Origin of the sequence: Afipia birgiae 34632 (genome assembly GCF_000308295.2) — a bacterium.
Taxonomy (GTDB): Bacteria; Pseudomonadota; Alphaproteobacteria; order Rhizobiales; family Xanthobacteraceae; genus Afipia; species Afipia birgiae.
Window position 1 is genome coordinate 66,782 of the sequence record NZ_HG326654.1, and the last position, 49,817, is coordinate 116,598.

At 61.9% G+C, this 49,817-nt stretch carries 56 protein-coding genes, 2 tRNA genes and 1 riboswitch; of the genes, 28 read left to right on the forward strand and 30 right to left on the reverse strand.

The annotated features are described in order from the left end of the window. Positions 1-87: 87 nt before the first annotated feature. Complete coding sequence (locus BN32_RS27130) at positions 88-735, reverse strand: hypothetical protein (protein ID WP_019196458.1); 648 nt, start codon at positions 733-735, stop codon at positions 88-90. Between the two features lie 57 nt (positions 736-792). Between BN32_RS27130 and BN32_RS18860 the strand changes: the two genes are divergently transcribed. Then, positions 793-1,230: a hypothetical protein gene (locus BN32_RS18860; RefSeq protein ID WP_162161324.1), complete on the forward strand. Its 438-nt coding sequence runs from the start codon at positions 793-795 to the stop codon at positions 1,228-1,230. A 216-nt stretch (positions 1,231-1,446) separates the two neighbouring features. Here BN32_RS18860 and BN32_RS18865 read toward each other — a convergent pair. Next, positions 1,447-1,521 (reverse strand) — tRNA-Thr (locus BN32_RS18865). Between the two features lie 129 nt (positions 1,522-1,650). Beyond that, on the reverse strand, positions 1,651-1,935 hold the full coding sequence (locus BN32_RS18870) for a hypothetical protein (protein WP_019196456.1): 285 nt from the start codon (positions 1,933-1,935) through the stop codon (positions 1,651-1,653). Here BN32_RS18870 and BN32_RS18875 point away from each other — a divergent pair. The 4 genes from BN32_RS18875 (at position 1,934) to BN32_RS18890 (ending at position 4,904) form a co-directional block, all read left to right on the forward strand. Beyond that, positions 1,934-2,224: a hypothetical protein gene (locus BN32_RS18875; RefSeq protein ID WP_019196455.1), complete on the forward strand. Its 291-nt coding sequence runs from the start codon at positions 1,934-1,936 to the stop codon at positions 2,222-2,224. The two genes, BN32_RS18870 and BN32_RS18875, sit on opposite strands and share 2 nt — an antisense overlap. 161 nt (positions 2,225-2,385) lie before the next feature. Next, positions 2,386-2,595, forward strand: coding sequence for a hypothetical protein (locus tag BN32_RS18880; RefSeq protein ID WP_019196454.1), 210 nt, complete (start codon positions 2,386-2,388; stop codon positions 2,593-2,595). An 85-nt stretch (positions 2,596-2,680) separates the two neighbouring features. After that, on the forward strand, positions 2,681-3,229 hold the full coding sequence (locus tag BN32_RS18885; RefSeq protein ID WP_019196453.1) for a PRC-barrel domain-containing protein: 549 nt from the start codon (positions 2,681-2,683) through the stop codon (positions 3,227-3,229). Between the two features lie 454 nt (positions 3,230-3,683). Then, positions 3,684-4,904 (forward strand): serine hydrolase domain-containing protein, encoded by a 1,221-nt coding sequence (locus BN32_RS18890; protein WP_019196452.1) that lies wholly within the window; start codon positions 3,684-3,686, stop codon positions 4,902-4,904. Between the two features lie 140 nt (positions 4,905-5,044). On the opposite strand, the gene BN32_RS18895 is transcribed toward BN32_RS18890, so the two are convergent. Further along, positions 5,045-5,479, reverse strand: a complete 435-nt coding sequence (locus BN32_RS18895; RefSeq protein WP_152343768.1) for a hypothetical protein — start codon at positions 5,477-5,479, stop codon at positions 5,045-5,047. An 80-nt stretch (positions 5,480-5,559) separates the two neighbouring features. Further along, positions 5,560-5,790: riboswitch (cobalamin riboswitch) on the forward strand. Between the two features lie 171 nt (positions 5,791-5,961). Between BN32_RS18895 and BN32_RS18900 the strand changes: the two genes are divergently transcribed. After that, on the forward strand, positions 5,962-8,067 hold the full coding sequence (locus BN32_RS18900) for a TonB-dependent receptor (protein WP_019196450.1): 2,106 nt from the start codon (positions 5,962-5,964) through the stop codon (positions 8,065-8,067). Between the two features lie 137 nt (positions 8,068-8,204). Here the strand turns inward: BN32_RS18900 and BN32_RS18905 are convergent, their stop codons facing one another. Then, positions 8,205-8,468, reverse strand: a complete 264-nt coding sequence (locus tag BN32_RS18905) for a His-rich protein BRANT (RefSeq protein ID WP_019196449.1) — start codon at positions 8,466-8,468, stop codon at positions 8,205-8,207. 278 nt (positions 8,469-8,746) lie between these two features. Here BN32_RS18905 and BN32_RS18910 point away from each other — a divergent pair, with 278 nt between their 5' ends. From BN32_RS18910 to BN32_RS18925, 4 genes are all read left to right on the forward strand, one after another. Continuing rightward, on the forward strand, positions 8,747-9,295 hold the full coding sequence (locus BN32_RS18910) for a tetratricopeptide repeat protein (RefSeq protein ID WP_019196448.1): 549 nt from the start codon (positions 8,747-8,749) through the stop codon (positions 9,293-9,295). A 333-nt stretch (positions 9,296-9,628) separates the two neighbouring features. Then, positions 9,629-10,408, forward strand: a complete 780-nt coding sequence (locus BN32_RS18915; RefSeq protein ID WP_019196447.1) for an NAD kinase — start codon at positions 9,629-9,631, stop codon at positions 10,406-10,408. 125 nt (positions 10,409-10,533) lie between these two features. Next, positions 10,534-11,079, forward strand: coding sequence for a response regulator (locus BN32_RS18920; protein ID WP_019196446.1), 546 nt, complete (start codon positions 10,534-10,536; stop codon positions 11,077-11,079). 8 nt (positions 11,080-11,087) lie between these two features. Beyond that, complete coding sequence (locus BN32_RS18925; protein WP_019196445.1) at positions 11,088-11,666, forward strand: Hpt domain-containing protein; 579 nt, start codon at positions 11,088-11,090, stop codon at positions 11,664-11,666. A gap of 182 nt (positions 11,667-11,848) precedes the next feature. Here the strand turns inward: BN32_RS18925 and BN32_RS18930 are convergent, their stop codons facing one another. Then, positions 11,849-13,321 carry a DUF2336 domain-containing protein gene (locus tag BN32_RS18930; protein WP_019196444.1) on the reverse strand — a complete coding sequence of 491 codons (1,473 nt, stop codon included), beginning with the start codon at positions 13,319-13,321 and terminating at the stop codon, positions 11,849-11,851. Between the two features lie 119 nt (positions 13,322-13,440). Next, positions 13,441-14,058: a TetR/AcrR family transcriptional regulator gene (locus BN32_RS18935; RefSeq protein ID WP_019196443.1), complete on the reverse strand. Its 618-nt coding sequence runs from the start codon at positions 14,056-14,058 to the stop codon at positions 13,441-13,443. Positions 14,059-14,127: 69 nt separating this feature from the next. Between BN32_RS18935 and BN32_RS18940 the strand changes: the two genes are divergently transcribed. Further along, a complete protein-coding gene (locus BN32_RS18940) occupies positions 14,128-14,553 on the forward strand; it encodes a VOC family protein (protein ID WP_040427292.1) in 426 nt (141 codons plus the stop codon). 204 nt (positions 14,554-14,757) lie between these two features. Here the strand turns inward: BN32_RS18940 and BN32_RS18945 are convergent, their stop codons facing one another. The 4 genes from BN32_RS18945 to folE all read right to left on the reverse strand — a co-directional run bounded on the left by BN32_RS18945 (position 14,758) and on the right by folE (position 18,035). Continuing rightward, positions 14,758-15,483 (reverse strand): sulfite exporter TauE/SafE family protein, encoded by a 726-nt coding sequence (locus BN32_RS18945; RefSeq protein ID WP_019196441.1) that lies wholly within the window; start codon positions 15,481-15,483, stop codon positions 14,758-14,760. Positions 15,484-15,590: 107 nt separating this feature from the next. Next, on the reverse strand, positions 15,591-16,574 hold the full coding sequence (locus BN32_RS18950) for a lysozyme family protein (protein ID WP_019196440.1): 984 nt from the start codon (positions 16,572-16,574) through the stop codon (positions 15,591-15,593). Positions 16,575-16,892: 318 nt separating this feature from the next. Further along, positions 16,893-17,321 carry a phosphoribosyl-AMP cyclohydrolase gene (gene hisI, locus BN32_RS18955; protein WP_019196438.1) on the reverse strand — a complete coding sequence of 143 codons (429 nt, stop codon included), beginning with the start codon at positions 17,319-17,321 and terminating at the stop codon, positions 16,893-16,895. Positions 17,322-17,366: 45 nt separating this feature from the next. Beyond that, complete coding sequence (gene folE, locus BN32_RS18960; RefSeq protein WP_040427294.1) at positions 17,367-18,035, reverse strand: GTP cyclohydrolase I FolE; 669 nt, start codon at positions 18,033-18,035, stop codon at positions 17,367-17,369. 273 nt (positions 18,036-18,308) lie between these two features. Here folE and BN32_RS18965 point away from each other — a divergent pair, with 273 nt between their 5' ends. Beyond that, the gene (locus BN32_RS18965) at positions 18,309-18,767 is read left to right on the forward strand and encodes an iron-sulfur cluster assembly scaffold protein (protein WP_019196436.1); all 459 of its coding nucleotides are present in this window, start codon (positions 18,309-18,311) and stop codon (positions 18,765-18,767) included. Positions 18,768-18,771: 4 nt separating this feature from the next. Here BN32_RS18965 and BN32_RS18970 read toward each other — a convergent pair whose 3' ends face one another. Continuing rightward, the gene (locus tag BN32_RS18970) at positions 18,772-19,719 is read right to left on the reverse strand and encodes a COG3904 family protein (RefSeq protein ID WP_040427030.1); all 948 of its coding nucleotides are present in this window, start codon (positions 19,717-19,719) and stop codon (positions 18,772-18,774) included. 271 nt (positions 19,720-19,990) lie between these two features. Here BN32_RS18970 and yidD point away from each other — a divergent pair, with 271 nt between their 5' ends. Next, the gene (gene yidD / locus BN32_RS18975; protein WP_019196434.1) at positions 19,991-20,326 is read left to right on the forward strand and encodes a membrane protein insertion efficiency factor YidD; all 336 of its coding nucleotides are present in this window, start codon (positions 19,991-19,993) and stop codon (positions 20,324-20,326) included. 28 nt (positions 20,327-20,354) lie between these two features. On the opposite strand, the gene BN32_RS18980 is transcribed toward yidD, so the two are convergent. Continuing rightward, the gene (locus tag BN32_RS18980) at positions 20,355-21,458 is read right to left on the reverse strand and encodes an MFS transporter (protein ID WP_173405801.1); all 1,104 of its coding nucleotides are present in this window, start codon (positions 21,456-21,458) and stop codon (positions 20,355-20,357) included. Between the two features lie 87 nt (positions 21,459-21,545). Then, positions 21,546-22,130, reverse strand: coding sequence for a CGNR zinc finger domain-containing protein (locus BN32_RS18985; RefSeq protein WP_040427296.1), 585 nt, complete (start codon positions 22,128-22,130; stop codon positions 21,546-21,548). 119 nt (positions 22,131-22,249) lie between these two features. On the opposite strand from BN32_RS18985, the gene BN32_RS18990 reads away from it, so the two are divergent. From BN32_RS18990 to BN32_RS19000, 3 genes are all read left to right on the forward strand, one after another. Continuing rightward, entirely contained in the window at positions 22,250-23,485 is a 1,236-nt protein-coding gene (locus tag BN32_RS18990; RefSeq protein WP_019196431.1) for an MFS transporter, read from the forward strand. 125 nt (positions 23,486-23,610) lie between these two features. Beyond that, positions 23,611-25,647 (forward strand): threonine--tRNA ligase, encoded by a 2,037-nt coding sequence (thrS, locus tag BN32_RS18995; RefSeq protein WP_019196430.1) that lies wholly within the window; start codon positions 23,611-23,613, stop codon positions 25,645-25,647. Positions 25,648-25,822: 175 nt separating this feature from the next. Then, positions 25,823-26,386, forward strand: coding sequence for a nitroreductase family protein (locus BN32_RS19000; protein WP_040427298.1), 564 nt, complete (start codon positions 25,823-25,825; stop codon positions 26,384-26,386). Between the two features lie 101 nt (positions 26,387-26,487). On the opposite strand, the gene BN32_RS19005 is transcribed toward BN32_RS19000, so the two are convergent. Next, positions 26,488-27,516 (reverse strand): hypothetical protein, encoded by a 1,029-nt coding sequence (locus BN32_RS19005; RefSeq protein WP_019196428.1) that lies wholly within the window; start codon positions 27,514-27,516, stop codon positions 26,488-26,490. A gap of 296 nt (positions 27,517-27,812) precedes the next feature. Between BN32_RS19005 and BN32_RS19010 the strand changes: the two genes are divergently transcribed. Next, positions 27,813-28,853 carry a patatin-like phospholipase family protein gene (locus BN32_RS19010; RefSeq protein WP_019196427.1) on the forward strand — a complete coding sequence of 347 codons (1,041 nt, stop codon included), beginning with the start codon at positions 27,813-27,815 and terminating at the stop codon, positions 28,851-28,853. A gap of 24 nt (positions 28,854-28,877) precedes the next feature. Here BN32_RS19010 and BN32_RS19015 read toward each other — a convergent pair whose 3' ends face one another. Both BN32_RS19015 and BN32_RS19020 read right to left on the reverse strand, forming a co-directional pair. Beyond that, a complete protein-coding gene (locus tag BN32_RS19015) occupies positions 28,878-29,306 on the reverse strand; it encodes a CBS domain-containing protein (protein ID WP_040427300.1) in 429 nt (142 codons plus the stop codon). Positions 29,307-29,506: 200 nt separating this feature from the next. Then, positions 29,507-30,277 carry a rhomboid family intramembrane serine protease gene (locus BN32_RS19020; protein ID WP_430641949.1) on the reverse strand — a complete coding sequence of 257 codons (771 nt, stop codon included), beginning with the start codon at positions 30,275-30,277 and terminating at the stop codon, positions 29,507-29,509. A gap of 591 nt (positions 30,278-30,868) precedes the next feature. On the opposite strand from BN32_RS19020, the gene BN32_RS19025 reads away from it, so the two are divergent. The 4 genes from BN32_RS19025 (at position 30,869) to BN32_RS19040 (ending at position 33,623) form a co-directional block, all read left to right on the forward strand. Beyond that, positions 30,869-31,435: a PAS domain-containing protein gene (locus BN32_RS19025; RefSeq protein WP_019196424.1), complete on the forward strand. Its 567-nt coding sequence runs from the start codon at positions 30,869-30,871 to the stop codon at positions 31,433-31,435. 168 nt (positions 31,436-31,603) lie between these two features. Next, complete coding sequence (locus BN32_RS19030; RefSeq protein WP_040427302.1) at positions 31,604-32,218, forward strand: PilZ domain-containing protein; 615 nt, start codon at positions 31,604-31,606, stop codon at positions 32,216-32,218. Between the two features lie 329 nt (positions 32,219-32,547). Next, entirely contained in the window at positions 32,548-33,168 is a 621-nt protein-coding gene (locus BN32_RS19035) for a transglutaminase-like cysteine peptidase (RefSeq protein WP_019196422.1), read from the forward strand. A gap of 230 nt (positions 33,169-33,398) precedes the next feature. After that, the gene (locus tag BN32_RS19040) at positions 33,399-33,623 is read left to right on the forward strand and encodes a hypothetical protein (protein WP_019196421.1); all 225 of its coding nucleotides are present in this window, start codon (positions 33,399-33,401) and stop codon (positions 33,621-33,623) included. A 23-nt stretch (positions 33,624-33,646) separates the two neighbouring features. On the opposite strand, the gene BN32_RS19045 is transcribed toward BN32_RS19040, so the two are convergent. Then, a complete protein-coding gene (locus BN32_RS19045; RefSeq protein ID WP_019196420.1) occupies positions 33,647-34,177 on the reverse strand; it encodes a gamma carbonic anhydrase family protein in 531 nt (176 codons plus the stop codon). An 81-nt stretch (positions 34,178-34,258) separates the two neighbouring features. Then, a complete protein-coding gene (locus BN32_RS19050) occupies positions 34,259-34,579 on the reverse strand; it encodes a DUF6949 family protein (protein ID WP_040427033.1) in 321 nt (106 codons plus the stop codon). A 283-nt stretch (positions 34,580-34,862) separates the two neighbouring features. Here BN32_RS19050 and BN32_RS19055 point away from each other — a divergent pair, with 283 nt between their 5' ends. After that, on the forward strand, positions 34,863-35,570 hold the full coding sequence (locus BN32_RS19055; RefSeq protein ID WP_019196418.1) for a hypothetical protein: 708 nt from the start codon (positions 34,863-34,865) through the stop codon (positions 35,568-35,570). A 93-nt stretch (positions 35,571-35,663) separates the two neighbouring features. Here BN32_RS19055 and BN32_RS19060 read toward each other — a convergent pair whose 3' ends face one another. From BN32_RS19060 to BN32_RS19075, 4 genes are all read right to left on the reverse strand, one after another. After that, the gene (locus BN32_RS19060) at positions 35,664-35,882 is read right to left on the reverse strand and encodes a DUF3126 family protein (protein ID WP_002712383.1); all 219 of its coding nucleotides are present in this window, start codon (positions 35,880-35,882) and stop codon (positions 35,664-35,666) included. A gap of 99 nt (positions 35,883-35,981) precedes the next feature. Further along, complete coding sequence (gene cysE, locus BN32_RS19065; protein WP_019196417.1) at positions 35,982-36,806, reverse strand: serine O-acetyltransferase; 825 nt, start codon at positions 36,804-36,806, stop codon at positions 35,982-35,984. Between the two features lie 136 nt (positions 36,807-36,942). Then, positions 36,943-37,695 carry an alpha/beta fold hydrolase gene (locus BN32_RS19070; RefSeq protein ID WP_019196416.1) on the reverse strand — a complete coding sequence of 251 codons (753 nt, stop codon included), beginning with the start codon at positions 37,693-37,695 and terminating at the stop codon, positions 36,943-36,945. A 95-nt stretch (positions 37,696-37,790) separates the two neighbouring features. Then, a complete protein-coding gene (locus BN32_RS19075; RefSeq protein WP_019196415.1) occupies positions 37,791-38,921 on the reverse strand; it encodes a hypothetical protein in 1,131 nt (376 codons plus the stop codon). A gap of 309 nt (positions 38,922-39,230) precedes the next feature. Between BN32_RS19075 and BN32_RS19080 the strand changes: the two genes are divergently transcribed. Continuing rightward, positions 39,231-39,476 (forward strand): zinc-finger domain-containing protein, encoded by a 246-nt coding sequence (locus BN32_RS19080; protein WP_019196414.1) that lies wholly within the window; start codon positions 39,231-39,233, stop codon positions 39,474-39,476. Positions 39,477-39,482: 6 nt separating this feature from the next. Then, positions 39,483-40,676, forward strand: coding sequence for an FAD-dependent monooxygenase (locus tag BN32_RS19085; protein ID WP_019196413.1), 1,194 nt, complete (start codon positions 39,483-39,485; stop codon positions 40,674-40,676). A gap of 22 nt (positions 40,677-40,698) precedes the next feature. On the opposite strand, the gene BN32_RS19090 is transcribed toward BN32_RS19085, so the two are convergent. Both BN32_RS19090 and BN32_RS19095 read right to left on the reverse strand, forming a co-directional pair. Continuing rightward, positions 40,699-41,196 (reverse strand): hypothetical protein, encoded by a 498-nt coding sequence (locus BN32_RS19090; protein ID WP_019196412.1) that lies wholly within the window; start codon positions 41,194-41,196, stop codon positions 40,699-40,701. Next, positions 41,193-41,399: a hypothetical protein gene (locus BN32_RS19095; RefSeq protein ID WP_040427306.1), complete on the reverse strand. Its 207-nt coding sequence runs from the start codon at positions 41,397-41,399 to the stop codon at positions 41,193-41,195. Before BN32_RS19095 ends, BN32_RS19090 begins: the two co-directional genes overlap by 4 nt. Positions 41,400-41,788: 389 nt before the next feature. Between BN32_RS19095 and BN32_RS19100 the strand changes: the two genes are divergently transcribed. Next, complete coding sequence (locus BN32_RS19100) at positions 41,789-43,222, forward strand: metal-dependent hydrolase family protein (protein WP_019196410.1); 1,434 nt, start codon at positions 41,789-41,791, stop codon at positions 43,220-43,222. A 7-nt stretch (positions 43,223-43,229) separates the two neighbouring features. Beyond that, positions 43,230-44,246 carry an Lnb N-terminal periplasmic domain-containing protein gene (locus tag BN32_RS19105; protein ID WP_019196409.1) on the forward strand — a complete coding sequence of 339 codons (1,017 nt, stop codon included), beginning with the start codon at positions 43,230-43,232 and terminating at the stop codon, positions 44,244-44,246. Between the two features lie 69 nt (positions 44,247-44,315). Here BN32_RS19105 and BN32_RS19110 read toward each other — a convergent pair whose 3' ends face one another. Together BN32_RS19110 and BN32_RS19115 are read right to left on the reverse strand one after the other, a co-directional pair. Beyond that, positions 44,316-45,014, reverse strand: a complete 699-nt coding sequence (locus BN32_RS19110; protein ID WP_082773561.1) for a nitroreductase family protein — start codon at positions 45,012-45,014, stop codon at positions 44,316-44,318. 98 nt (positions 45,015-45,112) lie between these two features. Continuing rightward, positions 45,113-45,199: transfer RNA gene (locus tag BN32_RS19115), tRNA-Leu, on the reverse strand. A 324-nt stretch (positions 45,200-45,523) separates the two neighbouring features. Here BN32_RS19115 and BN32_RS19120 point away from each other — a divergent pair. Then, the gene (locus tag BN32_RS19120) at positions 45,524-46,351 is read left to right on the forward strand and encodes a metallophosphoesterase family protein (protein WP_019196407.1); all 828 of its coding nucleotides are present in this window, start codon (positions 45,524-45,526) and stop codon (positions 46,349-46,351) included. On the opposite strand, the gene BN32_RS19125 is transcribed toward BN32_RS19120, so the two are convergent. Then, positions 46,290-46,775 carry a cyclic nucleotide-binding domain-containing protein gene (locus BN32_RS19125; protein WP_019196406.1) on the reverse strand — a complete coding sequence of 162 codons (486 nt, stop codon included), beginning with the start codon at positions 46,773-46,775 and terminating at the stop codon, positions 46,290-46,292. The two genes, BN32_RS19120 and BN32_RS19125, sit on opposite strands and share 62 nt — an antisense overlap. Before the next feature lie 173 nt (positions 46,776-46,948). Between BN32_RS19125 and BN32_RS19130 the strand changes: the two genes are divergently transcribed. Next, positions 46,949-47,845: a crotonase/enoyl-CoA hydratase family protein gene (locus BN32_RS19130; RefSeq protein WP_019196405.1), complete on the forward strand. Its 897-nt coding sequence runs from the start codon at positions 46,949-46,951 to the stop codon at positions 47,843-47,845. A 170-nt stretch (positions 47,846-48,015) separates the two neighbouring features. Here the strand turns inward: BN32_RS19130 and BN32_RS19135 are convergent, their stop codons facing one another. Continuing rightward, on the reverse strand, positions 48,016-48,990 hold the full coding sequence (locus BN32_RS19135; protein WP_019196404.1) for an NADPH:quinone oxidoreductase family protein: 975 nt from the start codon (positions 48,988-48,990) through the stop codon (positions 48,016-48,018). Positions 48,991-49,099: 109 nt separating this feature from the next. Beyond that, positions 49,100-49,711, reverse strand: a complete 612-nt coding sequence (locus tag BN32_RS19140) for a 2-hydroxychromene-2-carboxylate isomerase (protein WP_019196403.1) — start codon at positions 49,709-49,711, stop codon at positions 49,100-49,102. Positions 49,712-49,817 lie beyond the last annotated feature (106 nt).

Genomic DNA, 49,817 nt, shown 5'->3' on the forward strand with positions numbered 1-49,817 from the left:
GCCGTGCCGCCGACCTTGATCCGGATGGCGCTCCAATCTGGACGGCGATGCCAGCGTCCGGAGGCCGCGCGCCGATTGCGGGCCGGGCTATTCGTTCTTGCGAAAGATGCGAACGAGCGGGGAGAGAATGCGCTTCAAACCGCCGAACGCGAGCCGGCCCAATTTTTTGAGCGCAGCGAGTGTGGTGGAGACGACTCCGCGTCCCGTTGTAGCCGTTGGCACCGCGGTCCGCTGCGGCGTGATCGGGGGCGCCGTCGGGGTCGCCTGAGTTGTGGCCATATCCGTAGAAGGGTAGGTAGGGGCGGCAGGGCCTCCCGCTTCCGGGTGCTCCGAATGCATGGTGGCCGGCCGCTGCGGGGAACAAGCCGGCGCCCGCCGGTAGAGAGTGCCGCTGATCTCCTGATCGCCGAAACGCCAAGTCCGTCGAACAAGCCTTCGGTCCTGAAACTCCCAATCCGGATGTCGCGTCTCTGCCCGGTTGCTGCGCTTCTCTTGGATGGTCTTCTGCTGGTGAGGATCGACCGGCCGCCGGTTGTCCCGTCGATACGCGGCGAAACGTCCCGCCGTTCGGCAGTAATGAAAGCGATTTCCGCCAAGGTTCCACGCAGCGAGCATCGCCTTCTTCGGCCACTTAACGACCTCCTCCAGCTTGAAGGTTTTGCTGATGTAGCGAGCGACACCTTGCGGGGACCGGATCGCGTTGTCCGGAAGATGGCAGCGCGAAAACGCGGTCATGAGCCGGCGGCGGGCTTCCTCTCGCCGATCGATGGGAATCCGACAGACGAAGTGGGCATGTATATCGAACAGACCAACGTTTCGATCGAAGCGGATGTGAATGCCGATCAGCAAGAGTTCGAATTCGCAGCGCTTCCGAAGCTCCGTCAACACACGGTTGATGTCGTCATTGAACTGTCGATAGTCTTCCTCAAGCTCGTTGATCTGCGTCTTGCGCGACGGGCGGCAGACGGTCCAGAGACACCAAGCCGACCTGTCCTCGACGGCAGCGAAAGCGGCGAACTGCTCAGCAAGCCGGTTATTCTTCGATCGGGACTTTACGGGAAACATCCTGTGGTCGCGCAGCGGTCGTCCGAATTCGATGACCTCTCCTCCGCGCTCACCTTCCAAAACTACGTATTGTTCACAGTCGTCCGCATAGGGCTGCGCTCCGGCGCGCGCCAGCCGCTGCGCGATTTGCCGCGCGAGGATGTATTGATTTTTTCGTGGCGATGACTTGGCCATGACGGTAGAGTCGTGGCCACATCAGCAAGTGTCGAATCCGGCCGTGAAGCTGCGCGATACATGCCGGGGCTACATTCGAGTTCGCTAGAACTCGATCGCTTGGCGTGATGATTGAGAGGTTGTAGCCCCCTGTAGCCCCAGAGGCTCTTTTTACCTGAATACGCTCAAAAGCCGGGCTACAAAAATGCGAGAAGTGCCTGATTTTGCTGGTGCCGGTTGAGAGGATTGAACTCCCGACCTTCGGTTTACAAAACCGCTGCTCTACCGCTGAGCTAAACCGGCAACGGGGGAACAGTTATCAGCGCCGCCTCCCAAGGACAAGACCGCCAAGAGGGCTGCCGGGTCATCAGGCCAACGAAAAGCCGCCACCCGATGTGACGGCCCCTCCGAGCTCGGACGATCGGTCCGCAGCTACTTTCCGCTGCCGCCTTCGCCGCCGCCCTGACCACCACTCGAGGTGCCCATGCCGGTGCCCTTCTTCATGGCACTTCCGCCCATGCCCGTGGTGGTGCCGCTTTTCTTCTTCGCGCTCTTTTTCACACTCTTCGGATCGGACGGGTTGGTCCCACTGCTCCCGGCTTGGGGCGAGTTGGTCATTCCGGGATCCGACGGTTTCTGCTGCGCGGTCTGAGCCGACGCAAAGCTCGTGGCCATGACCAGAGCCGCCGCAGCCAGACTTGCCGTAAGTTTTTGCATGTTAATTTCTCCACTTGTTTCAGACGACTTCTTCAACGAAGCGCCCTGCAGGATGTTCCGGGAACTCTCCGCACCTCGCCTAACGGGCGGCGCCGATCCCGCCGGTTTGCGCTGCCTTGCGGTTTGCGTCACCAATAGTGAAACCGGGAGACGTTTTATGGCCGGCACTGGCGGGTTTCGCGCACACCACAAATACTTGCTTGCGGCTATCGGCGTGATCGCCGTCCTCGCCTTCCTCTACAACCTAGGGGTTTTAGATATCTGGGCCGTGTACCAGACCGCGAAATAGCACCCCACACCTCCCCGAATACTCCCGCTTGGTGCTCTGAAAGGCACGAAAGTACCTGTGAATGCTGCCAATCCCCTGTGTGCCTTGGAACGGTCACCATCCGGTCACCGTTAACCACACAGGTAGACGGCGAGTCAGGCAAACACGGAACGAGGACGATCATGCCTTTTGCGAAACCGCAGGACGACCGTTATGAAAATGCCCTTGATGATGTCATCGCACAGTGCGGCGGTGACACGCGCGGCGCCTTGATGGCGCTCTTGGCCGCGAACGAATATCTCGAGGCACAACTGAACACGCTTCACGCCGCGATCGAAAACGGCGAAGTTCCTTTGCGCTCCGAAAAAGTGCCGCGCAACCTGCTAAATTGACGCGGACGAACGGCGACAGTTCCCGGAACATTGGCTAGCGATTTGGGTTCTCCCGGTTCAATCGATTTATTGAAAGGAGAATCCGATGATTAAGAAATATGTGGCGGCAGCTCTGCTTGGAACCGCGTTGGCTGGCGGAGCAGCGTTCGCGCAGACCACAACTCCGGCATCACCTTCTTCGACTGCGCCGGCCGTGTCGGCATCAAGCGAGCAGATGAACCTGAAGGGCAACTGGCGGGCTTCCAAACTTGTCGGCCTCGCGGTCTATAACGACGCCAACGAGAAGCTCGGCGACATCAGCGAGATTCTGCTCGACAACACCGGCAAGATCAACGCCGTGATTATCGGCGTCGGCGGCTTCCTCGGCGTCGGTCAGCATGACATCGCGGTGACGTTCGACAAGCTGAAATGGGTCGATGAGCCGATCCGCTCGGCATCAGCCGACAAGATGCCGGGCTCGCCAGGGACTTCGACAACAACGACAAGGCCGTCAACAACGACCGGCGCTGCGGGCGGCGGCATGGCTGCGACAACAACCAAAAATGAATGGTACCCGGATCATGCGGTCATGAACGGGACCAAGGACCAGCTGAAGGCCATGCCTGCCTTCAAGTATTCGGAAAGCGCCAAGTAATCCGGCTTGAATAGTCTCTAACTCAATATTGGCCGAATCGGTTTTCCGATTCGGCCGCTTTTGCATCGGCCTGTGCAGCTCAGAGATAGGCGCTGAGGCACCATGCGTTGAGCGAAGCAGCAACGGCCAGCGTGAGGACCAATATCGTATTCACGGCTAAGGGCTCCTCAAAAGGCTATCTGAGAATCATCCGCATCATGTCCGGATTTGAACGCGGGACCCGCGAAGAGTCTCGCGCATTGTTTTGCGCTGAGCCTCTTGCCAGAACGGCCTTTCCGAGTCCGATTCTCTCCCGCCCGCCCACGCGGTTGTGCGGCGCAGTGTTGTCACGCGCCAATTAACGCGCACAATGTGCGTGCGCGGTCTCTCGCCAAGGCGATCATCCACGCCCGGCCGCGCTAAAAAATAACAACGAAACGATTCAGTCCCGCTGGATCGGACTCCGGAGAAACGAATGTTAGCCAAATCGACAGCGAAGAATCCTGCAAAGAATCTCATGACCGAATTCCCGCCGGCGCGGGACAATCTGGTGACGCTGGCGAACTGGCGCACCCAGCCCTACAGCGAGTGGAGCTTTCACAACGTCCGGCGCGTGTTGCCGACGGCGAACATCGCTGCATCGAAACATCCCGTTCCTCTCGAAAGTTCGCTGGCCGAAATCGGCAACGTCGCCTTCGAGGGCAACAAAGGCCCGACCACGCTGCGCGAGGCACTGCGCACAACGAACACCAAGGGATTTGTCGTGCTCCGCCACGGGCGGATTGCCGCCGAATGGTACGCGAGCGGCATGGATGCCACGACGCCGCACATCGTGTTTTCGGTGAGCAAATCGATCTGCGGCGCGCTCGGCGGAGTTCTCGCGGACAAGGGATTTCTCAATCCCAACCGTCCGGTCACCGATTACGTTCCCGAGGTCTCGTCGTCGGTGTACGGCGGCTGCTCGGTGCGCCACTTGCTCGACATGTCGGTCGGCATCGCGTTCACCGAAGACTATGTCGATCCGGACGGCGATGTCGCACGCTACCGGCGCGCGGTGGGATGGGATGTCATCAAGCCCGGCCAAAGCACAATGCAGTTGCGCGAATACCTCGCGACCCAAAAGCCCGACGGCAAGGCCCACGGCCATGCGTTCCACTATGTCTCGACCAACACCGACCTGCTCGGCTGGGTCTATGAGCGCGCCGCGGACCGTGCCCTCTCCGACCTGCTCGGCGAATATCTCTGGACGCCGCTCGGCGCGGAAAGCGACGCTTACATCACGCTCGACTCCGAAGGCGCCATGCGCGCCGCCGGCGGCATCTGCGCCGCGCCGCGCGACCTCGCCCGCTTCGGCGAAATGATCCGGCAGCGCGGCGTCGCAAACGGCAAGCAGGTCATACCGGGCTGGTGGATCGACGACATCAATGACAACGGCGATCCGGAGGCATGGGCGCGTGGCGAGTTCGCCGCGATGTTTCCGGGTGCGGCCTACCGCAGCAAATTTTACCAGATCGACCGCAAGCGGCGGACGCTGTGCTGCATCGGCATCCACGGCCAATGGATCTACATCGATCCCGTCAGCGAACTGGTGATCGTTCGCGTCGCGGCCGAACCGATCCCGCTCGACGTCGAGAACTACCGCGCCTGGCGGCGAGGCTTCGAATCGATCGTCCAGCATTTTTCGTCTGGAGCGTGATCCAGCTGAATTGGAAACAGGTTCTCTCCGCTCATTCCCGCGCAAGCGGGAATCCAGAACTTCAAAAGCCGGGTCCCCGCTGTCGCGGGGACGCACGGAGAGTGAAGCCTAATTAAAATGTACCTCTCTCGGCTTTGTCGTCAGCGCGTCAGCTTTTCCATCTCGGGAAACGCAGCGTAGGTCACGCCCTTACAAAGATCCTCGGTCTTTTCGATAATGCGGTCGAGCCGTCCGTCGATATACATCCCGGCGCGTTCCTTGACGCCCGCATAGCCGCCGGCAGCATCGCGTGCATTGAAGCGCACACAGACCACATAGCGGCGCCGGCCTCCGACTTCGCGTTGCGCGGGCTGGGCAATCGCAGCCTCGCGGACGCCGCGTGGATCGTTGAGGTAGGTGCGCAGCAGCGCCAGCAATTCCGGCCTGTAGTTGGCGGGAAACTTCTGGTCATCGACACCGCGATCGGCGGTGTAGGACAGGCTGTCATTGCCGCCGGTCCATGCACAACCCGCCACGCCCAGCGCAAGCAGCATCGCCGCCACGCGCGGCCCATATGTCACCAATTTGCAACGCATCCCAATGAAGTCCGCAACCTGAGCCATGGCATTGGGTTTCTTGCACATTGTGTCATTGACAAGGCAACCCCTCGTCGGTTGATTGCAACCACGGCACAGGTGCCAGCGCAAGCTGGCGAATAGGGAATTCGGTGTCGCCGCGCAGCTTCCTCAAAGAAGCTTGCACGGCCAGTCCGAAGCTGCCCCCGCAACTGTCAGCGGTGAGCCGTTGTCCATTACGCCACTGAGCAAGGCTTGTAAGCCTGGCTTGGGAAGGCGGGCAACGGCGACGATCCGCGAGCCAGGAGACCTGCCTGTACCGGTCATCCTTCCGTCGCACGGGGCGTGCGAAGGGGCGGCATTTCCGCAGCGGTGACGTGACGTAACAGTTGCGGAGGTTCGGCCGATGGCCTGTTTCCTCAGTCACGACGTAAAGTCCGGCAGCGTTCGCTTGCCGCGCATCGTCATGCCTGCGCGCGTTTTCACCGCGCCTCCGCGATCACATGCATCGGCGGGGCTTCAACGTGACTCTTTTTTCTAAATCTCTCTTTCCAACAACGGCGTTCGCAGCGGCATGCCTCGCGGGCACGGCACTTGTGAGCCCTGCCCTCGCGCAGGGTACCGGCGGCCAGCTGCCGCCGATCAACGTCGATGCCAGCCGCCTCTATGGCGGCATCGTCGGCGCATCCACAGCAGTCATTACGGCAGAAGACATCGCGCGCTCACCAGGCCAGACAGTGCAGGATGTGCTGGCAACCGTTCCCGGTGTGCAGATCAAGAACCTCTTTGGCGGGGTAAATGGCGCTGGCAGCGTGGTCGATCTGCGAGGCTTCGGCGCGTTCGCTTCAGCCAACACGCTCATCCTTATCAACGGACGGCGCGTCAACGACGTCGATCTTGCGGGCGTCGACCTGTCCACGATTCCGCTCCAATCCATCGAGCGAATCGAAGTTACCAAGGGTAACAGCGGCGCGGTGCTGTACGGCGATAACGCCATAGGTGGCGTTGTCAACATCATCACGAAAACCGGAGCCAGCAGCGGCAAGCCAATTGCAATGCGCGCCGAGGCCGGTGTCGGATCGTTCAACCAGCGTCTGGGGAATGTGTCCGCCAGCGTCAACGCGGGCCCGTGGTCTTCTGCCGTTTTTGGCAACGCCATTTCGTCCGATGGATACCGCGTGAACAATGCCTTGCGGCAGTCCAACGGCGTTGGCGAGGTTCGCTACTCAACGTCTGACTTCAGCGCCTTCCTGAACCTGTCAGGCGACAATCAAAGCCTTGGCCTTCCAGGAGGCAGAGCAACGAGCGAATTCGGCACCGGCATCAATCGCCTTGCAACCGATCCGCGCGGGGCAGCAACACCCTTCGATCGCGGCGAAAAGCAGGGAAAAAATGCTACCGCCGGCTTCACCAAGTCTTTGTGGGACGGCGCGGAATTGATCGTCGATGGCGGTGTGCGCGACAAGCAGCAGCAAGGTTCGTTCCCCGGAGACCTTCCCCTCAGTCCGTTCAATGCGCGTTTTGTCGATTCCTCCCTCCAGACGTGGTCGGTTACGCCGCGCGTCAGCATCAAGAACTCATTGTTCGGACTGCGCTCGAACATCCTGACCGGCGTCGATTATTACGATGCGGCCTACGGTTCGAACCGGAGCCGCTATGCTGGCGACGCGCCGATACACGTCTACAACCTGAAGCAGCAAACCCTCGCCGGTTACTGGCAGCAGACCATCGGTCTCCTGCCGAGCACTGACTTCTCGTACGGCGGCAGACTCCAGAACACGAAGCTGCAGGCAAGAGACAAGCTCGACATGTCGGCGCCAAACTGGTTCGGCGACCCCCAGGCATCGCCGCTCAACACCGACGAAACCAATCACGCTCTTCATGTTGGCATCGAGCATCGCATCAACGACAATTTCGCCGTGTTTGCGCGTGCTGCACAAGCATTCCGTACGCCGAACGTCGATGAGCGGATTGGATCCGGCCCGTTCTTTGCGCCCGGCACGTTCAACCTAAAGACCCAGACGTCTCACGATGTGGAAGGCGGCATCCGCATCCATAGCGGGCCGCTCGATATTCAGTCGAGCTATTACGACATGCGGCTGAAGAACGAAATTCAGTTCAACCCGGCGTTGTTCTACAACATCAACCTTGATCCAACTCATCGGTACGGCAGCGAAACCAGTGCAACCCTGCGCGCCAGCGATACCGTCCGGCTCAGGGGCGGCTTCGCCTATACGCGCGCTGTATTCTCCGAAGGGCAATTTGCCGGCAACGACGTTCCGTTGGTCTCGCGCGTCACCGCCTATGGCGGCGTGTCGTGGGATGTGTGGCAGCGCTATCTCGTGTTCGATGCGACCGTGCGATATTGGGGCGCGCGGCGTATGGACAACGACCAGCGCAACTTCCAGCCGCTCATTCCCGCCAATGCGACCATCGACCTCAAGCTCAGCGGCGAGATCGATCGCTTCTTCTGGTCCTTCAGCGTCAACAATCTTCTCGACGTTCTGACCTACGATTACGCCATCGCGAGCGCATCGACGTACGGCTCGTTCAATGCCTATCCCCTGCCCGGCCGTAGCTACATGCTCAAGGCCGGCGTGACTTTCTAATTCGGGAACGTCTTTTACAAACAGCCCGGCCCGCGCTCATCTCACGATGACCGCGGGCCGTTCTTCTTTCCATGAGCCGCTTCGATGCGGGGGCTACGCAATAGCAACCCAAGGAAATATCGAAACGTCAGAAGGGATCAGCCCTTCTTCTGCACGGCGATGTGCTTCGCAGGCGCCGTGGACGAAATGTGCTTCTTGCTCACGACAGCACCACTCTTCTTGTGCGCCTTGTGATGCTTGACCTTTTTCGTCGTCACTTTCGCATTCGCCTTCGCAACCGACGGCTTCATGGTTTGAGACTTTGTGGCAGGCGCCGTTTCGGTCTTCATGACGGTGGCAGCCATGGCAGGCGCGACAATCATCGAACCCGCCACAAGGACGGCAGAAATGATCTTCAGCATGGGTCTCTCCTGTCGTTATGCGATCGGGAGGGCCGGTCGGATAAGCCGGGTGCCGATCGTCGCAACAACGCTAGGCCCGGCGCGCTGAACTCAATCTGAAGCGCCCTGATAGCTTTCGTTCATCTGGATGACAGCTTCACCATGTGCCGCCGGCCCGGCCTGCGGTGGCGAAAAGCCGCCGGAATTATGACCCGCAATCGCAGGAATGTTTGAACCCGGCGGGTGTTTAGACATACAGAAAAAGATAGGATCGTTTTGCAGATCAACGGAGGCTTGGCATGAGTAACTTGACCATCAGGCAGATATCTCTGGCGCTAATTCTTTCGGCGTTCGTCGCGGCGCCCACAATCAATCTGGCGCAAGCCGCCGGGTCAGATACGCCCTCGCCCCCTCCCGCCTCCGACACTAAATCGCAGCCCAAGGACAAGAAGAAGGGCGAGAGGAAGTCATCGATCGAGGATCCCGCCTTCCTCCAGGGCTACCGCACCGCCTATGCAACGATTTACGAGCAGAACGATTACGCAGCCGCGATTCCGCAGCTCAAGGCGCTAGGTCAGGACGATCGCGCCGATGTCGCCAATCTGATCGGCTATTCGTATCGCAAGCTCGGCAACTACGAATTGGCCAGCGTCTGGTATGAGCGCGCGCTGAAGGCCGATCCGGATCACGTCCGCACCTGGCAGTATTACGGCCTCTGGCAGGTCGAACAGGGCAATCGCGAACAGGCGAAGCATCATCTTGCCAAGATCGAAGCCCTGACAGGCCGCGACAGCGCCGAATATCAATCGCTGGCCTCGGCGCTGACCAACGGCCGGACATCGTACTGACGGCAGATGTCCCGGTTAGCCGCCTGGTTAACCGGCAGATCAGTCCCAGTGTGGTGGTCCGCCAATCCGCGTCATTTCTGCCTCACGTTCGGCTTGCGGATTGGCGAACCAAAACCACGCTGGAATCATAGTTTTCCAGTGTCCTTTTGAATCCGAAGTTCGCTACGCAGGTGCTGCGGAGTGCAGCGAACTTCGGATTCAGGACACTAAGGGCCGGCTTCCGGCCGCGCGGGGCAGTTTTGCGCGGCCTGATCGCGCCTCGACAACCCCCCAAAACCTCGTATAGACGAACCCGCGCGTTCACGACCATGTGCCCGCGCCTCGGGGGCTGACATGACGACGGCGAAGAAATACGAGCGGATTGCCTTCGTGGCAGGCCCGAGCGATGAGGCCCAGCAGGCTCTCGCCCAGCTGGTCGCGGCCTATGGCAACCAGCCGTCCGACAAGGCCGACGTGGTGGTGGCGCTCGGCGGCGACGGCCTGATGCTGCAGACGCTGCACCGGCACATGCGCTCCGGCATCCCGATCTACGGGATGCATCGCGGCACCGTCGGCTTTCTGATGAACGAGTTCAGCCCGCATTCGCTGATCGACCGGCTGGAAGCCGCGAAGCTCACCGTCATCAACCCGCTGCTGATGCGCGCCACCGACATCCACGGCAAGGTGCATATCCATCACGCTATCAACGAAGTCTCGCTGTTCCGGCAGACCCATCAGGCTGCGCGGTTGCGGATTCTGGTCGACGAACACGAACGGATGGCCGAACTGATCGCCGATGGGATCATGGTGGCGACGCCAGCCGGTTCGACCGCCTACAATCTGTCAGCGCAGGGCCCGATCCTGCCGATCAACGCCGCGCTGCTTGCGCTGACACCGATCAGTCCGTTCCGCCCTCGCCGCTGGCGCGGAGCGCTGCTGCCCAACACCGCCTTTGTCGTGTTCGAGGTTCTCGAAAGCGACAAGCGCCCCGTCGCCGCCGTCGCCGATCACGACGAGGCGCGCGATGTGAAGCGGGTCGAAATCATTGCGGACAAGACCATTTCGATCCGCATGCTGTTCGACCCCGGCCACAGCCTCGAAGAGCGCATTCTCAGCGAGCAGTTCGGGGTCTGACCTTCTTCGGATACCTGCGCGTCCGGTTCCCCCTGCCCGGCTTAGATAACCATTCGTTAACGGCAGCCGCATATAGTTAATGCGAGGTGTACCCTGTTTTCCGGGTGCGCCACCTCGGGCTGCGCATGTTTATTATCGACTTCAACAAGCTGCGGTTTCTCGTGTGCGACGACAACGCGCATATGCGGCGCATTCTGCGCACGCTGCTGCACTCGTTCGGCGCGCGCGAAGTCTATGAAGCGGAAGACGGCGCAACCGCGCTTGAAATGTATTCCCACTACGTCCCCGACATCGTCATCACCGACTGGTCGATGCCGATTTTCGACGGGCTCGAACTCGCGCAGATGATCCGCCAGCCGGAAGGCGCGGGAAATCCCTACGCACCGATCATCATGCTGACCGGCCATTCGGAAAAGCGCCGCGTCATGGTGGCGCGCGATGCCGGGGTCACGGAATTCCTGGCGAAGCCGATCTCCGCCAAGGGGCTCTATCAGCGCATCCTCAATGTCGTGGCCAATCCCCGGCCCTTCATCAAGACGAAAAACTATTTCGGACCGGACCGGCGCCGCAACACCAACGCCGCCTACATCGGCCTCGAGCGCCGCAGCGGCGGCAACGCCGAAATCATGCAGCAGCCCTCGCTGCTCGAAAAAGCCCGTTCCGGAAACTAGGAAAACCCATGGCCCGCAAGCCCCCAATAGAGATCAAGGTCGATACCTTCGCGGACCATCAGGTCATCTCGCAGCCCAATCCGCTGCGCAAGATGGTGCGGTATTCCGAGGAGAAGGACATCGAAGATCCTGTCGCGCGCGCCGAAAAGGCGCTCGCCTCCCTGTCCGGCGAGTTCACCGACTGGATGCAGGTGGAATGCGACCGGCTGAGCGCGGCCTATGCCGCTATCGCGCGCGACGGACTGAACGGCGAGAATCGCGAAGAGCTTTTCCGCGCCGCCCACGACATCAAGGGTGGCGCCGCGACGTTCGGCTTTCCCACCGCTGCCGCAGCCGCGGAAAGCCTCTGCCGGATCATCGAACACGCGCCGGATCTCGCGCAAGTGCCGGGCGAGCTGATCAAGCATCACGTCAACGCGATCCAGGCCATCTACCGCGAACAGGCGCGGATCGACGCCGTCGGCATGGCCGATGAGCTGAGCAGGAAGCTGCGCGGCGTCGCGGACGAATATCTGATCCACGTCAATCGCGACCGCCCCGAGCACCTCGAAGCAGTGCTTGCGCCGAGCATCGTGCCGGAAGGCTGACAACTCCCACCGAGGTGCAGCAGTTCGCCGTCATCCTGAGGTGCCGTAGCGAAGCGAAGGCCTCGAAGGGCGACGGCCCGTGACGGCGCTCCAGCCATTCATCCTTCGAAGCTCGCCGCAACAGCGGCGCGCACCTCAGGATGACGGCTCAAATTGTTGGATTACGTCGATCGCTGACGACGCTACGCCGCGATCCGCCGGTCGTCGTACCGGTAATCGTCATAGCTGTAATGGCCACGGACTTCTTTGTACTCTTGAGCCGCGCACCGTTCAGCTGCCGCGTACTCTTTGGCTTCTGCGTCGTCTTCAGCGGGAGCGTATTCATCGATGCAGACATAGTCTTCGACCGGGACATATTCCTCAGCCGATGCGTAGTCTTCGGCCTCATCGTACTCTTCAACCAACGCGTACGCCGCGTCCACAGTATGTTCCTGCTGCTCCGGATAGATCGCGTCCGGCTCATACGTATAATCGCGGATCTGTTCGGCCTCGGCATGCGCGCTCAACGTCCCGACAAAGTCCTCGGCCGCGAGATCGTCGCAGAACAGGCGCGCTTCCTCCCGCGCCGATTCAGTCGCAAAGCGGCGCAACAGGATCAGCAGCGGCTCCGACACCGTTTCCGATGTTTCGCATTGGGTGAGCACACGCTCGACCATGCGGCGGCGAAGCCGCGTCGCGCCGGCGACCGTGCCGATGAAACCGATTTCGTTGGATGCTTCGAGCGCGGCGCGGAAAGCGCGATAAGTCGATTCCGGCAAGCCGGCTTTCGCGAGCAGCGCGTTCAGGCTGGCGCCGCCGCGATCGTGAACGATCGCAGCCACGCGGCTGGCAGGCAAACCGGACAGCTCGACCAGCGATCCCTCAAACAGTTCGATATTGCCCGACAACAGTGCGCGCAGGATCAGCCCGGTATTGAGTTGACCGATCGAGCGCAGATGACCGACGAGCGCGGTCATATCCGCGCCGCGCGTCTGGGCGGCGATGTTGACCGTGGAGCGTTCCATCGCCTCGCCCGCGATCCGCCGGGCGCGATCTGGGTGAAGCCAGTCGCGTGCGGTCACCAGTTGCGTCAGCGTGTCGGACAGCTTCTGCGCCAGTTCAAGCCGCACGGCAGCGGGCAAGTCGTCCAGCGTCAGCAGCGACTCGCGGATCGCGGCGAGATGTCCGTGACGATCTGCGATGCGCGCGAGCGAGAACGGGGCCAACTGGGCTGCGCGATTTTCGATCAGCTCCAGCGCCGATGACGCACAGCCGACTTCTGCAATCGCCGCGCAAACCGATGGCGGCAGATCGAAACGGCGCGCGATGGCGCATTGCGTCTCGGGATTTCCGGTCGCAACGATATCCACGAGATCGGAGTCGAGCAGCAGCGGTGAGTGTTCGAGGATCGGAACCGCGACCGAGGCCTGATCGACGGCAAGTGCCGCAATGATGGCCGGCGGCGCATCCATCGAATGAGCGAAGATTTCCGCCATCGCCTGCCGGACCAGCGGCGACGCATCGTCGAGAAGCATCAGCAACGCGCCTTCGGCGGCGGCGCGATCATCTTCCGACAAATCGGAAACGAGCCAGGCGCGGGCCAGACACCGCGTCGCCTCTGCGCGCTCCCCTGCGGGAGCAGTGCGAACCCAACTAATAAACTGCCGAACGATCATGGGTGTTCCGGCTTACGCAACATGCCAAGGCACCGCGACGCGACGCCACTGTTACGAACCGTAAACCATGACACTTAAGAAAACGTTCACCATAAACGGCTGTGTTTGTTGAGGTTTTGTTAACCCCGCGAAGACCGCTCGGGCAGCGCGCCCGCGACGCGCCGGATCAATGTGACGATCGCGGCTTTGTAATCGTCGGCATCTTCACCGGCATCGATGGCGAGCGCTGCGCGATCGAAGGCCGCCGACAACAAATCGGCGAGCGCCGCGAGCGGCAGGCCTCGCGCATCGATGGCCGCTTCGAGACCGCTGCGCAGCGTGCGCGCCGCGTTGTCCTCGTCGAGTTTTTTTATCTCCGCCGGCCCGAGAACCGACGGCCCTTCGATCAGCAGCAATCGCGTTCGTCCCGGAACGCGCATGGCATCGAGATAAGCTGTACTTCCCTTCAGCAATGCATCGATGGGCTTCAATCCCGCAGGCGTTTCGCGCTCGATGGCGCTCGCCACCGCAAGCGCCTCGTCCATGACGATGGCCCTGAACAACGCGCGCTTGTCCTCGAAGTGATGGTAGAGCGCACCGCGCGTAATACCCGCCGCCGCGACGATTTCCGGCGTCGAGGTGTCTCCATATCCCTTGTCGACAAACAAAGACCGGGCTGCCTGCATCAGCGCCGTCCGGGTCTTTTCCGTCCGATCCCGGTTCGTGCGCGGCAGATCTTTTGATTGAGGATCTTGCATACATGCAGCCTGTATGTTATTTGCGATTTAACATACAGACTGTATGTTAATTGGCAAGGGATGACCACCATGAAAATCACCAGCTACTACCCCGTCATCATGACCCACGATGTCTATGCCACCGCCGATTTCTACACGGCGCATTTCGGTTTCGAGGAAAAGTTCCGAAGCGACTGGTACATCCATCTGCGGTCGACCGCCGACGCCTCGGTCCATCTCGCCGTGCTGAACGGCAGCCACGAAACAATCCCGGAATCTGGCCGTGGCCGGGTGTCGGGATTGCTTCTGAACTTTGAAGTCGAAGATCCCGATGAGATGTACGCCAAGGCAAAGGCCGCGGGTCTTCCGATCCTGATCCCGCTGCGCGACGAAGCCTTTGGACAGCGTCACTTCATCACGTCGGACCCCAACGGCGTCCTGATCGACGTCATCAAGCCGATCCCGCCAAGTGCGGAATTCGCGGAACTTTATGCAGAGGATTCATTGCCAAGGTGAGTCGTATCAAGGAGCTGCGATTCAAACTAGTGGAGTGGATTTGACATTCGCGACCCGTTTGCGGTGGGTTCGCACGCGAATGTCAAATCCAAAACTCCACTAGCAACTCATATTTGCTAGCGGTCCTTTGATTCTAACATTCGCAAAAGATTGCTGCTGAAAGGGGGGATGCGAATGTTAGAATCGGACCACTAGATCAAAGTCTCAGCTTTGAATTGCACTCCAGAACATCGACAGGCCTGCGACCAACATCAAGCCATCCATCAGCAGACGGAACGCGTCGGGGTCGAGCTTCACCACGAAACGCTTGGCAATGAAGGCGCCGACGAACAGCGACGACCCAGCGATCAATCCCTTCAGGATGACGTCCAGCGGCAGCGCGTCGAAGCGGCGGAAGGTCAATGCCTTGGTGATGTAGATCGCCAGCGAACCGGCGGCTTCGGTTCCGAGCAGCGCGCCCTTGACGAGGCCGTACGACATGAAAATCGGAACCGTCATCGGCCCGGTCGATGCGACGATGCCGGTGAGATAGCCCATCGCTGCGCCGATGATCGCGAGCGACCACAGCGGCAGCGTGAAATTTCGCGCCGCCATCCAGCGCCGCAGCGGGATCATCGCAATCAGAAACACACCGATAGTGATGTCCACCACGCCCGATGGCAGCGCGAGTAGCGTACGCGCGCCGAGCACAGCAGCCGGCACGGCGGGAATTGAATAGGCTGCGACCGACCGCCAGTCGACTTCCCGCCACCACGCAATGATGCGCGAGAGGTTCGCCATGATCGCCGCGATCGCCATGATCGGCACCGCCTGTTTCGGCCCGAAGGCGTAGGCAAGCACCGGTAGCAGCATGATCGAGGAGCCGGTGCCCACGATGCCGCTGATAATGCCGGCGGCGAGGCCGACGATGAGGATGAAGGCATAGATCAAGGATGCGGACCCGCGATGAGGTCGCTGACGTTATTGCAGCCGGTCGCGAGTCGCCTACCGCGATTTTATCCCTGCCCTTGCGTGAAGAATGTCCCGCAGCGCGAAAGTTACCCGCTGAACACACCGGTCGAATCGCTGAACAGTCCGAGGCCCTGCGGGGCCTCCGTCCGGGTCGCGCCGCCCGCCGGCATCGGATTCGTCAGCGAGGTGTTGTTGCCCCACAGTTCGCGCACGGCGTTCGACACCGGCTCGGGGCGATCGCCGGTCTGATACAGCGACCGGAAGACTGGCTGTGCGGGGGTCTGCAGCGACGCAACCTGAGTGGGTGCATCGGCCGGCGTTCGGGCCTGCGGGAAGCTCGAGAGGTACGCCGCGTTGTCGACCGGCGCGGCTGCCATGCGCGAGCCGGGGGTGACTCCGGCAGCCGCAATCGCGGTGCGGGCGGTCTGGGAATTCGCCGCAGCGTCATAGCGCGACGTCAGCACCGAATAAACCTGCGACACGCTGCGCGCGCTGCCGTCGCGATTGTAGAAGATCGAGCGGTTGGCGGCGGCGGCACTCGGAAACATTGCGGGGCCTGATACGCCCGGGCTGTCCTCGGCCTTGGAGATCAGCTTGGACGCGCCGCTCACGCCCATGAAATGCGCCATGTAAAGTTCACTGTCGGTCGGGCGGCGGCCGATCATGCCGGTCAGCTTGAAACTGTTGGATTGCGTCAGCACACCCGCCATGGCCGCGTTGGCTGCAGGGTCATCGCGCAATTTCAGAATTTCGTCCCGCGTCGCTGAGTCGCTGACCGAATAACGGCCCGACTCGGATTTGGAAATCGCATCGGCGTATTTGCCGAAACCGAATGCCGCCCCCGCCTCCTTCACCGTGCCGAGCCAGGTCTGCTCGATAAACTGGTAAAGCCCGCGCGCCGAGGAGGTCGAGGCCTGAGCCTTGGGATTGAGGTTGGATTCGATCTTCGCGGCCGAGATCAGATATTCGAAGCTGGCGCCGGTCGCGCTGGCGGCACTCTTGATCGTGCCCGCGATTTTCGCGCGCGCAGAATCCAGCCCAGCACTGATGGTTGTTGAATCGACCGCCATGTTTGGTGCCCGCTCCCCAGGAACCTTATCCAGCGTGCCGCATTTATAGTTAACAGGGGGTTAACGCCCCAAGTGTGCGCCGGCTAACGTCTGGCATGTAGCAGCCATGCGGCCCTGACATGCCCGAAGGTCTACGCTTTGCATTGTCCTGAGCATGATCAACGCACTCAGCATACCCGACGCGACATGGGCCTTCCTGGGGCTGATCGCTTGTCTGCTGGCTACATCGACCGCTCTGTTCTGGAGCATCGAGGATCAGCGGGCCAAGCGCAGGCTCCCGAAGGAGTGACCCGCGAAGGCTGTCCCTCCAGCGAGCGTCTAGCGATAGACCTTGGCGGGATCGAACAGCTTGTCGGCGTCGACGAATGTCAGCTTCGCCTCGCCACCCTCGCCGGTGACGGCGCGGTAGAAGCATGAGCGCCGGCCGGTGTGGCAGGCAGCACCCGTCTGCTCGACGCGGATCCACACCGCGTCCTGATCGCAATCCATCCGCATCTCCAGGACGCGCTGAACGTGACCGGAGCTTTCGCCCTTCTTCCAGAGCTTCTTGCGCGAGCGGCTGTAGTACCACGCCTCGCCGGTTGCGATGGTCTTGCGCAGCGCCTCGTCGTTCATGTGCGCGACCATCAGCACGTCGCCTGACGCGGCATCGGTGGCAACACAGGTCACGAGACCGGACGCGTCGAATTTGGGCTGAAAGACCAGCCCTTCTTCGGCGTCATGCGAGTGGGCGTGTGATGAAGTCACGGCGTCACCTTGTCAGAGAAGGCGCGGACGCCTTCGTTCAAAGGCTTATACGCCACGCACCATGTTGAGAAAACGGGCCTGTTCGTCGGGATTGTCCTGAAACACGCCGGTGAAGCGGGTCGTCAGGGTCTTCGCGCCTTCCTTGGCGATGCCGCGCACCGACATGCAGGTATGCTCTGCTTCCATCACCACCGCGACACCGCGCGGCTTGAGGATGGCATTGATCGCACCGGCAACCTGCGCGGTGAGATGCTCCTGGGTCTGCAGGCGATGGGCGAAAGCATCGACCAGCCGCGCCAGCTTCGACAGGCCGACCACCCGGTCCACCGGAGCGTAGGCGATGTGCGCCTTGCCGTAGAACGGCATCACGTGATGCTCACAATGCGAATGGAAGTTGATGTCGCGGATCAGCACGAAATCATCATAGCCCGCCGTCTCGCCGAACGTCCGATCGAGGATTTCAGCGGGGCACTGGGCATAGCCCTGAAACAGTTCGTCGTAGGCTTCGACCATGCGGCGCGGGGTATCGAGCAGGCCCTCGCGGCTGGTGTTCTCGCCGATATAGGCCAGCAGCGTCTTGACCGCCGCCTCGGCCTCACTGCGGGATGGCCGCACCAGGTCGGTGTCGATGGCCGAGGCCATGTAATCGGAAGCAGGGATTTCAGATTTTTCCGCCGGCTTGCCACTGCGGATCGGCTTGATGATAGCGTCCATTTCGTCTCCGTTCGACCGGCCCTGGTCCATGACAACCTCGATGGAGGGCCGGAGTGTCACCGGTTAGCCGCAGCAGCCAATCGGTTCGATTGAGCCGCCGGACGCCTATCCCGCATGTTCGCAGCAAATTTCAAGGAAATCCGTCTATATTTCCCTGCATCGCTGGAATGCAGACAGTTTATTCCTGCATCCAGGTCATTATATAGGCTCTGAGCCGCGACCGCCAAGGGCGGTAGACGGAAGGGGTCTCATGCAACAGCGAATTCGACCGCCATGCTGAACGACATCTACAACAAGAAAATCATCGAATTGGCGGGCAATATCCCACGTCTGGGGCGGCTTGCTGATCCGGATGCCTCCGCGACCGCCCACTCCAAGCTGTGCGGCTCGACCGTCAAGATCGATCTCAAGATGCAGGACGGCGTGGTCAGCGACTTTGCCCACGACGTCAAAGCCTGCGCGCTTGGGCAGGCCTCCTCCTCGATCATGGCCCGCCATGTCATCGGCTCGAACGCCACGGAGTTGCGCGAGCTGCGCGAGACCGTTCGCAAAATGCTCAAGGAAAACGGCGCGCCACCTGACGGCAAGTGGGCGGACGTTGCGGTGCTGGAGCCGGTACGCGAGTACAAGGCGCGCCACGCCTCGACGATGCTGACATTCGATGCAGTGGTGGATGCCGTCGGGCAGATCGAGGCAAAAGCCGCAGGCACCCTCACTCCGGCGCAAGCCTGACGGATTACTTCCGCTCAGCCGCAGCAGGTGCCGCACCGCCGGTCGGCGCGTGAGCCTCGGCGGTCCGCGTCCCGGGAACAAGCCCCGCGCCCTTCTCGGAAACATCGGAGATCACCGAAACCACCGGCGCATTCACCAAAGGTGGGCGCACCACGCGCTCCTGCGACTTCGATGTCGCGCTTCCCACGACATCGTCGGACATCCGCTTCGCGTCAGCCACCGCATCCATGGTGACCAGGTTGGTGAGGCGCAGTTCGTCAACGGATAATTGATGCAGCGGCTCCCACGGCGGGATGCTGAGCGCGAGCGACAACAGATCGCCGGTGCCACCCATGTCGAAGGTGTACTTCGCAAGGCGGCCGATATCGCGTTCGACGATCATCAGATCGTCGGCAGAATAACTGGCAGCCCTCGCATCGTCGGCGCGGTCGCCCATCCAGATCTGGTGCACGCGCACGCGCGCGCCTTCCGGCACAGTGCGCGTATTGCCCGACAGCAGCAGGAACACGCACATCGATTCACAATATGCATCGGGAAGGATGTCGCGCCCGGCGCGGCCCGCATTCTCCCGTTCGATCACGATGCCGACAGTGGTGCGCAGCCCAAGATTGCGCCAGCGCCGCCCGAGCGAAATGGCGTCCAGAACCGAACCGCCGCTGGAATCCAGCACCACCGTGCTGCCCTTGAGATTCCGGCCGCTGGAGAATTCCTCGAACTTCGCAGGCGTGTCGGAGGTGATGACGCCGACAGCGCCGATCCAACCGGCGCAATCGCGCTCGCACGCAGGCTGCGCCTCGTGCCATTTAAAGTTCATCGGAAGCTTGCGTTCCTCGAGAGTCGGAGACGCGCCGACCGTGCCGCCGAGCATGGCCGAGCCAGGCAGCGTGAGACAAATGGCGGCGGCGCAAATTCGCACCCAGCCGCTCCAGTTCAGCGACCCCACGACAAACAACTCGGTTCCTTCCCCGCCCTACTCGACAACGGCATCGGCCCCAACCCGCAACGACGATTCTGTCATACGGGTGTTATGGAAAGCGTAATGGTCTGCGGGATTCGCGTCCATTCGACTTTTGCTGCGGCGCAGTCAAAATCGTGCGATAATCCGTGTGGTGTGGCGCGAAAGACAACATGTTGCAGTTCCCTGCGCGGGAACTCATCATCCGGACGCCAGTAACTCCGGCAAGCGCCAAGGAACTGGACAGAACATTCACCAAGGCAATGAAATGAAACTTTCGGCCCGATGTCCCGAATGCGCCGGCGGGGTTCAGAATCTGCCGCGCAATGCCGGCCGTGGGATGATCTGGATCTATCGCCACACGCTTTCACCGCTGGTCGGCTTCAACTGCCGTCATCTGCCGACCTGCTCGGTCTACGGCGACGAAGCCATCGCACGCTTCGGCTTGTGGGCTGGCGGCTGGATGACGCTGGCGCGGCTGCTGCGCTGCCAGCCATGGGGTACGTCCGGCATCGACAACGTTCCTGCTGCAATCTCCGCCGACGCACGCTGGTATCTGCCGTGGCGTTACGCGCGCTGGCGCGGCGTCAACGACGACGGCTAGAACGTCGTGCAGCTCGCGCGAACCGCCGTCATCGCCGCGAGAGAAACACCGAGATCAGCGCCAGCACGAGGAAGCCGACGCCGACATAGCCAACCGCGTAATACATCTCGTGCGAGAAAAGAAAGCCGCCGATACCCGACCCGATGGCCTGGCCGATATATAGCCCCGACGTGTTCAGCGAGACCGTCGCGCTTGCGAACAGCGGCGCCGCACCGGCAAGCCGGACCTGTTGCATCGAGTTGGCCGATGAGAACGCCATGCCCCAGGGGACCATCGACGCCAGCATCACCGGCACGACGCCCGCGCCCAGCGCCCACATCGCAATTCCAACCAGCAGCATCGCAATCGCCGTCAGCGACGTCCGATAGGCGCCCCACGTATCGACGACGCGGCTCGCGATCACGTTTCCGATGAAACCCATCACGCCGTAAATGCCGAACGCGATGATCGCCAGCTCAGAGCTGCCGCCGAGTTTCGCGAACAATGGCCCGAGATACGTGAACACCACGAACTGCCCCGAGGTCTGCATCACGGTGATCACGAGCAGCAGCACGATGAGCGGATTGCGTACGAGATCGCCCCACGTCTTGAGATCGACCGGCGTACCGACAAGGCCAGCCGGAATCCGCCAGACAAGAAGCGCCAGGTTCAACAGCGCGATGACGCCGATGCCACTATAGGCAACACGCCACCCGATATGGCTCGCAACATAGGCCACCAGCGGCAGACCGATCGCCAGCGCCAGCGACCAGCCGAGAAATACGTACGACATCGTGCTGCCGCGCCGCTCCGGCGGCACCATCATCGCGGCCGTACCTGCAGCCTGCGGCGTAAACAACGCTGCAACCGCTAGCATCACCAGCCGGATCGCCATCAGGGTCGCGTAGTTCGGCGCGACCATGGATGCGAACTGCGCCGCAGCCATGATTGCCACGGTCACCGAAAGCAAAATCCGGCGGTCGAAGCGGCTGGTCAGCCATGCCGACACCGGCGAGCAGATGCACAGCACCACCGCGCCGAAAGTAATGAGCAGCCCCGCTTCGTGAATCGAGACGCCGAACTCATGTGACAATTCCGGCAGCATACCCGCAGGCGCGAGAATGCTCACGCCGGTGATAAAATTGCCGAGCATCAAGGCTGTGGGAGCAAAGCGTTTCACGCGGCGTTGTTAGCACACGAACGGTTAAATGCAATTGCATGAAAGCCATGCGTGGCGCAATCAGGGGCCGTGATGCCGCTCGCGATAGGTCCGGGTCTTCGCGCGGTTTCCGCACAGTGCCGAAACACACCAGCGCCGCGTCCCAGGCTTCGACCGATCGTAGAATACCCGATGACACTCATCCGAGGCGCACATCTTCAAGCGGTCCAGCGTCCCGTTCGCGGCGGCGTTGTACAACTCCGCAACGACCACTGATAAGCCGGCCAGTGCATCGTCCCGCGCAGGGCGCAGCGTCATTCCGGCGTCGTGCACCTCGACGGCGAGCGGAAAATGTTGCGTCATCCGGTTAAGTGCGCGACCGACGGTCTTGTTTCTTCTTCGGTCGTCCGGGTTGCATTGCAGATAGTCGCGCACGCTGGATCGAAGCTGAAGGGCCGTCTCGAACATCGCAGGCGTCATCTTTCCGCCGGAGCCGAGCTTCCGTTCCGACATCCATGCCGCGAGCCCTGCCGTATTGCCTAGCTGATCGCTTTGTGGATGCTGTACGCCATGATGTACGAACCGGCGCAGGTCGAGCGTGTTGGCAAAATCGTAGAGATTGGCCAACTCGTCCGGAACCTCGAACTTTCGCGACTCCTTCGACACGGCAACTCCTTGAAACACCAATAAATCAGTTTTAACGGTTGACATCAATCGACACCAGTTAGATGTTTATACTGGTGTGAATAAAAAGAGCCGCCCCGGCGGCCATCAGGGGAGGAACCATGACCACCGATCGAACGATCCCCAATCCCGGCCTGTTCTACGGCTGGTTCGTGGTCGCGGCCGCCTTCGCCGTGATGATGCTGGGCTTCGGCAGCGCCTACACCTTCAGCGCATTCGTCGAATCCCTGCAGCGCGACTTCGGCGCGTCGCGCGGCTCGGTGTCGCTGGTGTTCTCGCTCGCCGGGTTTCTCTATTTCGGACTTGGGATTGTCAGCGGTCCCCTTGCCGACCGCTGGGGCTCCCGCCGCCTCGCCATCGCAGGCATGATCCTCATCGGGCTCGGCCTTGCCGCTGCAAGCTTCGCGCGCAATCTCACGGAAGTTTATGTCGCTTACGGACTTGGCGTCGGCCTCGGCGTCGGCGCGTCCTACGTTCCGGCCATCGGCGCGGTGCAGCGCTGGTTCGTCAGACGCCGCGGCTTCGCATCGGGACTGGCCGTCAGCGGCATCGGTGTCGGCACACTCATCATGCCGCCGCTCGCCGCCTTCTTCATCGACACGCTGGGATGGCGGACCGCCTATCTCGTTCTCGGCGGCCTCACCGCCGTCGTCGGCGCCGGCATGGCGCTCCTGATCGAAAACGATCCGCGCGACCGCGGCCTCGGCCCCGATGGCGACGCCATGCAACCCGGCATTCAGTCGATGACGCCGACGGGAGCATCGGTTGGCGAAGCTGTCCGGTCGCGGCAGTTCATCAGCCTTTATATCGCGTGCTTGATCTGCTCGTTCGGCGTGTTCGTGCCGTTCGTGCATCTCGTGCCCTACGCGATCGACCATGGCGTGACGAAAGCGTCCGCCGTGCTGCTGCTCGGCGTGATCGGCGTCGGGAGCACTGTGGGGCGTTTCTTTCTCGGCGACCTCGCCGACCGGATGGGACGGCACACATCGCTGCTGGTGATGTTCATCGGCATGGGACTGGCGCTGGCGATCTGGGCCGTAGCAGCCAGCGTCTGGTCGCTCGCTGTCTTCGCATTCGTCTACGGTGTGTTCTACGGCGGATGGGTTGCGGTTCTGCCGGCCGTCGTGATGGATTACTTCGGCGGCCGCAACGTCAGCGGCATCATCGGCATTCTCTATACGAGCGTGGCATTCGGCACCCTGATCGGTCCCAGCGCCGCCGGTTTCGCATTCGACGCCAGCGGCAGCTACCTGGTGCCAATTCTCGCCAGCGTTGCCGCGAACATTGTCGCGGCGGGGATCATGATGGTGATGTCAAAGGCCGCCGCACCGGCCTAATCGCGATGGTCTAAAATCGCCGGGTTCACCGGAAACTGAACATTGCACCGCCCGAATCCGCTGCTATACAGCGGGTCCACCGCTTACCTGCGCCCGTTCGCAGGAGTGAGCCACAGGAGAACAGAATGACCGATAAAGACCCCTCCGCGCCCGGATTGAAGTACAGCCTCGCCAATCTCAAGCCCGTCGAGACCAACAAAGTGAAGGTCACCTTCCCCGACGGCGCGCAGCGCGAATTTCCCAAAGGCACCACCGGCCTCGACATTGCCAAGGGCATTTCGCCCTCGCTCGCCAAGCGCACCGTCGCCATGGCGCTGGACGGCGTGGTGTCCGACCTTGCCGATCCGATCGCGCAAGACGCGAAAATCGAATTCATCAACCGGGATGATCCCCGCGCGCTGGAGTTGATCCGGCACGATGCCGCGCATGTGCTGGCCGAGGCCGTGCAGACGCTGTGGCCCGGCACGCAGGTCACCATCGGCCCGGTGATCGACAACGGTTTCTATTACGATTTCTTCCGCAACGAGCCATTCACCCCGGAAGACTTCGCCGCCATCGAAAAGAAGATGCGCGAGATCATCGCGAAGGACACGCCTTTCACCAAGGAGGAGTGGTCCCGCGACCGCACCAAGAAGGTGTTCGCCGACAAGGGCGAGAACTTCAAGGTCGAGTTGCTCGACGCTATTCCCGACGACCAGTCGATCAAGATCTACAAGCAGGGCGACTGGTTCGACCTCTGCCGCGGCCCGCACATGACGTCCACCGGCAAGGTCGGCAACGCCTTCAAGCTGATGAAGGTGGCCGGCGCCTACTGGCGCGGCGACAGCAACAACCCGATGCTGACCCGCATCTACGGTACCGCATTCGCCAAGCAGGAAGAGCTCGACGCTTACCTCAAGCAGCTTGAGGAAGCCGAGAAGCGCGACCATCGCCGCCTCGGCCGCGAGATGGACCTGTTCCATTTCCAGGAAGAAGGTCCGGGCGTCGTGTTCTGGCACGCCAAGGGCTGGACCGTGTTCCAGGCGATCATCGCCTATATGCGCCGCCGCCTCGCCGGTGACTACGACGAGGTCAACGCGCCGCAGATGCTCGACAAGTCGCTGTGGGAGACCTCGGGCCACTGGGAGTGGTATCGCGAGAACATGTTCGCGGCGCAGTCGGCCGGCGACGAGGCGGAAGACAAGCGCTGGTTCGCGATCAAGCCGATGAATTGCCCCGGCCACGTGATGATCTTCAAGCACGGCCTGAAGAGCTATCGCGAGCTGCCAATCCGCATCGCCGAGTTCGGCGTCGTGCATCGCTACGAGCCATCGGGCGCGATGCACGGGCTGATGCGCGTACGCGGCTTCACGCAGGACGACGCGCATGTGTTCTGCACCGAGGACCAGCTTGCGGACGAGTGCCTCAAGATCAACGAGCTGATCCTGTCGACCTATGCCGACTTCGGCTTCGACGGCGAACTGACGGTCAAGCTCTCAACCCGTCCGGAAAAGCGCGTCGGCTCCGATGAAGCGTGGGATCACGCCGAAACCGTGATGGCGAAGGTGCTCGAGCAGATCGCGGCGCAAGGCCACAACCGGATCAAGACCTCGATCAATCCGGGTGAAGGCGCGTTCTACGGGCCGAAGTTCGAATACGTGCTGCGCGATGCCATCGGCCGCGAATGGCAGTGCGGCACCACGCAGGTGGACTTCAACCTGCCGGGCCGCTTCGGCGCGTTCTATATCGACGATCACTCCAACAAGGTGACGCCGGTGATGGTCCATCGCGCGATCTGCGGATCGCTGGAGCGCTTCACCGGCATCCTGATCGAGCATTTTGCGGGCCACTTCCCGCTCTGGCTCGCGCCGGTGCAGGCCGTGGTCACCACCATCACCTCCGATGGCGACGACTATGCACGCGAGGTTCTCGCCGCATGCCGCAAAGCCGGACTGCGCACCGAGATCGATCTCCGCAACGAGAAGATCAACTACAAGGTGCGCGAGCATTCGCTGGCGAAGGTGCCGGCCCTGCTCGTGGTCGGCAAGAAAGAAGCCGAAGGCCGCATGGTCTCGATCCGCCGTCTCGGCAGCGACGGCCAGACCGTGCTGCCGCTCGACGAGGCGCTCAAGTCGCTCGCCTATGAAGCGTTGCCGCCGGACCTGAAGCGGGCAAACGCCTAACAACGTTATGAGGCCTCTTCGGCATAATCCCGAAAAGTGGAAACCGGTTTTCGGATAAGATTATGCCTCTAAGTAAGTTTAGAGGCCTCATAAACTTCAAGCCTTGTTATCGCGGTCTGGATTGCCGATATCAGCGTCGCGCACCCCGATGGTGCGCCAACAGCCCGGATACAACATGCTCTATGCCATCGACCTCCTGACTACGCGCCGGTCCATCAAGCCGATCGAGATGAGCGGCCCCGGCCCTTCGGCTGCGGAGTTAGAGAAAATCCTGACCGTCGGCGCGCGCGTGCCCGATCACGGCAAGATCGTGCCGTGGCGTTTCATCGTATTTGAAGGCGATGCAAGAACCCGCGCCGGCGAGATTTTCGCGAAGGTATTTCGCGCCAAGAACGTCACCGCGACGCCCGATCAGGTCGAGACCGAGAAGAAGCGTTTCACCCACGCGCCGCTCGTCATCGCTGTTGTGAGCAGGACGTCGAAGCATCCCAAGGTGCCAATGTGGGAGCAGGAACTGTCGGCCGGCGCCAGCGCCATGAACATCGTTCACGCCGCGCACGCGCTCGGCTATGTGGCGAACTGGCTGACAGGCTGGATGGCGTTCGACCGTGATGTGCTCACTGCACTGGGGCTGTCACCGGATGAAAAGCTCGCGGGCTTCATCCATATCGGCAGGGCCGAGCGGCCCACCGACGACCGGCCACGCCCCGCGCTCAGCGAGATCGTGACGCGGTTTTAGAATCCGCACAGCGCGCCGATGGAACCAATGTGCGCTTTGCGAAAATTCCAAGTCGTTTGATGGTTAGTGCGTCACAGAAACTATGACGGATTTATGCACGCCTATCGCGCGATGACTTCGACTTCGCCATCGACACCGTTGCTGACGTTGAACGGGCGCTCGAACACCTTGCCTTCGTTCTTTGCGATCACGCGATATTCGCCTTCCGAGAGGATAACCTTCGGAAACGCGCCGTTGTATTCCTTGATGACGTCGCCGGCGGGCGTGATGACCGACCATGCGGTGTTGGCGAGCGCTTCGCCGCCCTTGTCGCTCACGAGCTTGAGCGTGATGACGGCCGCGCGATGGGTCACGGTGACGTCGGTCAGCTTGCCTGCCTGCACGCGAATGTCCGAGCGCACCACCGAGTTCGCGTCGCCGTAGTTCGAGATGATGTAGTAGGTGCCGTCCGGCACCAGCATCACATCGCCCGCGGCGACGTTCTGCGCCAGCGGCGCGCGCTCGCCCACTTCGAACTGGCTGCCCTTGTAGATCGAGAACGTGATCTGTCCCTGCGGGATCTTGGTGGTGCCGACGCGGCCCTCGATGCGCAGGCCGCCTGCAGGAAGATCGAACTGCTCTCGCACCGTCTCGTTGCGCAGCGTCACCGGGCGAACCGCGCTCACCAGACCGAGCGAGGCGTGAACGACATAGCCGCCGGGAGCCAGAACGATGTTCGGGGTTGGGTTGCGGTCTTCTCGCACGAGCTGGAAAGCGCCGCTCGCATCGGGCTTGTCGGAGTAGACGCGCCACACCACACCGCTGCTGACGGGCGGCAGATCCTTTCCGAATCGTGCGGTCAGCGCGAGGACACCTTGCGCCGGCGTCGGCGCAGGCTGCGGCGGCAGCGCAGTGGTAACCGGCGGCTGCGTCAGGGTTGCGGGAAATCCCGGTGCTGCGGCAGGCCCGGACGGCGGCGCGAGGCTGATCGCGGGGCCCGATGGCGTCGGCGTTTCGGGAACATTGGCCGGAGGAATTGGCGGCGGCGCGTCGCCGACGAACTGGGCGGCCGCAGGCTGCGAGACCACAATCGCAAGCAGACACGCCAGCACGCGCATCCATGCCAGTGCGCGACGACGCAAAGGATCCATGGAGCCTGTCCGCGCACCGCGGACGGTTGTCCTGCGGCTGTGTCCGGGGGCTGTCATGGCGGTGGTTTTTCACCGAAAACGAGGCAAATTCAAGCCTGACGACAGCCTTCTGGAGTTTTCCAGAGCCGCTATCCAGGGAATAGCGCCTTCTGCCCCGGCAGAAGCCGCGCTACAGTCACATTTCCTGATTACGCGAGACGCGTGCCGACAACACAATCACACCCAATTCGCGTTCTCATGACCAAATCCGGTCCAAGGCGACCGATTCGCTGTCATGGGGCTTCAGGAGACCGACGTTGCTCGAGAGTCTGATTGGATTTCGCCACAACGGTGCAAGGAACAAGATGAAGCTGGGGGCGGCAGTTGCGAAGAAGCCGACGATCGGGCTGGCGCTCGGAGGCGGCGCGGCGCGTGGGTTTGCCCATATCGGCATCCTGCGCACGCTTCTCGCCAACGGCATCGTCCCGGACATCGTGGTCGGCACCTCCATCGGGGCGGTTGTCGGCGGTTCCTATGCCGCAGGACATCTCGACACGCTGGAAGCGTGGGCCAAGGGTCTGCTGCCGCGGAACATCTTCAGTTACCTCGACATCCGCCTCAACGGCTCGGGCCTCATCGGCGGCAGCAAGCTCGCGGCCCAGCTCGAAGCGTCGTTCGGCGGCACCTACATCGACGAACTTCCGCTGAAGTTCGCCGCGGTCTCCACCGAGGTCAACACCGGGCACGAAATCTGGATCACCAACGGAAAGCTGGTCGATGCGGTGCGCGCATCCTACGCCCTGCCCGGGATCTTCGAGCCGGTGCTGATCGGCGAGCGATGGCTGGTGGACGGCGCGCTGGTCAATCCAGTGCCGGTATCGGCAGCGCGCGCGCTCGGCGCGGAAATCGTGATCGCCTGCAACGTGTCCACCGACGTCTTCGGCCACGGCACCATTATCTCTGCGCACGGAAGGGTCGCGGAAGAACCCGCACCGCCGGCCGAACCGGCCGTGCCGGAAAAGCGCGGCTTCGGAAAATTCTTCTCGGCCGAAAAAACCGTGAAGCGGGAATTCTTCGGCAGCGCCGGGCGTCCGGGAATTTCCACGGTGATGGTCGAGGCCTTCAACATCATGCAGGACCGCATCACGCGCTCGCGCCTCGCGGGCGACCCCCCGGACGTGCTGATCTCGCCCCGCGTCGGCAAAGTCGGATGGTTCGACTTCCATCGCGCCGAGGAAATCATCAACCACGGCACGCGCGCAGCCGAACGCAACATTGAATCGATTCAGGAAGCGATCAAGCTGCTGACCCCGACGTCGAACCAGACGCCGGGCACGGCACAGCCGACGCAGCCTTGACGGCTGCGTCTCGCAAGGAAGCTGTCAGGCCGTCTTGATATAGTCCTGCAGCGCTTCCTGCTCGCGCTCGTATTCTGCGACGCGCCACTTCACCACGTCGCCGATTGAAATCAGACCGACAATCCTGTCGTTCTCGACAACGGGCAGATGCCTGAACTTTCCGGACGTCATGATTTCCATGATGGCGCCGACAGTGTCCGATTCATGACAGGTGATGACCTTCGACGTCATGACACTACGGACAGGTTCTTCGAGCACGGCCGCACCACGCTCGCCCAGCACGCGCACGACATCGCGCTCTGAAAGGATGCCTTCGATTTTCTGACCGCTCATCACCATGACGGCGCCGATGCGGCGCTCGGCGAGAATCTTGACTGCGGCCGAAAGCTTGGCGTCGGGCGATACGCTGATTACCTGGTGGCCCTTGCTACCCAGAACTGCTCGAACTGTCATTGTAGCCTCCCGAAAATTCGACCACGCGATCATGCAGGCGCAGTTGTCAATTTTGCCGTCGAGTCAAACAACGTACCGTCTGATTGGTTTCGCGCGCGTCTCCCAAAATACCAGACCGGATGATGGAGCAAATACCACCGGCTCGCAAGGCGGCGCATGAGGCCGCATGGCTGCCCGCACTGCAGAAGATTAGACGCAGGTCAGTCTGCCGCAGGCGGCGAAACGCCAGCCTTGTTGTCCTGCACGATGGCGCGCGGCACCGGATCGAACAATGAAAACAACAACAGGCCTGCGACAAAACCGCCGATATGCGCCTGCCACGCGATACTCTGCGCGGACGCGCCGATGGCAATCGCACCGAGTCCCGTGATGATGTTGAGGCCGAACCAGACTGCAAGAAAGCCGAGCACGCTTGAGTTCTGCAACGACTTTATCAGCGAAAGCGCCGGCACCCGCGCCGCGGCCGCAGCATCGCCGCGCCGGAAAGACAGGAAACTTCCGTACTGGAAAGCAAAGCGGATCGCCGCCGCCATCATGCCCGACACCGCTGCGGACGCACCTATCATCGGCGCGACCTCGTGCTGATGCGTCACCAGATGCGCGAACGCGCCCGCAATCGCGGTGACGGCGAAGAACGCGAAGAACCGCATCGTCCCGAACCGGCGCGCGACGGCGCTGCCGAACGGCAGCATCCACAGCATGTTGAAGGCAATGTGGGTGATATCCGCATGCAGGAAGGCATAGGTCAGGAACGTCCAGATCTCCGCGCCGACACCGCCGGGAAACTGTCCGGCCAGCACCGATGCGTCGTAACGCGCGGGCACAAAGCCGAAGGTCCAGATCACTTCCTGATCGGTCGCAAGCGGCAACAGAGCGCGCAGGCCGTGGATGCCGGCCATAATGACGAGAACCGCCGTCATTCCGAACGGGATGGTGAGGATAGGTTCGCGGGGGGATTGAGGAGAGTCCAAGGCGCACAATGTCCGAAGCGTGGGATACCTTCTGAGATAGGCGGCTTTGGCGGTGCGGTGCAAGCGGAAGGGCCAGCGCGGCACAAAAGAAAAAGGGAGGGCTGAAGGCCCTCCCTTGGTCGCGCCGGTCTTTTGTACGGTCTTTCGAGTGAGAGCGCTGCTTCACGCTCCGGGCATCCCCACCCCTCCCCGTACAATGACCAGATCGTTTTCCGCCGCCTGTCGTTCAACCTGAGTTCGTCGTGCCACTCGCCGATCCCTGGAGAAGACCGGCGACATAGCGCGTTTTCAAGCGAAGTGGGCACCGGTTCGCGTGAAGAAAACGCGCTAACGCATAAATCAGAGCGAATTCGAACGGAAAACCGGTTCCCACTTTTCCTGAATTCGCTCGAGTGGCTGGATACTAGCCGCCATACGCATATCCACGAAGCTCGTAGTTAATTTAACGTTAATTTAGCAAACCAGCCCCGCTGGGCGCAGAATCCCGGTTCCGGCATAGACGCTGCACCTCAAGTCCCGCACAACAGAAAGGGGCCTCGCGGTGCCTGAAATCGGGACAAATCTGTCCCGCTTCGTCCGCGGGATAGAGCGATGAAGCATCCAGCAAGCCGGGAATTCTACGCCTATTGGGACGAAAAACGCGCCGGCGCTGCCGCGCCCGAACGGAGCGATCTGGCGCCCGATCAGGTCCGGCACCTGCTCGGCGACATCTTCGTCCTGTCCTGCGATGCCCTCGCCGAGTACCCGTTCCGGGTGGCCGGAACCCGGATGTGCGCTCTGCTGGGCCGCGACCTGAAAGGGCAGAGTTTCACCGACCTGTTCCGCGACGCCGATCGCGAAGAGATCAAGGACATCCTCGGGATCGTCGCGGAGGAAACCCAGGCCACCGTCGTCGGCGTGACTGCGCTGTCTCCGGATGCCGCCCGAATTCATCTCGAACTGCTGCTTTTGCCGTTCAGCGCCCGCTCCCACAGCCCCGTCAGCCTGACCGGATTGCTCGCTCCCCTCAGTCCCATCGAGGGATCGCAGATCTATGGCACCCTGAAAGAGTTCAGCGTGACGTCCTGGCGTCATCTGCAGCAGGACCGCAACCGCCCGCGCGCGCTCCGGAGGTGGTCGCTGATCCGCGGCCTCACCGTTTACGAAGGCCTGCGCTAGTGTCCCGTATCCGACGGTTCTGACATTCGTAAAAGTGCCTGCGAAAGTTCTGATACGAATGTCAGAACCAGATCACTGGGGCGTCGCACTTCGTTAGGGCTAACGCATCGTTAACCCAGACAGCCGTAAGGTCGATCATACCGAAAAACCGGTCGACCGGTGTTGATGATGGCGTTGGTGCAAAGACAATCGATTCGTCCGTCCGCTCAGGAGCGGCGACGCTTTCAGCGCGTGAAGGTGCATTTGCTCGGCCGCTACATGCTGGCGGACCGGCGTGAGTTTCCGTGCCAGGTCATCAATATGTCTCCCGGCGGCCTCGCCATGCTGGCGCCCGGCATCGGCAATGTCGGCGAACGTGTCGTTGCCTATCTCGATCATATCGGCCGTGTCGAAGGCAAGATCACCCGCCTGCTCGACAACGGCTTCGCAATGACGGTCGGCGCGACACCCCGCAAGCGTGACAAACTCGCCGCCCAGCTCACCTGGCTTGCCAACCGCCAGATCCTCAATCTGCCGGAAGACCGCCGCCACGACCGTATCGTGCCGCGCAACCCGATGTCGGTTCTCAAGTTCGACGATGGCCGGGCCATGGCCTGCCGGATCATGGACCTATCGCTGTCCGGCGCGGCCCTCGCCGCCGAAATCAAGCCGCTGGTCGGCGAACCGGTCACCCTCGGCCGCGTGCAGGCCCGGGTCGTCCGCCACCTCGAAGAAGGCTTCGCGATCGAGTTCGTTCACGCGCAGCTTCCCGAGACTGTCGAAGACAACGTAAGCGCGCAGTAAAGAGCCGCGGTTACCAGTTTCTGAGTTTTGAGGCCAATCAGGGCGATACCCATATCCGGGTGTCGCCCTGACGCTGTTTGCGCGCCCGGTTTGACCGATCAGCCCTGGCCATTATATCGGAGAAATACCAGTCTTATCAGTATCTTATACTATAATAGATAAAATTTGAATCAATTGTCGATATTTCAAATTTTATGCTCATTTTACTCAAGTATATATCGAATTAGCCCCAGCTTTTACTTGTATTCGTTTTAATTGTACTTCGTCGACTTAGCCGCCGCGAAAATCCTTTGTGTGAAAAGTGGTCCCAACAAGAAACGGGGGCCACAATGTTTTCAATTCGTGGACGGGGAGTCGGTCTGGCGGTTGCTGCCGGCCTGTTGGGAATGACGGTTGCGGCGCATGCCGCAGGCGAACGAGCGCTTTATGCCAGCCTGGGCGACACGACGCGTGCGCCGATCGGCTGGGTTGAATTCTGCAACGACAATCCACGCGATTGCCGGGGCGGCGCGACGCAGGCCCGCGACATCGTGATGACGCAGGCGGCGTGGAAAGATCTGCTGCGGGTCAATCGCTGGGTCAACGAGACCGTCAAGCCGATGACCGACATCGATCATTGGGGCGTCATCGAGAAGTGGTCGCTTCCGTCCGACGGATATGGCGACTGCGAGGACTATGTCCTGCTCAAGCGCAAGATGCTGATCGACGCCGGCTGGCCGCGCGAAGCGCTGCTGATCACGGTGGTGCGCGACAAGAAGGGCGAAGGCCACGCGGTGCTGACGGTGAAGTCCGACAAGGGCGAGTTCATCCTCGACAACCAGAACGAAGACGTCGTCGCCTGGACCGACACCGGCTATCGCTTCGTGAAGCGGCAGTCGCAGACCGACGCCAACACCTGGGTTTCGCTTGGAGACTCGCGTCCAGCCGTTGCCACCGCAAGTTCACGCTGAGAGTTGGAGCATGATCGAAACGTCATGCTCAAAATTGAATACTTGAAGAGATAGGAACCCACGACCCGGTCGTATCCCCACCCCTCCCCGTCCCAGACCGGTTCGTGCGCGGCCAGCTCTCCCCCAGGGCTGGCCGCAACTTTTTGACGCGTCACAACGAACGAGACCATCTCGTCGGAACCAAGTCGCGTGCCCGGCTTTGACATAACGGTGCGACCTCGGAGGCGAGGATGCTGACCATTCTGTTGGGCGCGATTTTGATATTCGGCGGCGTGATATTCCTGGCGGCTCAACCAATGTTTCGCGCGCGGCTCAGTTCTGTCAGGCGAACGTCGGCAGCTTCGCCGGACCCCACGCTGGAGCCATCCAAGCCCGCCGCCGGATTTAGCCTGAAGGAGAACTGGCCCGGTCTCGCACTGATCGTTGTCGGCGGCATTCTGCTGCTTCTGGTCTGACTAACAGGTGCCGTGCACTGTCCTCACCCGATCTTCTTCAGCCCCTTCTTGAAGCGCTTGCCGTTGTGAACGTAGTGCGGCGCGCCGTAGGTCATGGCGGTCACCTGTTCGGGCGTCAGCGTGCGAATGACGCGCGCCGGCGCGCCGATGACCAGCGTGCGGCCCTCGAACTGCTTGCCCTCGGTGATGATAGCGCCCGCACCGACGATACAGCCCTTGCCGATCCTTGCGCCGTTCATGATGATCGCGCCCATGCCGATCAGCGCGCCGTCCTCGATGGTGCAGCCGTGCAGAATGACGTTATGACCGATGGTGCAGTTCGTGCCGATGGTCAGCGGAAATCCCGGATCGGTGTGGAAGGTGCAGTTATCCTGCACGTTGGAGCCCTCGCCGATCTCGATCAGTTCATTGTCGCCGCGCAGCACCGAGCCGAACCAGACGCTGGCGTTGGTCTTCAGGCGCACGTTGCCGATCACCGTCGCGGTGTCCGCGATGAAATATTGTCCGTCGGCAGGAAGTTCGGGCGCGCGCCCGTCGAGTTCGTAGATCGCCATTCCGGTCTCCAGCTAAATCGGGCGCGACAATGCCACGAACGAACGGGGTCTGGCGAGACTGCCTCAGCCGATCGATGGAGATCAGGCAATCGCGCCGAGCAGCATCAGCACGAATGTTCCGGACATCATGCTCCAGAAACCGGCGATGACGGTGGCCATCGCCACGAACTGAACCCGGCGTCCTTCGAGGGTGCGGCCGCGCACGGTGTTGCGCATGATGATGAAGGGCGCGGCGAAGACCAGAAACGGCACGGCGGCGAAAGCCTTGGCGCCCGCCTCCTGCATCAGCAGTCCGAAACCGGGGGGCTTTTCCATCAGGGCCTGGAAGCCGCTGGTCAGCGCGCCCGCGATGGCGAATCCGATGAAAATGGCAAAGAAGGAATTCAACGCTTCGGGCGACATCTGAAACTTCCAACGCACGAGAACACTCGAGGCCCAACCGCACGTCATGCGCGACCCGCATGCGGCCAATTGGCTCGCCCACAGGCTTCGCAAAATGCTGCCCCGCCCGCCACTTTATCCTTAAAGAAAGGTTAACACCGAGCCGCCGCCCGGCCTTGGCCGCATGGCTCCAGCAGCGGCCCAGTCGTGCGGAACCCGGGGGAAATCAGCCCGCGCATGGCATAATCGCAGCGATTCGGCCCGCGATGGCGGGCGACCTTCACGGAATGTCTGTTTCCCGATCATGGCCCTGTCTTCGTCAACGTCGTCCCGCCCCGCGCGGCGCGCCCCGCGCAGCCACCTTGTGCCGCTGCTGACCATGGGAGCGATTGGCGCGTGCGCCATCGCTGTCGTGGCCTATCTGCTGTGGCCGACCTGGGGCGTTGAAAAGGCCGGTGATCCTGCGCGCCTGCCGATCAGCATCGGCAACACGCTGTTCAATGTGCCGACCCAGGCAATCCGGGTGAAACTGCAAAAGCGCACCGGTCCTCAGGAGCGCGTCGATCTCAACTTTGCCTATCCGTCGCTTGAGGCGCCCGAGGCGCGGCGTCCGGTCAGCGCGGAAACGGTGGAGGAAAATCTCCCGGAGATCGACCGGATTTTCCTGTCGATCGCGGCGCATCACGACGCGCTGTCCCCGGATGAGCGGACGCGGACGATCTATCCGCGCTACCTCGATCAGCATGCCGGCAGCCTGCAAGACGGATTGAGCATCCGCCCGTTCCGCGACAACACGCCCTACGCGAACGAGGATCTGGTTTATGCCTCGTCGCCGCAGATTATCGCGCGCTGCACGCGCGATGCAAAAACGCCCGGCATGTGTCTTGCCGAGCGTCGTATCGAAGGTGCGGATGTGACGTTCAGATTTCCGCGCGAGTGGCTGTCAAAGTGGCGCGACGTTGCGGTTGCGATGGACCAGCTGATCGGCCGGATGCGCAGGCCGCACGGCTAGGTTTGTCATTGCGAGGAGCGAGGCGACGAAGCAATCCAGTTCTCGGTTCCTTGACTCTGGATTGCTTCACTACGCTCGCAATGACGCAAAACCTCAGACCTCTTCCTCGATGTCGGTTTCGAGGATCGCCATCTGGAACTGGAACGACCGATCATCGTCCTCGTCATCGACGAACAGCACGCCGATGAACTCCTCGCCGATATAGACTTCCGCCGAGTCGTCTTTCTTCGGGCGCGGCACAACGCGAATTTTTGGATTGCCGAACAGCCGCTTGAGATAAGCGTCGAGTTTTCTGACTTCCGTAACGTCCACGGGCGTTTCTCCAACTGGAAATGATGTTGGCGACAGCTTTAATGCGATATGGCTCAGACTGCTAGGGCCTGCGACGCGATAAATCGCACGCAGCTTGAATCAATTGCCGTTGCCGTTGAGCATCTGGTTCATGGTGCGCGACGGCTCGGAACAGCCGGCTTCGCCGACGATCTTCGCCGGCACACCCGCCACCGTTACGTTGTTCGGCACATCCTTCAGAACCACCGAACCCGACGCCACGCGCGCGCAGTGGCCGACTTCGATATTGCCGAGGATCTTCGCGCCAGCGCCGAGCATGACGCCGTGACGAATCTTCGGATGCCGGTCCTCGTTTTCCTTGCCGGTGCCGCCAAGCGTGACGCCGTGCAAAATCGAGACATCATCCTCGATCACCGCGGTCTCGCCGACAACGAAGCCGGTGGCGTGGTCGAGGAAAATACCGCGGCCGATTTTCGCGGCGGGATTGATGTCGGTCTGGAATTCAGCCGATGAACGGCTCTGGATGTAGTAGGCAAAATCCCTGCGGCCGTTGTGATACAGCCAGTGCGCGAGGCGGTGCGCCTGAATGGCATGGAAGCCCTTGAAGTAAAGCAGCGCGTCGATGAAACGCGACACCGCCGGATCGCGATCGTATACGGCCACCAGATCGGCGCGGAACGCATTGCCCAGATCAGGCTCGGCTTCGATGGCATCGTTATAGGCCTGGCGGATCAGATCGCCGGACAGCGCAGAGTGATCGAGACGCTCGGCGATGCGGTGCACCACCGCATCCTCGAGCCGGTCGTGATGCAGCACGCTGGAATAGATGAAAGTCGCAAGCTCGGGCTCGCGCTGCACGATCTCTTCGGCCTCGTCCCGGATACGGGTCCAGACGGGATCGACGGTCGAGAGGGCCGTCTTCGTATCGAGATGATGCTTGGCCATGTCAGGAGTCCGGCTGATGAGCGTGGAGGATATCTTACCACATAATGGACTGTTGGAAGGCCGCAACATCCGGCAAGGTTGACGCCAGAATAATTACCTCCCCCTCGGTGTAGAATAATTATCTACGCGCTTCCCCTCATGCGTGCTTGGCAAGGAACTCCAGCACGCCGTCCTTATAAACGCGGTCGCCGACCGCGCGCATATGATCGCGGTTTGGAATATCAAGCACTTGCGACCCTGGAATAACCTCCGCAAGCCGTTGCGCGGACCCCGCGATGTCATCCGTCGTGCCGACTGCAATCAGGGTGGGAACGGCAATCGCAGCCGCTTCCTCGCGGGTCATCAGCCGCCGCGAGCCGCGCAGGCATGCAGCAAGCGCTCTGCGATCCGAGCGGGTCTGATCTGCAAACGCCCGAAACGTCCGGCCGACGGGATCGGTGACATCATCAAGCGACGCGGCTTCCAGCGCCGAGGCAACATTCTCGCCCGGACCGCCGCCCTCGATCAAACCCATGCCGATACCGCCGAGGATAGCGCTACGCAGACGCTCCGGATTGCGCTGGCCAAGATATGCGGTAATGCGTCCGCCCATCGAGTATCCCATCATGTCGGCGCGTTCGATGTTCAGATGATCCATCAGCGCGCGCACATCCCCGGCCATGATGCCGACGTGATATTCCTCGGAATCGTACAGCTTCGCGGACTCGCCGTGGCCACGATTATCGAGCGCGATCACGCGCCGTCCCGCCTTCGCCAGAGTCGATGTCCAGGTCGGATAAACCCAGTTCACATTCTTGGTGGATGCAAAGCCGTGCACGAGGACGATCGGATCGCCCTCGCCTTCGTCAAGATACGCAATTTCAACGGAGCCGTTGTGAAAGCTCGGCATCGGATGGTCCAGTGTTGGGGAAAGATGATGTGACCGGAGCGGTCGTGATGTGCGGGGTACAGTTTATCCGGATGCAGCGCGTCTGACCAGATGTGTCAGATCGCGTGCGCCGGCGGTTGAGCTTGCGCGGCGAGTTCTCGCCGCGCGCGGTTGAGTTTGGAGCGTTGAATCCATAACAGCGTCAACCGCTCGGTCGTTGCCTTGATCGAGGTGATAAACCCGAACAGTGCCAGCAATGCGGCGAACACCCACCACGCCAGATTGAATGCACCTGCAGTCAGCAGCAGCGCGCCGCGTCCGAGAATTTTCACGATGGCGCGGGTCTGACTGCCTTTGGATTCCGCAAGCCGCGCGGCCCGTGCGACATCCTTCGGCCCGTCGGCGATGCGCAGCACATCGAGCGCGCCCCTGGTGCCGGCCTTCTCGCTGACACGCCCCACATCCTTGGCGAGACGAACCAGCGCGCCCGCCTTCTCCGCCTTGAATGCAGCTTTCACCGCGCTGATGGTCTGCCCCGGACGCGCGATCGATGCGGTGGCGACCGCTTGCTGCAGCATCGGCGCATCGACCACACCGCGCGCGGACCGGCCTGCCCACTCGGTCAGGCCCGCGCCGAGGCGGCCGACCTTGCGGGCGTCCTTCACCATCGACAGGCCGGCGCGCACCGGCGTCGCGCCGCCGACCGACACATAGGTCGCCGCCGTCACCACGAGGCCGACGCTCGCCAGCCCGAGCACCAGCTGATCGGCGTTCTCGCCCATGGCCAGACGCGTGCCCTCGCGCACCACATCGCGGATGTCGCCGAAAACGAACAGATCGCCCGCGACGGTGCCCGAGAGACTGGCGACATCATCCGCCTCGCCAGTCACGAAGCCGGCGGCAAAGCGCCGCGCCGTACTGACCGTGGAATTTTCATCGGCAATAGCGGCATCGACGCGCTCGGTCACGCCGGGCGGCAGCTTGATACCCTTGTCCTGCGCCAGATCCGCGAAGCTTTTTGCCAGATCCGCATCGTTGGCTTCGAGCGCCTGCGCGATGCCCCGCCCGATGACGGTATCGTTGTTTCGCAGGGCAGAATCGACCCGAATATCCGACAACTGTGCCGGATCGTCCTGCGCCCGCAGCAGCGCTGCTGCATCACGCGCGTGCGGCCACACCACGGCGAATACCGCCACTGATGCGACTGCACCCGCAAGTGTCAAACCAATGCGCCGGGCTGGTTTCATTGCAAAGGACAACCTTACAGCAGGCCCGGGTTCAGAACCCATGACCTGGCTAGCCTGTGACTTGCCGATGACATGGTGTGCCGTTTTTCGGACACAACCTCCCCAACGAAAGAAGGGCTTTCCCAAGACGGCAGGATTGTGTCGAATTCACATGCTGACTTCCTGGCGAATTGGACGAATCCAGCGCCGCGATCTAGGAACTAGGAATAAGTCGTATCGCTCGGTATGATGCGAAGCAGCGGCTGCGTCGTCGCTGTATGCCGGGCTATGGGCAAAGACGCGCAAGATCAGGATTGGGGTAGGATTGCTATGGCGGATCACGTCGTCCCTCACTTTCATAACGATGCGGGCGTGGCCATCATCGAAATTGGCTCTCGGGAGTTCATGTGCGTGGGCGCGAATCCGCCTTTCGATCATCCGCACGTGTTCCTCGACCTCGGCGACGACAACGAGATCATCTGCCCCTATTGCTCGACGCTGTATCGCTATGCCGCCGATCTGAAGGCAGGCGAAGCGCGCCCTCCCGAATGCGTCCTGAAAGACAAAGTCGCCTAAAAACCCGTGGCCGATTCACGCACCATCGTTGTCGCTGGTGCGGGTATCGGGGGGCTGACGGCCGCGCTGACGCTCGCCGCGCGCGGCTTTCGCGTGGTTGTGCTTGAACGCACCGAGAAGCTCGAAGAGGCCGGCGCCGGGCTGCAACTGTCGCCCAATGCCAGCCGCATCCTGATCGATCTCGGTATCGAGCCGCTTCTCGCGCCCCGCGTGATCGCGCCCGAATCGATCAGCATCATGACCGCCCGCACCGGCAAGGAAATCGGGCGAATTCCGCTCGGCGAAGCCGCCACCCTTCGTTATGGCGCGCCGTACTGGATCGTTCGCCGTGCGGACCTGCAATCCGCGCTGCTTGCACGCGTGGCGAAGCAGCCCGACATCGACCTGCGGCTCGGCGCGCAGTTCGAAGACGTCGCCGTCTATCCCAAAGGCGTCACGGTGGTTCAGCGCCGCGCCACGGCACGGCAGCAGGAGCAGGCTCTGGCGCTGATCGGTGCTGACGGCGTCTGGTCAAGCGTCCGCCACCAGATTTTTCCGGAGGCGCAGCCGCAATTCACCGGCAGCATCGCATGGCGCGGCACCGTCGACGCATCACAACTGCCGCGCGGCTTCATGACGCAGCGCGTGCAGCTCTGGATGGGGGCGAACGCGCATCTGGTCGCCTATCCGATGTCGGGCGGACAGCGCATCAACATGGTTGCGATCGTCTCCGGCAAATGGAACAGGCCGGGCTGGAGCGAGCCGGGCGATGTCGTCGAGATCGCCAATCATTTCGCGGATCCGCACTGGCCAATCGCCGCACGCATGATGATCGGCGCAGTCGACAGCTGGCGGAAGTGGGCGCTGTTCGCGATGCGCGACGGCGGCGTGTGGAGCAAGGGACCGATCGCGCTTCTGGGCGATGCATCGCACGCCATGTTGCCGTTCGCCGCGCAGGGCGCGGGCATGGCGATCGAGGACGCCGCCGTGATCGCAAAATGCCTGGAAGCCTCGCCAACGAATCCATCGGCGGCATTCGTCCAATACGCCCGCCAGCGCGCGCCGCGTGTGGCGCGCGTCCAGCGAACAGCCCGCAAGAACGGGCGGACTTATCATCTGCGCGGGCCGGTCGGCTTCGCGCGCGATCAGGTCATCAAGGTGCTGGGTGGATCACGGCTGCTGTCGAAACAGGACTGGATCTACGACTGGCGGCTGCCCTGACACGCCGCAGCGTTCCACGATATCAGCGGCGGCGCTTGCCGGTCGGCGCGGCGGCGGCCGCCGGCGGCGGCGCGAGTTCGGCGCTGCAATTGTTGCGGACGAGCTTTTCATCGATGGCGTCGCGCTGCGCGCGCTGCGCGCGGTAATCGGTCTGATAGGCCAGACCCGAGACCAGCGTCCCGCCCGCTCCGGTTTCAGCCTTGGCCATCAACCCTTCAAGTTCGACCACGCGGTCGTTGGCAGCCTTGCGCGCGGTCGCGAGCTGCTGACAGCTGTAGAGATCATACTTGGAAGGATCGACAAACACGCTCGATCCGAAGGGCGACGATCCGCCGCCGCTTGCGCAAGCGCCGAGGCCGATCGCCAGCGCGCCCACCATGGCGAGCCGCAGCGAGGCGACCCGCCGCCGCGCATGATCGCAATTTTCGCTTTCAACTGTCCGCTCGTGTGTCATGCGCGTCGTGTTGCCGGTCTTCGTGTTGAATTTGTGGTGATGAGGAAAGCAGCGTAAGGCGGTCAAAGCGTTTCCTGCTTCTGGCCGCATTCCTTGCAGACGAACTTCACGCGGGTCGCGCCCTTCTCCGCCAAGACGCGATTGGCCTTGCCGCACTTCCCGCACGTCGCCTCGATGCGGGTGTTGCCCTGCTTGACCACAAGGGCCTTGCGCTCCATCGCCTCGCGAATGAGGCGCTCGGTCTCTTCGCGCAGGGCTTTCTTGTCCATTGTCAGTCCTTTGATCGGCAGGTCAGGAGATTGGCGGCGGTCCAAGATTTTCAGTATCCATGACCCTGCTCGCAAATTTGTATACATGTATATCACGCGCCGGGGGGCCGAAACGTGAAACCGTGCCCTGACCTTCTCCCGAAAGCGGAAGTCCCCTCTCGGCATATCCTTTGCACCACACAAGCAGCCACTCCCGCGGGCGTTTTGAGCTGGCGCGCCATGAGAGAATTCGAGCCGTTCGGAATACCTGACCGGCGGCAGCATCCTTGACAGCCATCACAGCGTCCCGTCAGCTACAGCCAACGCCGACGCACCGGCATCGGCCTCCGCTAGAATGTCTCCGCGACTAGTTTCAATTCTGAAGTTCAAGAGCAAAGGGAGATTGCCCAATGAACTCAAAGGAAGAGTTGAGCACGTTGTGTGGCCTGACGAAGGCCCGGAAGTTGAAACGGATTCCAGGCCCAGCGCTGGTGTCCACGGCGATCCTCATCGGACTTTGCCAGGTGGGTCTGGCGCAAGCGCCCGGTTCGGCACCTCCCTCCGCCTCGGCCAGCGACGGCGTCACACTTTTTCAGAACGTCCGCATCTTCGACGGCAAGAGCGCGCCGTTGTCCGAACCGGCGAATGTGCTGATCCGCGGCAACCAGATCGAACAAATTTCCCGCGCGCCCATTCCGGTGGATCGCAGCGCGACCACCAGGATCATCGACGGCGGCGGCCGGACGCTGATGCCGGGCCTGATCGACGCGCATTGGCACGCGATGCTGATACGGGCGACTCCGGCGCAAGCATTCGGTGACGTCGGCTACAACAACCTCACGGCTGGCGACGAGGCGACCGACACCCTTATGCGCGGCTTCACCACCGTTCGCGACGTTGGCGGGCCGGTATTTGGTCTCAAGCAAGCTATCGATGAGGGCATCGTCAAAGGCCCGCGTATCTATCCGTCCGGCGCCGTTATCACTGTCACAAGCGGGCATGGGGATTTCCGCGAGCTGACCGACCTGCCGCGCACGATCGGCGGCATGCTCACCCGCATGGAGAAGCTTGGCGGGAGCATGGTCGCGGACAGTCCCGACGAGGTTCGCCTGCGCACCCGCGAACAGCTTATGCAGGGGGCCTCCCAGGTCAAATTGACCGCGGGCGGCGGCGTGTCCTCACCCTTCAGTCCGATCGACGTCACCACCTTCACCGAACCCGAACTGCGCGCCGCGGTCGAGGCGGCCGAGAACTGGGGCACGTACGTCGCCGCACATGCCTTTACGCCGGCTGCGATCCGGGGGGCTATTGCGGCCGGTGTGAAGTGTATCGAGCACGGCATGCTGATGGACGAAGCAACCGCCAGACTGATCGCGGAGAAAGGCATTTGGCTGAGCATGCAGCCGCTCCCCGAGGCCTTGAGGCTGGGCTTTCCGGTGGGGTCAGTCCAGCGCGCCAAGGCGGATGAGGTCTTTCCAGGCATAGGCAGGACCTACGAGTTGGCGAAGAAGTACAAGATCAAGACGGCGTGGGGCACCGACGTCCTGTTCTCCCGCGCGCTGGCGCAGCAACAGGGCGCCATTCTGGCTTCGCTTGTCCGCTGGTACACCCCTGCCGAGGCGCTGATCATGGCGACATCGACCAACGCCGAATTGCTGGCGCTGTCCGGAAAGCGCAATCCCTATCCGGGCAAGCTCGGCGTGGTGGAGCAAGGCGCGCTCGCCGATCTGTTGCTGGTCGACGGCAATCCGCTGGAAAATATCAATCTCATCGCTGACCCCGGCAAGAATTTTCTGGTCATCATGAAGGACGGCACCGTCTACAAGAATGCTTTGGCCAAGTGAGGACTGATTGAGCTCGCATCGCGGATTGTTGTCCCGGATTCTCGGCCGGTTGATCGCGGGAATCTGGTTTCTTTGTCAGGTCTTGCTTATCGCGTGGGCCACCCTGGCCATCTATTATTCCAACCTGCCATGGACAGCGCTGCGCCTTTCACTGGCGATAGCCTTTGCAGCTTTTGCGATCTGGGCGCTCTGGTTTTCGCGTCAGCGGCGGATGCCCGGGGTCGTCGGCGCGCTGTTTCTCGGTGTGGTCGCCTGGTGGATATCGATTCCTCCCTCGCACGATCGCGAGTGGCGGCCGGAAGTCGCGGTGATGCCCCGGGCAGTCATCGACGGAGACCGCGTGCGCATCACCGGAGTGCGCAACTTCGACTACCGCAACCGCAATGATTTTACGGTGCGCTGGGAGGAGCGCGAGGTGTCGCTGTCGCACCTGACTGCGCTCGATTTCTATGTGTCCTACTTTACCGAAGGGCCGGTCGGGCACACCTTCGTAAGTTTTATCTTCGACAACGCGCCCCCGCTGAGTATTTCCATCGAAACGCGGCCCGAGGTCGGTGAAGGCTTTGCGCCCGTCGCATCGCTGTTCAAGCAGTTCGAACTGATCTACCTGGTCGGCGACGAGCGCGATCTCGTCGGCGTGCGCACCAATCATCGGCGGGAGCCGGTCTATCTCTATCGCCTCAACACCTCGGCCGACGACGCGCGCCGGCTGCTGCTGGTTTACCTGAAGCGGATCAATGAACTCGCCGACCGGCCGGAGTTCTATCACCTGCTGACCAACAGTTGCACGATCAACATCGTGCGTTATGCGAATGCCGCCGGACGCGCTGGCCGGTTCGACATTCGCCATCTCTTGAATGGTCTGATCGACAGCTACCTCTATCACTCAGGCCGGGTGGACACGACGCTGCCGTTTGACGAACTGCGGCGGCGCTCCCTGATCAATGAGGCTGCGCGGGCCGCCGACGGCGCATCCGATTTCCCTGAGCGCATTCGCGCGTCGCTGCCGACGGTGTCTCACTGACACGTCAACACCATCACCGTAGAAGCGCGGAAGGCCGTGCAACCGCACTGCTCTCCCGTGTGCGCGCGCCTAATTGTCGAAACCGACGAACACCGTAGCTTCATCGACAGACTTTCGTTCGGACACAACCGTATTTGCCGGGAAGCTTTCATCCGGCCAGCCCAGCGCGATACTTTTCATGATGACCTGATCGTCGGCTATTCCGGCGTGCTCACGCACCACCGGTGACTGCATGATGCCCTGACTGTTAATCACCGCGCCCAGTCCTCGAGACCAGGCGGCATTGACCAGGGCGGTCGCCACAGCGCCGCAATCGAACGGCGTATCGTCACTGCCGTCCAGCACGCGGTCATAGGTTACAATCACGCATACAGGCGCGTCGAACTGACGGAATCCGCGCAGGACCCAGTCCTGCCGCTTATCCTTGTCATTGCGCTCGATCCCCATTGCGGAGAACAGTTGCTTGGCGACGCCAACCTGCCTGTCGCGGTGCTGACCCACAAAGGCCTGACCCGTACGGAACTCGCGCGACTGCGGTACGCCTGCCACCATCCGCTCAGTGTTGCCGGCGCGAATCCGATCCAGCGGTTCGCCCGTGACAATGTAGAAATTCCAGGGCTGGGTGTTCATCGACGACGGAGCGCGCATTGCCAAACCGATTATTTCCTCAATCAGCGCTTTGGGGACTGGATCGGGTTTGTAACCGCGGATGCTCCGCCGACCGAGGATAACGTCATCAAATCGCATTTGTATGGATTCCCACCGCATGACTCTGAACTGGCTTGGATATTCGCGGCTTCTCGGCTTTCGCGCAAGATAGGCGCGGGGTTCGGACAGCTGCTGTCGCCTCAGAGCAGCCCAGACTTTGGTGCGGACGGCGGGAATCGAACCCGCACGACGTTGCCATCGAGGGATTTTAAGTCCCTTGCGTCTACCAATTCCGCCACGTCCGCGCGCGCGGGTTGTAACATCGCGCGGGGTGCGGCTGAAAGCCCGGTTTGCGGCGGAAATGGTCGGCCTTCGGGTTAAATCTGACATCGCAATTCCGCCGTCTGGCGGACGACAGCTCTCGCCGCGGCAATGTCCCGGTGCATCGGAATGCAAAAAACATAGGCATAGCAGGCATATTTTACACATGCTGCGGCGAAAAGTCCGGCTGGATGTCACGCGCCGGATTTGCAGGTCCCGCGTTTGTCGCTACAACTGCCTTGCCGGACGGATCGTCGCGAACACTCCTTTCAGGAGCTTTCGCGAATTGAGATCGGGTGTGATTCGTCATGCGCTGCCTCGTGGTCGCCGACCTGCATTACTCCCTGCCGCAGTTCGACTGGGTGCTCAATGCAGCGCCGGAGTTCGATGTGGTGATCATCGCAGGCGACGCGCTCGACATTGGATCGGCTGTCGATTTCCGCGCCCAGATCGTCGTCGTGCGGAAATATCTCCGGATGCTTGCTGCCAGGACGCGGGTCATCCTGTGCTCGGGCAATCACGATCTCGACGAACGCGACGAAAGCGGCGAGAAGATTTCGCGCTGGATCGGCGAAGCCGGCAATCTCGGCATCGCCCATGACGGCGACAGCCTGACCATCGGCGATACATTCTTCACCGTCTGCCCGTGGTGGGACGGCCCCCGCGTGAAAGCGCAGATCGGCGTGCAGCTTGAAGACGCCGCCGCCGCGCATCGCGGCCGCTGGATCTGGATCCATCACGCGCCGCCCGCCAACTCACCGACGAGTTGGGCGGGCGCGCGCTTTCAGGGCGATATCGAACTGGTGCAATGGATCGAGAGATATCGCCCCGACATCGTGCTGTCGGGTCACGTGCATCAGTCGCCATTCACGAAGGATGGCTCGTGGTTCGACGAGGTCGGCAACACATGGGTGTTCAATGCCGGTCATCAGTTCGGAAGCCCGCCGACGTTCATCGCGCTGGACCTCGATGCGGGCACGGCGTTCTGGCTGTCAGCAGCCGGCGAGCAATGCATCGATCTCGGCGCGCCGCTGGAGCGGCCAGCCAAAAACATCGCAGAATTTCCCGGCTGGCTTATAGCCGCGGGTCAGGCTCGCGGTCCGATCCCGGCGACGGCTTCGACGCCGGCAGGTTGACGAGACTCTCGAGCACCTCGCCCACCATCGCAAGATGGGTGCCGTGCCCGGCATACTGCCGCTTGATGTCTGCGACATACGTCGTCGCCGCATTCAGGCGCTGGGCAAGCACCTTGGCGACGAGCAGCGCGACCTCAGGCTTTTCGCGCAGAAAGCCGTTGCCATCATCGATCTGATAGACCGTCGAGCCCGTCGAGACTCGCACCGTCGCGGTGTGAGGCAGACCGAGAAGAACCGACATCTCGCCCAGAACAGCGCCGGGTTCGGTGACCACGGCGACCACGGTCTCTCCCTTGCGAACCTCAAGCTCGCCCTCCAGCAAGATAAACAGATCGCCGGTGGTCTCGCCTTCCCGGATCAACAGCGTATCCGCCGGAAAATACGTTTCCTGCCGCCCGACGCAATGTTCGAGAACTGCACGCATGCCGGTCTCCGTTCTGGCAGGAGCAAAGGCTAGGCCCGGCCACGGAAAACGTCCATCGCATAGTTGTGTCCCGCTTGCGCAAATTGCCAGCACTTCCGTCACTGCGCTAGGGTGCGGAACCGTTCACGTCTGGCGCGTGAACACAATCAAGACAAGCTGGAGGATACGCGGCGATGGCCTACGAACAGATCAAATACGAAGTTCAGGACAATATCCTGACCATCACGCTCAATCGCCCCGATAAGATGAACGCGTTCACCCATGTCATGATGAACGAGCTGATCGACGCATTCGACGCAGCGGACGCCGACGATAATGTCCGCGCCATCATCGTGACCGGCGCGGGACGCGCGTTCTGCGCGGGCGCAGACCTCTCCGAAGGTGGCGCGACCTTCGATCGCGCCGCACGGCCTGACCGCAAGAGCGCACCGCTGCGCCCGAACGGCGAGGTTGAGTGGAGCGATGACGCGGTGCGCGACGGCGGCGGCCGTGTGACACTCCGCATCTTCAAATCATTGAAGCCGGTGATCGGCGCGATCAACGGCGCGGCCGTCGGCATCGGCGTCACCATGCAACTTCCCATGGACATCAGAATCGCTTCGGTTGATGCGCGGTTCGGCTTCGTGTTCGCGCGGCGCGGCATCGTGCCGGAAGCCGCATCGAGCTGGTTCCTGCCGCGCCTCGTCGGCATCTCGCAGGCGCTGGAATGGTGTTACTCGGGCCGCGTGTTTCCGGCACAGGAAGCCCTCGCCGGACGTCTCGTCAGCAAGGTGGTGCCCGCCGATGAATTGATCACCACCGCCCGCGCCATCGCGCGCGAGATCGTGGAGAATACCGCTCCGGTCTCGATTGCGCTGATCCGCCAGCAGATGTGGCGCATGCTCGGTGCCGACGATCCGATGGAAGCCCACAAGGTCGACAGCCGCGGCATCTATTCGCGCGGCCAGTCCGCCGACGTGCGCGAAGGCGTGATGTCGTTCCTCGAAAAGCGTCCCGCGAAGTTCGCGCAGACGGTGTCGAAGGATATGCCGTCCTATTTCCCGTGGTGGACCGAGCGGGAATACAAGTAAGCATCCGCGATCTCTCACCCGTCATTGCGAGCGAAGCGAAGCAATCCAGAAGGCCAAAGACTGGATTGCTTCGTCGCAAGCGCTCCTCGCAATGACGAAAGTAGATCCCAAAATTCCCCCAAAATAAATTCGGACCAGCCACCCTTTCCACAAGGAGAGGGATAAGATAGTCACCGCATCGTCAGCACCACGCGCCCGATGGCGCGGCGGTCCATCAATAGCCGCATCGCCGCCGCATAATCCTGAAGCGGCAGGCGATGCGAGATGTTGGGGCTGATGCGGCGTTCCTCGGCGAGCCGTGTCAGTTCCGCAAGACGCGCAACGCCGAGCGCAGGATTTTTGCGGACCGCCTGCCCCGCGCGCACGCCGAGCACGCTCGCGCCCTTGATCAGCACCAGATTTGTTTTCGCCACACCGACGCCGCCGGTGAAGCCGATCACCAACAGCCGCGCACCCCACGCGATGCAGCGCAGGCTGTCCTCGAAAATCTCGCCGCCTACCGGATCGAACACCACGTCGACGCCGCGTCCCTCGGTGATGCGCTTGACCGCGTCCTTGAACGGCTCGCGCCCATAGAGAACGGCATGATCCGCGCCGCGCTGTTGCGCCACGGCGAGCTTCTCTTCGCTCGACGCGCACGCGATGACAGTCGCGCCGAACACCTTGCCGAGTTCGACCGCAGCCAGACCCACACCGCCACCCGCGCCATGCACAAGCAGCACCTCGCCCGGCTTGATCTGCGCGCGATCCTTCAGCGCGTGATACGCGGTGCCGTGCGCCGCGAGGAACGTCGCGCCCTGCGCATAGTCGAACGTTGACGGCAGCGGCGTGAGCTGGTCGGACGTCACGACGATCTCGTCGGCATAGCAGCCGAACCGCGCCTTCACGATCACCCTGTCGCCGACACGGACGTCATCGGCGTCCGCCACCTCGATCACCTCTCCTGCCGCTTCCATGCCCGGCGTGAACGGCAGCGGCGGCTTGAGCTGATACTCTCCCGCCGCCATCAGGATGTCGGGAAAATTCAGCCCCGCCGCATGGATTGCGACGCGCACCTGCCCCGATGTGAGAGCAGCACGCGGCATATCTTCCAGCTTCAGGGATTCAGGCGGGCCAAGCTCGCGACAGACGACGGCGCGCACCATTAATCTCTCCGCCCATTCCCGCGCACGCGGGAATCCAGTTCTTTGTCCTGGGTCCCCGCTTTCGCGGGGACGACCGGAAACAACACAACCGTTCGCACGGCGGCCATTGTCACGCCGCTGTCTTCTTCCGCATCAGCGCGGCGCGGATCAGCGGCAGCCGGTCGTTGCCGAAATACATATCGGTCTTGTCGAGATAGATGGTCGGCGAGCCGAACGCGCCGCGCGCAATCGCTTCATCGGTGTTGGCCTTGAGTTGATCCTTGACGGACTGCTCGGCGATACCTGCGAAAAATTTCGCCGGATTGAGGCCGACGCGCTCGCAGATCTTCGTCAACACCTCGTCCTTGAACACGTCCTGATCGTCGCCCCAATAGGCCTCGAACACCGCCGTTGCGAACGGCAGCAGCTTGCCATGGGTATCCGCCCAGATGCAGCCGCGCATCGACTTCACAGCGTTCACCGGAAACACCGTCGGCGGCATCTTGATCTTGATGTTCGCCAGCCGCGCCCAGTCGGCCATGTCCTTCGCAGTATAGGCCTGTTTCGCCGGCACCGGATTGGCGCGCGTCTCATACATCGTCTTGTTGACGGTGTTGAAAATACCGCCGACCAGAATCGGCCGCCACGCGATCTCCGCGCCAAGCTCCTTCGCAAGCGGCTGGATGTTGGTGAACGCGAGATAGGTCCACGGGCTGGAGCAGTCGAAGAAGAATTCGATCATGATGGCGTTTCCTTGTGGTTGCGCGCTCGTCGCACGCTTCTCGTTGTCGCTCCCTCTCCCCGCTTGCGGGGAGAGGGTTGGGCTGAGGGGCAACTTTCGCAACATG

Bases quoted from the DNA above. Each gene is read 5' to 3' on its own strand.
- folE (WP_040427294.1), bottom strand. From the start codon at position 18,035: ATGGACGCTATCATCAAGCCGATCCGCAGTGGCAAGCCGGCGGAAAAA.
- BN32_RS18895 (WP_152343768.1), bottom strand. From the start codon at position 5,479: ATGCGTTGCAAATTGGTGACATATGGGCCGCGCGTGGCGGCGATGCTG.
- BN32_RS19055 (WP_019196418.1), top strand. From the start codon at position 34,863: ATGGCCCTGTCTTCGTCAACGTCGTCCCGCCCCGCGCGGCGCGCCCCG.
- BN32_RS19080 (WP_019196414.1), top strand. From the start codon at position 39,231: ATGGCGGATCACGTCGTCCCTCACTTTCATAACGATGCGGGCGTGGCC.
- BN32_RS19025 (WP_019196424.1), top strand. From the start codon at position 30,869: ATGAAGCATCCAGCAAGCCGGGAATTCTACGCCTATTGGGACGAAAAA.
- BN32_RS18925 (WP_019196445.1), top strand. From the start codon at position 11,088: ATGGCCCGCAAGCCCCCAATAGAGATCAAGGTCGATACCTTCGCGGAC.
- BN32_RS18910 (WP_019196448.1), top strand. From the start codon at position 8,747: ATGAGTAACTTGACCATCAGGCAGATATCTCTGGCGCTAATTCTTTCG.
- BN32_RS18905 (WP_019196449.1), bottom strand. From the start codon at position 8,468: ATGCTGAAGATCATTTCTGCCGTCCTTGTGGCGGGTTCGATGATTGTC.
- BN32_RS18940 (WP_040427292.1), top strand. From the start codon at position 14,128: ATGAAAATCACCAGCTACTACCCCGTCATCATGACCCACGATGTCTAT.
- BN32_RS19135 (WP_019196404.1), bottom strand. From the start codon at position 48,990: ATGGTGCGCGCCGTCGTCTGTCGCGAGCTTGGCCCGCCTGAATCCCTG.
- BN32_RS18930 (WP_019196444.1), bottom strand. From the start codon at position 13,321: ATGATCGTTCGGCAGTTTATTAGTTGGGTTCGCACTGCTCCCGCAGGG.
- BN32_RS18965 (WP_019196436.1), top strand. From the start codon at position 18,309: ATGCTGAACGACATCTACAACAAGAAAATCATCGAATTGGCGGGCAAT.
- BN32_RS18920 (WP_019196446.1), top strand. From the start codon at position 10,534: ATGTTTATTATCGACTTCAACAAGCTGCGGTTTCTCGTGTGCGACGAC.
- BN32_RS18950 (WP_019196440.1), bottom strand. From the start codon at position 16,574: ATGGCGGTCGATTCAACAACCATCAGTGCTGGGCTGGATTCTGCGCGC.
- BN32_RS18875 (WP_019196455.1), top strand. From the start codon at position 1,934: ATGTTAATTTCTCCACTTGTTTCAGACGACTTCTTCAACGAAGCGCCC.
- BN32_RS18990 (WP_019196431.1), top strand. From the start codon at position 22,250: ATGACCACCGATCGAACGATCCCCAATCCCGGCCTGTTCTACGGCTGG.
- BN32_RS18980 (WP_173405801.1), bottom strand. From the start codon at position 21,458: ATGCTCGGCAATTTTATCACCGGCGTGAGCATTCTCGCGCCTGCGGGT.
- BN32_RS18915 (WP_019196447.1), top strand. From the start codon at position 9,629: ATGACGACGGCGAAGAAATACGAGCGGATTGCCTTCGTGGCAGGCCCG.
- BN32_RS18860 (WP_162161324.1), top strand. From the start codon at position 793: ATGTATATCGAACAGACCAACGTTTCGATCGAAGCGGATGTGAATGCC.
- cysE (WP_019196417.1), bottom strand. From the start codon at position 36,806: ATGGCCAAGCATCATCTCGATACGAAGACGGCCCTCTCGACCGTCGAT.
- BN32_RS19075 (WP_019196415.1), bottom strand. From the start codon at position 38,921: ATGAAACCAGCCCGGCGCATTGGTTTGACACTTGCGGGTGCAGTCGCA.
- BN32_RS19040 (WP_019196421.1), top strand. From the start codon at position 33,399: ATGCTGACCATTCTGTTGGGCGCGATTTTGATATTCGGCGGCGTGATA.
- BN32_RS19125 (WP_019196406.1), bottom strand. From the start codon at position 46,775: ATGCGTGCAGTTCTCGAACATTGCGTCGGGCGGCAGGAAACGTATTTT.
- BN32_RS27130 (WP_019196458.1), bottom strand. From the start codon at position 735: ATGACCGCGTTTTCGCGCTGCCATCTTCCGGACAACGCGATCCGGTCC.
- BN32_RS19045 (WP_019196420.1), bottom strand. From the start codon at position 34,177: ATGGCGATCTACGAACTCGACGGGCGCGCGCCCGAACTTCCTGCCGAC.
- BN32_RS19100 (WP_019196410.1), top strand. From the start codon at position 41,789: ATGAACTCAAAGGAAGAGTTGAGCACGTTGTGTGGCCTGACGAAGGCC.
- BN32_RS18890 (WP_019196452.1), top strand. From the start codon at position 3,684: ATGTTAGCCAAATCGACAGCGAAGAATCCTGCAAAGAATCTCATGACC.
- BN32_RS18880 (WP_019196454.1), top strand. From the start codon at position 2,386: ATGCCTTTTGCGAAACCGCAGGACGACCGTTATGAAAATGCCCTTGAT.
- BN32_RS19070 (WP_019196416.1), bottom strand. From the start codon at position 37,695: ATGCCGAGCTTTCACAACGGCTCCGTTGAAATTGCGTATCTTGACGAA.
- BN32_RS18900 (WP_019196450.1), top strand. From the start codon at position 5,962: ATGCATCGGCGGGGCTTCAACGTGACTCTTTTTTCTAAATCTCTCTTT.
- BN32_RS19035 (WP_019196422.1), top strand. From the start codon at position 32,548: ATGTTTTCAATTCGTGGACGGGGAGTCGGTCTGGCGGTTGCTGCCGGC.
- BN32_RS19140 (WP_019196403.1), bottom strand. From the start codon at position 49,711: ATGATCGAATTCTTCTTCGACTGCTCCAGCCCGTGGACCTATCTCGCG.
- BN32_RS19030 (WP_040427302.1), top strand. From the start codon at position 31,604: ATGGCGTTGGTGCAAAGACAATCGATTCGTCCGTCCGCTCAGGAGCGG.
- BN32_RS19095 (WP_040427306.1), bottom strand. From the start codon at position 41,399: ATGGACAAGAAAGCCCTGCGCGAAGAGACCGAGCGCCTCATTCGCGAG.
- thrS (WP_019196430.1), top strand. From the start codon at position 23,611: ATGACCGATAAAGACCCCTCCGCGCCCGGATTGAAGTACAGCCTCGCC.
- BN32_RS19050 (WP_040427033.1), bottom strand. From the start codon at position 34,579: ATGTCGCCCGAAGCGTTGAATTCCTTCTTTGCCATTTTCATCGGATTC.
- BN32_RS19110 (WP_082773561.1), bottom strand. From the start codon at position 45,014: ATGCGGTGGGAATCCATACAAATGCGATTTGATGACGTTATCCTCGGT.
- BN32_RS18935 (WP_019196443.1), bottom strand. From the start codon at position 14,058: ATGCAAGATCCTCAATCAAAAGATCTGCCGCGCACGAACCGGGATCGG.
- BN32_RS19130 (WP_019196405.1), top strand. From the start codon at position 46,949: ATGGCCTACGAACAGATCAAATACGAAGTTCAGGACAATATCCTGACC.
- BN32_RS18885 (WP_019196453.1), top strand. From the start codon at position 2,681: ATGATTAAGAAATATGTGGCGGCAGCTCTGCTTGGAACCGCGTTGGCT.
- BN32_RS19000 (WP_040427298.1), top strand. From the start codon at position 25,823: ATGCTCTATGCCATCGACCTCCTGACTACGCGCCGGTCCATCAAGCCG.
- BN32_RS18870 (WP_019196456.1), bottom strand. From the start codon at position 1,935: ATGCAAAAACTTACGGCAAGTCTGGCTGCGGCGGCTCTGGTCATGGCC.
- BN32_RS19005 (WP_019196428.1), bottom strand. From the start codon at position 27,516: ATGGATCCTTTGCGTCGTCGCGCACTGGCATGGATGCGCGTGCTGGCG.
- yidD (WP_019196434.1), top strand. From the start codon at position 19,991: ATGAAACTTTCGGCCCGATGTCCCGAATGCGCCGGCGGGGTTCAGAAT.
- BN32_RS19120 (WP_019196407.1), top strand. From the start codon at position 45,524: ATGCGCTGCCTCGTGGTCGCCGACCTGCATTACTCCCTGCCGCAGTTC.
- BN32_RS19015 (WP_040427300.1), bottom strand. From the start codon at position 29,306: ATGACAGTTCGAGCAGTTCTGGGTAGCAAGGGCCACCAGGTAATCAGC.